The organism is Bacillus sp. SYZHCR11, assembly GCF_057196865.1.
The window spans coordinates 802431-860101 of record NZ_JBXUND010000002.1 but is presented as its reverse complement, the minus strand read 5'-3'; the positions used below and the strand labels follow the sequence as shown (position 1 = coordinate 860101).

At 47.3% G+C, this 57671-nt stretch carries 57 protein-coding genes and 2 pseudogenes (2 of these 59 cut by a window edge); 43 read left to right on the top strand and 16 right to left on the bottom strand.

From position 1 onward, the window contains the following. The 4 genes from AC2CGA_RS11065 to AC2CGA_RS11050 form a co-directional block, all read left to right on the top strand. Positions 1 to 776, top strand: the 3' portion of a protein-coding gene (locus tag AC2CGA_RS11065; protein ID WP_139885498.1) for a TetR/AcrR family transcriptional regulator. 382 nt of this gene lie to the left of the window's left edge; 776 of the gene's 1158 nt are visible here — the last part of the coding sequence; its start codon lies beyond the left edge, outside the window; its stop codon occupies positions 774 to 776. A gap of 221 nt (positions 777 to 997) precedes the next feature. Further along, positions 998 to 2047 carry a Delta(5) desaturase DesA gene (gene desA / locus AC2CGA_RS11060; RefSeq protein WP_139885497.1) on the top strand — a complete coding sequence of 350 codons (1050 nt, stop codon included), beginning with the start codon at positions 998 to 1000 and terminating at the stop codon, positions 2045 to 2047. A 118-nt stretch (positions 2048 to 2165) separates the two neighbouring features. Then, positions 2166 to 3302, top strand: a complete 1137-nt coding sequence (locus AC2CGA_RS11055) for a sensor histidine kinase (protein ID WP_004393210.1) — start codon at positions 2166 to 2168, stop codon at positions 3300 to 3302. Continuing rightward, the gene (locus AC2CGA_RS11050) at positions 3299 to 3898 is read left to right on the top strand and encodes a response regulator transcription factor (protein ID WP_004393211.1); all 600 of its coding nucleotides are present in this window, start codon (positions 3299 to 3301) and stop codon (positions 3896 to 3898) included. The genes AC2CGA_RS11055 and AC2CGA_RS11050 overlap by 4 nt, the downstream gene beginning before the upstream one ends. Positions 3899 to 3958: 60 nt before the next feature. On the opposite strand, the gene AC2CGA_RS11045 is transcribed toward AC2CGA_RS11050, so the two are convergent. After that, positions 3959 to 4780, bottom strand: a complete 822-nt coding sequence (locus AC2CGA_RS11045; protein ID WP_139885496.1) for an SDR family oxidoreductase — start codon at positions 4778 to 4780, stop codon at positions 3959 to 3961. 128 nt (positions 4781 to 4908) lie between these two features. On the opposite strand from AC2CGA_RS11045, the gene AC2CGA_RS11040 reads away from it, so the two are divergent. Then, positions 4909 to 5157 (top strand): hypothetical protein, encoded by a 249-nt coding sequence (locus tag AC2CGA_RS11040; protein ID WP_014306134.1) that lies wholly within the window; start codon positions 4909 to 4911, stop codon positions 5155 to 5157. 171 nt (positions 5158 to 5328) lie between these two features. Further along, positions 5329 to 7209 (top strand): molecular chaperone HtpG, encoded by a 1881-nt coding sequence (htpG, locus tag AC2CGA_RS11035; RefSeq protein ID WP_004393216.1) that lies wholly within the window; start codon positions 5329 to 5331, stop codon positions 7207 to 7209. A 42-nt stretch (positions 7210 to 7251) separates the two neighbouring features. On the opposite strand, the gene AC2CGA_RS11030 is transcribed toward htpG, so the two are convergent. From AC2CGA_RS11030 to AC2CGA_RS11020, 3 genes are all read right to left on the bottom strand, one after another. Beyond that, positions 7252 to 8640 (bottom strand): sugar porter family MFS transporter, encoded by a 1389-nt coding sequence (locus AC2CGA_RS11030; protein ID WP_038460470.1) that lies wholly within the window; start codon positions 8638 to 8640, stop codon positions 7252 to 7254. 120 nt (positions 8641 to 8760) lie between these two features. Next, complete coding sequence (locus AC2CGA_RS11025; RefSeq protein ID WP_014306133.1) at positions 8761 to 9693, bottom strand: aldo/keto reductase; 933 nt, start codon at positions 9691 to 9693, stop codon at positions 8761 to 8763. A 77-nt stretch (positions 9694 to 9770) separates the two neighbouring features. Next, positions 9771 to 10526 carry a DeoR/GlpR family DNA-binding transcription regulator gene (locus AC2CGA_RS11020; protein WP_004393223.1) on the bottom strand — a complete coding sequence of 252 codons (756 nt, stop codon included), beginning with the start codon at positions 10524 to 10526 and terminating at the stop codon, positions 9771 to 9773. A gap of 437 nt (positions 10527 to 10963) precedes the next feature. On the opposite strand from AC2CGA_RS11020, the gene iolA reads away from it, so the two are divergent. The 15 genes from iolA to AC2CGA_RS10945 all read left to right on the top strand — a co-directional run bounded on the left by iolA (position 10964) and on the right by AC2CGA_RS10945 (position 27133). After that, the gene (gene iolA, locus AC2CGA_RS11015; protein WP_014306132.1) at positions 10964 to 12427 is read left to right on the top strand and encodes a methylmalonate-semialdehyde dehydrogenase; all 1464 of its coding nucleotides are present in this window, start codon (positions 10964 to 10966) and stop codon (positions 12425 to 12427) included. 73 nt (positions 12428 to 12500) lie between these two features. After that, positions 12501 to 13316: a 5-deoxy-glucuronate isomerase gene (gene iolB / locus AC2CGA_RS11010; protein ID WP_004393229.1), complete on the top strand. Its 816-nt coding sequence runs from the start codon at positions 12501 to 12503 to the stop codon at positions 13314 to 13316. Positions 13317 to 13339: 23 nt separating this feature from the next. Continuing rightward, on the top strand, positions 13340 to 14332 hold the full coding sequence (gene iolC / locus AC2CGA_RS11005) for a 5-dehydro-2-deoxygluconokinase (protein WP_014306131.1): 993 nt from the start codon (positions 13340 to 13342) through the stop codon (positions 14330 to 14332). A gap of 24 nt (positions 14333 to 14356) precedes the next feature. Further along, positions 14357 to 16270 carry a 3D-(3,5/4)-trihydroxycyclohexane-1,2-dione acylhydrolase (decyclizing) gene (gene iolD, locus AC2CGA_RS11000; protein WP_014306130.1) on the top strand — a complete coding sequence of 638 codons (1914 nt, stop codon included), beginning with the start codon at positions 14357 to 14359 and terminating at the stop codon, positions 16268 to 16270. Positions 16271 to 16285: 15 nt separating this feature from the next. After that, complete coding sequence (gene iolE / locus AC2CGA_RS10995; RefSeq protein ID WP_484480192.1) at positions 16286 to 17182, top strand: myo-inosose-2 dehydratase; 897 nt, start codon at positions 16286 to 16288, stop codon at positions 17180 to 17182. Between the two features lie 12 nt (positions 17183 to 17194). Next, a complete protein-coding gene (locus AC2CGA_RS10990) occupies positions 17195 to 18490 on the top strand; it encodes an MFS transporter (RefSeq protein WP_015387480.1) in 1296 nt (431 codons plus the stop codon). 22 nt (positions 18491 to 18512) lie between these two features. Continuing rightward, the gene (iolG, locus tag AC2CGA_RS10985) at positions 18513 to 19547 is read left to right on the top strand and encodes a bifunctional inositol 2-dehydrogenase/D-chiro-inositol 1-dehydrogenase (protein WP_044052771.1); all 1035 of its coding nucleotides are present in this window, start codon (positions 18513 to 18515) and stop codon (positions 19545 to 19547) included. Between the two features lie 18 nt (positions 19548 to 19565). Continuing rightward, on the top strand, positions 19566 to 20435 hold the full coding sequence (locus AC2CGA_RS10980) for a sugar phosphate isomerase/epimerase family protein (RefSeq protein ID WP_015387482.1): 870 nt from the start codon (positions 19566 to 19568) through the stop codon (positions 20433 to 20435). Positions 20436 to 20522: 87 nt separating this feature from the next. Then, a complete protein-coding gene (iolI, locus tag AC2CGA_RS10975; protein ID WP_004393239.1) occupies positions 20523 to 21365 on the top strand; it encodes a 2-keto-myo-inositol isomerase in 843 nt (280 codons plus the stop codon). 2 nt (positions 21366 to 21367) lie between these two features. Continuing rightward, positions 21368 to 22240, top strand: coding sequence for a 6-phospho-5-dehydro-2-deoxy-D-gluconate aldolase (gene iolJ / locus AC2CGA_RS10970; protein WP_032858437.1), 873 nt, complete (start codon positions 21368 to 21370; stop codon positions 22238 to 22240). 107 nt (positions 22241 to 22347) lie between these two features. Then, a complete protein-coding gene (gene yxdJ / locus AC2CGA_RS10965) occupies positions 22348 to 23037 on the top strand; it encodes a two-component system response regulator YxdJ (RefSeq protein WP_004393241.1) in 690 nt (229 codons plus the stop codon). Beyond that, entirely contained in the window at positions 23034 to 24011 is a 978-nt protein-coding gene (yxdK, locus tag AC2CGA_RS10960) for a two-component system sensor histidine kinase YxdK (RefSeq protein ID WP_014306127.1), read from the top strand. Before yxdJ ends, yxdK begins: the two co-directional genes overlap by 4 nt. Before the next feature lie 144 nt (positions 24012 to 24155). Then, positions 24156 to 24929, top strand: a complete 774-nt coding sequence (yxdL, locus tag AC2CGA_RS10955; RefSeq protein ID WP_004393250.1) for an ABC transporter ATP-binding protein YxdL — start codon at positions 24156 to 24158, stop codon at positions 24927 to 24929. Beyond that, positions 24904 to 26772 (top strand): ABC transporter permease YxdM, encoded by a 1869-nt coding sequence (gene yxdM, locus AC2CGA_RS10950; protein ID WP_069449103.1) that lies wholly within the window; start codon positions 24904 to 24906, stop codon positions 26770 to 26772. Before yxdL ends, yxdM begins: the two co-directional genes overlap by 26 nt. 13 nt (positions 26773 to 26785) lie before the next feature. Beyond that, positions 26786 to 27133, top strand: coding sequence for a YxeA family protein (locus AC2CGA_RS10945; RefSeq protein WP_004393256.1), 348 nt, complete (start codon positions 26786 to 26788; stop codon positions 27131 to 27133). Between the two features lie 40 nt (positions 27134 to 27173). Here the strand turns inward: AC2CGA_RS10945 and AC2CGA_RS10940 are convergent, their stop codons facing one another. Then, a complete protein-coding gene (locus tag AC2CGA_RS10940) occupies positions 27174 to 28136 on the bottom strand; it encodes an iron-hydroxamate ABC transporter substrate-binding protein (RefSeq protein WP_484479997.1) in 963 nt (320 codons plus the stop codon). 129 nt (positions 28137 to 28265) lie between these two features. Between AC2CGA_RS10940 and AC2CGA_RS10935 the strand changes: the two genes are divergently transcribed. Further along, the gene (locus tag AC2CGA_RS10935; RefSeq protein ID WP_060657875.1) at positions 28266 to 28658 is read left to right on the top strand and encodes a hypothetical protein; all 393 of its coding nucleotides are present in this window, start codon (positions 28266 to 28268) and stop codon (positions 28656 to 28658) included. A gap of 50 nt (positions 28659 to 28708) precedes the next feature. On the opposite strand, the gene AC2CGA_RS10930 is transcribed toward AC2CGA_RS10935, so the two are convergent. Together AC2CGA_RS10930 and AC2CGA_RS10925 are read right to left on the bottom strand one after the other, a co-directional pair. Further along, the gene (locus AC2CGA_RS10930; protein WP_004393264.1) at positions 28709 to 29071 is read right to left on the bottom strand and encodes a hypothetical protein; all 363 of its coding nucleotides are present in this window, start codon (positions 29069 to 29071) and stop codon (positions 28709 to 28711) included. Positions 29072 to 29231: 160 nt separating this feature from the next. Continuing rightward, entirely contained in the window at positions 29232 to 29618 is a 387-nt protein-coding gene (locus tag AC2CGA_RS10925; RefSeq protein WP_004393267.1) for a hypothetical protein, read from the bottom strand. 110 nt (positions 29619 to 29728) lie between these two features. On the opposite strand from AC2CGA_RS10925, the gene AC2CGA_RS10920 reads away from it, so the two are divergent. The 7 genes from AC2CGA_RS10920 to AC2CGA_RS10890 all read left to right on the top strand — a co-directional run bounded on the left by AC2CGA_RS10920 (position 29729) and on the right by AC2CGA_RS10890 (position 35917). Further along, a complete protein-coding gene (locus AC2CGA_RS10920; RefSeq protein ID WP_015387486.1) occupies positions 29729 to 30148 on the top strand; it encodes a lipocalin family protein in 420 nt (139 codons plus the stop codon). After that, positions 30138 to 30662 carry a hypothetical protein gene (locus AC2CGA_RS10915; protein WP_032858434.1) on the top strand — a complete coding sequence of 175 codons (525 nt, stop codon included), beginning with the start codon at positions 30138 to 30140 and terminating at the stop codon, positions 30660 to 30662. The genes AC2CGA_RS10920 and AC2CGA_RS10915 overlap by 11 nt, the downstream gene beginning before the upstream one ends. Before the next feature lie 68 nt (positions 30663 to 30730). Further along, on the top strand, positions 30731 to 31543 hold the full coding sequence (yidA, locus tag AC2CGA_RS10910; RefSeq protein ID WP_004393274.1) for a sugar-phosphatase: 813 nt from the start codon (positions 30731 to 30733) through the stop codon (positions 31541 to 31543). A 70-nt stretch (positions 31544 to 31613) separates the two neighbouring features. After that, positions 31614 to 32555, top strand: a complete 942-nt coding sequence (gene deoR / locus AC2CGA_RS10905; RefSeq protein WP_015387488.1) for a DNA-binding transcriptional repressor DeoR — start codon at positions 31614 to 31616, stop codon at positions 32553 to 32555. A 90-nt stretch (positions 32556 to 32645) separates the two neighbouring features. Next, positions 32646 to 33314, top strand: coding sequence for a deoxyribose-phosphate aldolase (gene deoC / locus AC2CGA_RS10900; RefSeq protein ID WP_015387489.1), 669 nt, complete (start codon positions 32646 to 32648; stop codon positions 33312 to 33314). Between the two features lie 92 nt (positions 33315 to 33406). Next, on the top strand, positions 33407 to 34588 hold the full coding sequence (locus AC2CGA_RS10895; protein ID WP_004393280.1) for a NupC/NupG family nucleoside CNT transporter: 1182 nt from the start codon (positions 33407 to 33409) through the stop codon (positions 34586 to 34588). A 27-nt stretch (positions 34589 to 34615) separates the two neighbouring features. Further along, entirely contained in the window at positions 34616 to 35917 is a 1302-nt protein-coding gene (locus tag AC2CGA_RS10890; RefSeq protein WP_007614811.1) for a pyrimidine-nucleoside phosphorylase, read from the top strand. A gap of 40 nt (positions 35918 to 35957) precedes the next feature. Here AC2CGA_RS10890 and AC2CGA_RS10885 read toward each other — a convergent pair whose 3' ends face one another. The 6 genes from AC2CGA_RS10885 to hutP all read right to left on the bottom strand — a co-directional run bounded on the left by AC2CGA_RS10885 (position 35958) and on the right by hutP (position 43415). Next, positions 35958 to 37376: an amino acid permease gene (locus AC2CGA_RS10885; RefSeq protein ID WP_004393284.1), complete on the bottom strand. Its 1419-nt coding sequence runs from the start codon at positions 37374 to 37376 to the stop codon at positions 35958 to 35960. Between the two features lie 70 nt (positions 37377 to 37446). After that, a complete protein-coding gene (hutG, locus tag AC2CGA_RS10880) occupies positions 37447 to 38397 on the bottom strand; it encodes a formimidoylglutamase (protein ID WP_025853680.1) in 951 nt (316 codons plus the stop codon). Then, entirely contained in the window at positions 38390 to 39655 is a 1266-nt protein-coding gene (gene hutI / locus AC2CGA_RS10875) for an imidazolonepropionase (RefSeq protein WP_484480191.1), read from the bottom strand. The genes hutG and hutI overlap by 8 nt, the downstream gene beginning before the upstream one ends. Before the next feature lies 1 nt (position 39656). Next, positions 39657 to 41321, bottom strand: coding sequence for a urocanate hydratase (gene hutU, locus AC2CGA_RS10870; RefSeq protein ID WP_025853678.1), 1665 nt, complete (start codon positions 41319 to 41321; stop codon positions 39657 to 39659). Then, the gene (gene hutH / locus AC2CGA_RS10865) at positions 41318 to 42856 is read right to left on the bottom strand and encodes a histidine ammonia-lyase (protein WP_043867567.1); all 1539 of its coding nucleotides are present in this window, start codon (positions 42854 to 42856) and stop codon (positions 41318 to 41320) included. Before hutH ends, hutU begins: the two co-directional genes overlap by 4 nt. 112 nt (positions 42857 to 42968) lie before the next feature. After that, a complete protein-coding gene (hutP, locus tag AC2CGA_RS10860; protein ID WP_004393292.1) occupies positions 42969 to 43415 on the bottom strand; it encodes a histidine utilization transcription antiterminator HutP in 447 nt (148 codons plus the stop codon). 241 nt (positions 43416 to 43656) lie between these two features. Here hutP and abnB point away from each other — a divergent pair, with 241 nt between their 5' ends. The 3 genes from abnB to AC2CGA_RS10845 all read left to right on the top strand — a co-directional run bounded on the left by abnB (position 43657) and on the right by AC2CGA_RS10845 (position 48163). Further along, the gene (gene abnB / locus AC2CGA_RS10855; protein ID WP_043867566.1) at positions 43657 to 45063 is read left to right on the top strand and encodes an arabinan endo-1,5-alpha-L-arabinosidase AbnB; all 1407 of its coding nucleotides are present in this window, start codon (positions 43657 to 43659) and stop codon (positions 45061 to 45063) included. A 136-nt stretch (positions 45064 to 45199) separates the two neighbouring features. Continuing rightward, a complete protein-coding gene (locus AC2CGA_RS10850) occupies positions 45200 to 46144 on the top strand; it encodes a restriction endonuclease PLD domain-containing protein (protein ID WP_484480203.1) in 945 nt (314 codons plus the stop codon). A gap of 12 nt (positions 46145 to 46156) precedes the next feature. Beyond that, positions 46157 to 48163 carry a Z1 domain-containing protein gene (locus AC2CGA_RS10845; protein WP_044052779.1) on the top strand — a complete coding sequence of 669 codons (2007 nt, stop codon included), beginning with the start codon at positions 46157 to 46159 and terminating at the stop codon, positions 48161 to 48163. Positions 48164 to 48291: 128 nt separating this feature from the next. Here the strand turns inward: AC2CGA_RS10845 and AC2CGA_RS10840 are convergent, their stop codons facing one another. Further along, entirely contained in the window at positions 48292 to 49398 is a 1107-nt protein-coding gene (locus AC2CGA_RS10840; RefSeq protein WP_044052780.1) for a DNA cytosine methyltransferase, read from the bottom strand. A 169-nt stretch (positions 49399 to 49567) separates the two neighbouring features. On the opposite strand from AC2CGA_RS10840, the gene AC2CGA_RS10835 reads away from it, so the two are divergent. From AC2CGA_RS10835 to AC2CGA_RS10825, 3 genes and pseudogenes are all read left to right on the top strand, one after another. After that, positions 49568 to 49978, top strand: coding sequence for a very short patch repair endonuclease (locus tag AC2CGA_RS10835; protein WP_024085991.1), 411 nt, complete (start codon positions 49568 to 49570; stop codon positions 49976 to 49978). Between the two features lie 74 nt (positions 49979 to 50052). Next, complete coding sequence (locus tag AC2CGA_RS10830; protein WP_257645418.1) at positions 50053 to 50469, top strand: DUF5082 domain-containing protein; 417 nt, start codon at positions 50053 to 50055, stop codon at positions 50467 to 50469. 55 nt (positions 50470 to 50524) lie between these two features. Next, positions 50525 to 51342 (top strand): annotated as a pseudogene (locus AC2CGA_RS10825) (protein rep); the annotation flags it as partial. A gap of 44 nt (positions 51343 to 51386) precedes the next feature. Here the strand turns inward: AC2CGA_RS10825 and AC2CGA_RS10820 are convergent. Further along, on the bottom strand, positions 51387 to 52010 hold the full coding sequence (locus AC2CGA_RS10820; protein WP_032875613.1) for a hypothetical protein: 624 nt from the start codon (positions 52008 to 52010) through the stop codon (positions 51387 to 51389). 133 nt (positions 52011 to 52143) lie between these two features. Here AC2CGA_RS10820 and AC2CGA_RS10815 point away from each other — a divergent pair, with 133 nt between their 5' ends. Then, positions 52144 to 52320, top strand: coding sequence for a hypothetical protein (locus AC2CGA_RS10815; protein ID WP_024085988.1), 177 nt, complete (start codon positions 52144 to 52146; stop codon positions 52318 to 52320). A gap of 199 nt (positions 52321 to 52519) precedes the next feature. On the opposite strand, the gene AC2CGA_RS10810 is transcribed toward AC2CGA_RS10815, so the two are convergent. Continuing rightward, positions 52520 to 52975: a MerR family transcriptional regulator gene (locus tag AC2CGA_RS10810; protein WP_041482386.1), complete on the bottom strand. Its 456-nt coding sequence runs from the start codon at positions 52973 to 52975 to the stop codon at positions 52520 to 52522. 293 nt (positions 52976 to 53268) lie between these two features. Here AC2CGA_RS10810 and AC2CGA_RS10805 point away from each other — a divergent pair, with 293 nt between their 5' ends. The 7 genes and pseudogenes from AC2CGA_RS10805 to AC2CGA_RS10775 form a co-directional block, all read left to right on the top strand. After that, the gene (locus tag AC2CGA_RS10805; RefSeq protein WP_024085987.1) at positions 53269 to 53448 is read left to right on the top strand and encodes a hypothetical protein; all 180 of its coding nucleotides are present in this window, start codon (positions 53269 to 53271) and stop codon (positions 53446 to 53448) included. 41 nt (positions 53449 to 53489) lie between these two features. Then, positions 53490 to 53636, top strand: a complete 147-nt coding sequence (locus AC2CGA_RS10800; protein ID WP_024085986.1) for a hypothetical protein — start codon at positions 53490 to 53492, stop codon at positions 53634 to 53636. 93 nt (positions 53637 to 53729) lie between these two features. Further along, a pseudogene (locus tag AC2CGA_RS10795) lies at positions 53730 to 53858 on the top strand (family 1 glycosylhydrolase); the annotation flags it as partial. Positions 53859 to 53939: 81 nt separating this feature from the next. Next, on the top strand, positions 53940 to 54386 hold the full coding sequence (locus AC2CGA_RS10790) for a universal stress protein (RefSeq protein WP_004393301.1): 447 nt from the start codon (positions 53940 to 53942) through the stop codon (positions 54384 to 54386). Between the two features lie 148 nt (positions 54387 to 54534). Further along, positions 54535 to 55446, top strand: a complete 912-nt coding sequence (locus AC2CGA_RS10785) for a DMT family transporter (RefSeq protein WP_004393303.1) — start codon at positions 54535 to 54537, stop codon at positions 55444 to 55446. Positions 55447 to 55587: 141 nt separating this feature from the next. Continuing rightward, positions 55588 to 56652 (top strand): polysaccharide lyase family 1 protein, encoded by a 1065-nt coding sequence (locus tag AC2CGA_RS10780; RefSeq protein ID WP_014306116.1) that lies wholly within the window; start codon positions 55588 to 55590, stop codon positions 56650 to 56652. A gap of 161 nt (positions 56653 to 56813) precedes the next feature. After that, positions 56814 to 57671, top strand: partial view of a DNRLRE domain-containing protein gene (locus AC2CGA_RS10775; protein WP_349686197.1) — the 5' end (the start) only. The gene runs 6171 nt beyond the window's last position; 858 of the gene's 7029 nt are visible here — the first part of the coding sequence; its start codon is at positions 56814 to 56816; its stop codon lies off the right edge, out of view.

Genomic DNA, 57671 nt, shown 5'->3' with positions numbered 1-57671 from the left:
TGTCACCGGTCAATGCGGATTTCTCACCGACTGAACAGGATATGTACATTCATTACCGCGCGTTATACACATATGCCATTGTGTTGTACTGGCTGAATGAGGAGCCCGGGGCATCCCCGGAAGAAATCAGCGGACAGGTGTGGGATTTGATTTCTCAAAAACGGTTTTACTGGCTGTTCGGCCGCCGGGTGCCGGAACAAGAAGAAAAAAAGCCCGCCGACCGCCGGGTGACAAGGACGAGGCAGGCCTTGCAAGAAGCCATGATCGGCTTAATGGCGGAAACAAAAGAGTACGCGGCGATCACGATTTCCGATATTGCCCGTCAAAGCAACCTCCGCCGTGCCACTTTTTATGACCATTACGCCAACAAAGAAGCATTGCTGAAAACGATCATCCATCAATCATGCCGGGATCTGATCGGATTATTGACGGTAAAAGGAGATCCTGCCGACTGTTCCGTGGAAGAAGCGGAAGCCGCGCTCGTCCGTCTCTTTTCGGCACTGTCGGACGGCCTTCCGCTCGTTCATTTTCTGAGAGAGGGTTCAGGAGTGCCTGACGTCATCCCGGAAATGTTCAGAGCGCTGCAATCGTTTTATCTTCATCAGCCTCTGCACATTCAGGCGGGCAAAAAGCTCTATGCATACTATGTCGCGTCCATGCTCGTCGGTCTGATTCAATATCGTCTTCATGAAGGAAAAGACCACGCGCCGGATATGCTGGCCCGGGAGTTTCTGCAGTTTTTGGATGTGAAGAAGTATCGGGTGATTTTGCTGTGAGGATGATGAAAAAGAACTCGGCCGAAAACAGGCCGGGTTCTTTTTTGCTGTTTTCTTTGAGAAGTGCAGATATGAAAGAAACCTTCCATATGACGCCTGATCAGCATTCTGCCGCCAAACATGACAAATGTCATATTCGGGGCATGATGGCTGCTACTACAACCGCGTCGGGCGCCCCGTTATACTTGAGGTCATAATGAAAAAGAAGGGACATGACATTCATGATCAATCACGCCGCAACTCAAAAACAAGCGTCTTTAAAAAAGCAGGTTGCCGCATTTTCCGGCGCCGATACAAAGCATAGTATCATTCAGCTTTTCAACACGTTTGTGCCGTTTTTTGCCCTTTGGTTTCTTGCTTACTTCAGCCTCAATGTCTCCTATCTTCTGACCCTCGCCTGTACTGTTATAGCAGCGGGATTTTTGACAAGAATCTTTATTATTTTCCACGACTGCTGCCACCAATCCTTTTTCAAACAAAAGAAGCTGAACCGGCTGTTCGGGTTTATTTCAGGTGTGCTGACACTGTTTCCGTTCCTTCAATGGCAGCGCAGCCACTCCATTCATCATGCGACGAGCAGCAACTTAGATAAACGGGGCACCGGCGATATTTGGATGATGACCGTCAAGGAATACAACGAAGCGTCAGCCTGGACAAAAATACGCTACAGACTTTATCGCAATCCGTTTATTATGTTTATTCTCGGCCCGATTTACGTATTTCTGATTAAAAACCGTTTCAATGTAAAAGGCGCCCGCCGCAAGGAGCGCTGGAACACCTATTTCACGAACGCGGCGATTGTCTTATTGGCTGCTGCGACGTGCCTGCTTCTCGGCTGGGAAAACTTTTTGCTTGTTCAGGGTCCGATTTTCCTTATTTCGGGGTCAATCGGCGTCTGGCTCTTTTATGTTCAGCACACGTTTGAGGATTCTTATTTTGAAGCCGATGAGCATTGGGATTATGTGCAGGCCGCGGTAGAAGGAAGCTCCTTTTACAAGCTGCCGAAGCTTTTGCAATGGCTGACGGGCAATATCGGCTATCATCATGTCCACCACTTAAGTCCGAAAGTGCCGAACTACAAGCTGGAAGCCGCTCATGAGGGACACGAGCCTTTAAAAAACGTACCGACCATTACGCTTAAAACAAGTCTTGAATCCATGAAATTCCGTCTGTGGGATGAGGACGAAAAGCAATTTGTCACCTTTCGGGAGGCGCGGAAAACACCGGCGCCCCATCCGGTGCCGAAAGAACCTTTAAAGAAAAATGCCTGATACGGCGCACGGCTCTTTCTCTTATCAGAAAGAGCCTTCTCTTCATGCGTGAGGGTGCAATGAAGGCGGTGTTTTGATAAAGTGATGGTAGACACAAGCAGCAGAAGGTGGAACAAAGATGAAGAAGTATTTTAAATTTCAAAAACTGAACGGGATTTCTCCTTATATATGGACGATTTTTTTCATCCTGCCTTTTTATTTTATTTTTAAAAGCTCTTCTACCTTTGTCATCGTGGCCGGCATCATTTTCACGCTCGTTTTCTTTGGCGCATACCGCTTTGCATTTGTTGCAAAAGGCTGGCCGCTTTACTTATGGGCGCTTCTTCTGATCGGCATTTCGACCGGCTCAGCCATGCTGTTCAGTTATATTTATTTCGCCTTCTTTATCGCCTACTTCATCGGCCATATCCGAGACAAAGTTCCATTTTACATCTTATATTACATTCATATCATCAGTGCGGCGGTTGCCGTCAACTTCAGCCTTGTTCTGAAAAAAGAATGGTTTTTGACACAAATTCCGTTTATCGTCATTACACTGATCAGTGCCATCCTGCTTCCGCTCAGCATTCGAAGCAGAAAGGCACGGGAGCGCCTTGAGGAGAAATTAGAATATGCAAATGAGCGAATTGCCGATCTTGTGAAGCTGGAAGAAAGGCAGCGCATCGCCCGGGACCTTCACGATACACTTGGACAAAAGCTCTCCTTAATCGGACTGAAAAGCGACCTTGCCCGAAAGCTGATATATAAGGATCCTGAACAGGCCCGCGCTGAGCTGAAAAGCGTGCAGCAGACGGCCCGCACTTCCTTAAATGAGGTCAGACAAATCGTCTCATCGATGAAAGGCATCCGATTGAAGGATGAGCTCGGCAATGTTCGGCAAATTCTTGAAGCGGCAGGAATTGAATTTGTGTATGAAGAAAAAGAAGCGCCCAAACATATCTCTTTGCTGAACGAAAACATCGTCAGCATGTGCATTAAAGAAGCCGTCACCAATGTCGTGAAACACAGCGGCGCAAAAGTATGCCGCATCACCATTCAGCAGCTTTGGAAAGAGGTTGTCATTACGGTAGAAGATGACGGCAGCTTTCAATGCAGAGAAGACCGCTTTTTTTCAAAGGGGCACGGCCTGCTTGGAATGAGGGAACGTCTTGAATTCGCAAACGGCAGTTTAGCCATCGATACAGCCGCCGGAACAAAGCTGACCATGAGAATCCCGAATGATTCAAAATCAAAAGAAAAGGATGGTAGCAGATGATCAACATCTTCATTGCCGAGGATCAGCAAATGCTGCTCGGCGCACTCGGTTCGCTGTTGAATTTAGAAGAGGATATGACGGTTGTCGGCAAAGGCACAAGCGGCCAGGATGCCATCGATTTCGTGGGAAAACATGCGCCCGACATCTGTCTGATGGATATCGAAATGCCTGGGAAATCAGGTCTTGAAGCGGCAGAAGAACTCAAGGACAGCGGTGTGAAAATCATCATTTTGACGACCTTTGCCCGCTCCGGCTATTTTCAGCGGGCGCTAAAAGCAGGCGTCAGCGGGTACATGCTCAAGGACAGCCCGAGCGATGAGCTCGTCAGCGCCATCCGCAGCGTCATGAAAGGGAGACGCGTCTATGCACCTGAATTAATGGAGGACATTTATAGTGAAGAAAACCCGCTGACCGAACGGGAAAAAGAGGTGCTCGAGCTTGTCGCAGACGGAAAAAACACGAAAGAAATCGCAAACGCCCTCAGCATCAAAAGCGGCACAGTCCGCAATTACGTTTCGATGATTCTGGATAAACTAGAAGTGAAAAATCGAATTGAAGCCATTACCCGATCAAAGGAAAAGGGCTGGTTTAAGTAACCCGCCCTCAGCTTGTTCAGCCAGTGTTTTTTTTACACTGGCTTTTTTTATTATCTATCGTCACTCCGTCTCTTCCTTCCACTTCTTATCAATCAGCATTTTCCCCGGCCAAGTGTAAGCCATGATGCCGCCGTCTGCGGTGATGTCTTCTCCCGTGACGTAAGAGCTGTCGTCTGAAGCGAGGAAGAGCGCGACAGCCGCCATTTCTTCCGGTTTTCCAAGCCGGCCGAGCGGCGTGATCCATTTGTTGGCTTCACGGAACGCCTCGCCCATTTCGTCTTCTTTCGTGCCTGCCAATTTATCAATGAGCGGCGTTTCAATTGTGCCCGGCGATAAGGAATTGACGCGGATTCCGCTTCTGGCGTAATCAATGGCCATCGCTCTCGTCAGGTTCGTGATTCCGCCTTTTGCGGCGTTATAGCCGGAACGGTCAAGGTCTGCGGCCCGGCCGGACATGGAGGAGGTGTTGATGATGGAGCCTCCTTTTTCGAGCATGAGCGGAATCAGGTATTTGCTGCACAGAAATGTGCCGCGCAGATCGACGGCGATGATCCGGTCAAAAAGCTCGATCGGGTATTCATGGACTTTGCCGCCCTCTTGGTCAACACCGGCATTGTTAAACAGAATATCAATTGTTCCGTACTTTTGCTGAATGCCGTCTGCAAAAGACTTTACGTTTTCTTCATCTGATACATCAAGGTGAAAGGCTTCTGCTTCTCCGCCGTTTTTTCTGATGGCGCTGACGGTTTCATTCAGTTCGCTTTCATTGATGTCACCGCAGATCACGCGGGCGCCTTCATCGGCGAAAACCCGTGCCGTCGCTTGTCCGATGCCTGTCGCGGCCCCTGTGATGATTGCGGTTTTGTCTGTTAATCTTCCCATAATGCGATTCCTCCTTTTTCTATATCTGTTCCCGCTGAATAGGGGGATAAACATACGGAGGTTTGTTTCTAAATACCTATTAAATATGTTAATATTATGTATATACATCATTGGGAGGTTTACATATTTTGAAGATACAGCATAAGAAGGAGATAGCGTTTTATTGTTATGCCATTGTTCCTATGGGATTTGTGATTTACACCGTTATCTCTATTCTGTTTCAGGACATCACGTTTCCTCTCACTGTAAGAAATGTTCTGCATGAGTCTTTGCGAAACTTGGGATCTCTTATCTTATTTAGTTTGTTTTTCTACCCGTCATACATATGGATGAAGAAGGAATTCGGCCGCCGGAAAGAAGCAGAGAGGAGAGGATGATCAACATTCTCTCTTTTTTATTGATAAAATGGGTGAAATGAATCCATTAACATGTTAAATTTACAATATATGCATCTGCTAATCCTAGTTGACAATTGTCACTGTATATGATAAATAGATGCTGAAAAGATTTTACATAACATCAAAGCATAATTAAAGGAGAGATCTGAAGTGCGGAAAAAAAAGTTTAAAGCAGAATCCAAGCGATTGCTGGACATGATGATTAACTCCATTTACACGCAGAAGGAAATTTTTCTCCGCGAGTTAATTTCCAACGCGAGCGATGCGATTGACAAAATCTATTACAAGGCGTTAACCGATGATTCATTAACGTTTGATCAAGACAATTACTATATAAAAGTGACGGCGGACAAAGAAGCGAGAACGCTCACCGTCACAGATACCGGTATCGGGATGACAAAAGACGAGCTTGAACAGAATCTCGGCACGATTGCGAAAAGCGGTTCACTCGCTTTCAAGCAAGAAAATGACTCGAAAGACGGCCATGACATTATCGGCCAGTTCGGCGTCGGATTTTATGCGGCGTTTATGGTGGCTGATAAAGTCACGGTGAAAAGTAAGGCGCTCGGCAGTGACGAGGCGTATGTATGGGAGTCGGAAGGGGCTGCCGGCTACACGATCGCGCCGTGTGACAAGGAAACCGTCGGTACGGAAATCACCCTGAAAATAAAAGAAAACACAGAAGATGAAAGCTATGATGAGTTTTTAGAAAACTACCGCATCAAAGCGATCGTGAAAAAGTACTCTGATTTTATCCGCTACCCGATCAAAATGGAAGAGACGGTCAACAAGCCGAAAGAGGGCAGCGAGAACGAATTTGAAGAAGTTCAGGAAGAACAGACGGTCAACAGCATGGTTCCGATCTGGAGAAAAAACAAAAGCGAGCTGACGGATGAGGATTACGAGGCTTTTTACGCCGAGAAGCATTACGGTTTTGATAAACCGCTGACCCACGTGCATATCAGCGTCGATGGAGCGGTGCGCTACAATTCGATTTTGTTTATTCCGGAAAACATGCCGTTTGACTATTATACGAAGGAATTCGAAAAAGGATTGGAGCTGTATTCCAACGGCGTGCTGATCATGAACAAATGCGCCGACCTGCTTCCGGATCATTTCAGCTTTGTAAAAGGCATGGTGGATTCTGAGGATCTGTCGCTGAACATTTCCAGAGAGATGCTGCAGCACGACCGCCAGCTGAAGCTGATTGCGAAAAACATCAATAAAAAAATCAAAGCCGAGCTGAAGAGCCTGCTGAAGAACAAAAGGGAAAAATACGAATCTTTCTATGAATCTTTCGGCAGACAGCTGAAATTCGGCGTCTATAATGATTTCGGCGCGAATAAAGACGTCTTAAAAGATCTGCTTCTCTTCTATTCATCTAAGGAGAAAAAGCTCGTCACTCTGGACGAATATGTGTCCAGAATGCCTGAGGATCAAAAATATATCTATTACGCGTCCGGCGATTCATATGAGCGGATTGAAAAGCTGCCGCAAACTGAAATGGTGGCGGACAAAGGCTACGAAATTTTATATTTCACGGAAGATATTGATGAATTCGCGATCAAAATGCTGACAAGCTACGAGGAAAAAGAGTTCAAATCCGTCTCAAGCGCCGACTTAGGCATCGACAGTGACGAAGATGATAAGCAGACTGAAGCCGAAGAAAACGAATATAAAGACCTGTTCGAAAGCATGAAAGAGATTCTTGCGGATAAAGTCAAGAATGTCAGAGCCTCAAAACGCTTAAAATCTCATCCGGTCTGCTTTGCGACAGACGGCGAAGTGACGATCGAAATGGAGAAAGTGTTAAACGCCATGCCTGACAGCCAGCAGGTCAAAGCGGAAAAAGTGCTGGAAATCAACCCGAATCACGAAGTGTTTGAGACGTTAAAGAACGCGCACGGACAAGATCGGGAAAAGCTTGCATTGTACACAAACCTGCTGTACAATCAGGCGCTTCTGATTGAAGGGCTGCCGATCCATGATCCGGTCGAGTTTACGAATGATATCTGCAAAGTCATGGTATGACGCTAAAAAGGAATCGCCCAGCGGGGGCGATTCCTTTTTTGATTACAGTGTGCGCTGTTTAAGAATTTGATTTTGTTTGCTGCGCTTCTTTAAGGAGAACCGTTTTTTCAGGTGCGTTTCGATTTCTTCTAAACTTCTGCCCTTCGTTTCAGGAACGATGTAAGCGGCAAAGAAGAAGGATGTAAGGCAGATGACTGAGAATATTCCGAACACCCAGCCGATGCCCATTGCGCTCAGCATAAGCGGGAATACCAGTGAAACGATCAGGTTGGTTGCCGACAGAATCAATGTCGTAAATCCGGTTGCGGCTCCGCGTGCGTTTGACGGGAACAATTCCGGCATCAGGACCCATACGACGGGACCCCATGTCGCCTGATAAAAGACGATATAGATTCCGAGAAACAGCACGGTCAGCCAAGCTGTTGAAGCTGACAGGCCGGCCAGAAGGAGAATGGCTGATAGTGACGCCAGGCTCAAGGTAATGCCGACACTTCCCCACATCAGCAGTTTTTTCCGGCCGATCCGGTCAATTAAGATCATGGCGGTGATACACATGATGACGTTTAAGACACCGATGCCCATCGTGCCGAGAACGGACGCCGAAGTGCCGAGTCCGGCCTTTGTAAAGATGGTCGGCGCATAGTAAATCACCGTGTTGATACCGACCGCCTGCTGGAAGATGGCGAGGCCGATCCCGATCAGCAGCATAGGACGGATCCATTTTGCTTTCAGCAAGCCGAGCGTAGATTCTTTTTTCTCGGCTTCTCCTTGTTTCATTTCCGCCAATTCAACGGCGATATCCTCTTTGTCGTGAGTCATTTCCATGACTTGTCTGGCTTCCTGCTCACGGCCGCGTTTGACGAGCCATCTCGGAGATTCCGGCATAAACGCGATTCCGATTAATAAAAGCGCCGCCGGTACTGCCGCGAGACCGACCATCCAGCGCCAAGCTTCAAACGGGGTGAATATGTAATTCACAATATATGCGAGTAAAATTCCGGTTACAATCATTAAGTTATTCAATGTGCCGAGCGTTCCGCGTATTTTTGTCGGCGCCATCTCAGATAGATAAACGGGAACCAGCGCCGTTGAGCCTCCGACGGCTAACCCGAGTATGACACGGGAGATAATCAGCATGGTGACGGTTTGCGAAGCCGCACAGGCAAGCGCGCCGATAATAAAAATGAGTGAAAGGACGAAAACCACTTTTCTCCGGCCCCATCGGTCAGAGCATGTCCCGCTTAAGGCGGACCCGAAAATCGCACCGAGCAGCAGCATGCTGACGACCAATCCCTCGGTCAGCGTGTTTAAAGGAATATCATTGTTAATAAATAACAAAGCCCCTGAAATCACACCGGTGTCATAGCCGTAAAGCAGCCCGCCCAATGCTCCGAAAAAGTAAATCAGGTATTTTTTGGTGTTTTTCTTCACAGATGATCCTCCTCATCTTTTGGAACGCATAATAGTTTATTTAGATAACTATTTCATTCCCCGAAGAGAAAAATATAAACATAAAAAAACACGCCCTTTCAAAAAGGCGTGTTTTTTTTCTTAGGAAAACAGCTTGTCAATAAACGCGATTTCTTCAGCAGATAGCGTAATGGAGGCTGCTTTCATGTTGTCTTTTAATTGATCCGCGCGTTTGGCGCCCGGAATCAGGATATCGATTTCAGGTCTCGCCAAGTACCAGGCAAGCACGATATGCGCCGTATCGGCATTGTGCTTTTCAGCAATCGGTTTGAGCTGGTTGACTTTTTTGATGTTTTCTTTAAACTGCTCCCCTTGGAAATGCGCCTGATCGTTGCGCAGGTCGCCTTCCGGGAAGGTTGTGTTCTCGTCGTATTTGCCGGCCAGCAGTCCGGATACGAGCGGGAAGTACGGAATGAATGAGATGCCGTGTTCTGTCGTATAAGGGAAGAAAGTCTTTTCCGCCTCACGGTTCAGCAGGTTGTATTCTCCTTGAATCACGTCGACTAAGCCGTCTTTATTAGCTTCTTTCAGCTGCTCCAAAGAGAAATTGGATACGCCGATGGAACGGATCTTTCCTTCTTTTTTCAGCTCATTCAATGCTTGAACGGCTTCGTCCTTCGGCGTGTGCTCATCCGGGAAATGGATGTAGAATAAATCGATGTAATCCGTCTGCAGCCGTTTCAGGCTGTCTTCGACCGATTGTTTCAAAAAGGCCGGTGAGTTGTCGAAAACAAAGTCATCGCCTTCTTTTCTGTGAGCGGCTTTTGTGGCGATGAAGACATCCTCGCGGTTATATTCTTTCAGCACCTCGCCGATCAATTCTTCAGAACGGCCCACTCCGTAAATATAGGCGGTATCTAACATGGTAACGCCGCTTTTAATCGCTTCCCGGACCAATTCTTTTCCCGTTTCTTCATTCAGATTCGGATAGAGATTGTGTCCGCCGACCGCATTTGTTCCCAAACCGATCGGAAATACCTTTAGGTCAGTTTTGCCGATTGTTACTTTGCTCATGTTTTCGCCCCCTGAAAAAATTGGATATCATAGCGCCTGCCGGGAAAATACGGCAGCGTTCTCTATTAACTATAACGCTATGCCAAGTGAATGTCGATTTGGTGCTCTTGGCAATACTTCGTATATTCCTCATCGAGCTGCTGAGAAGTGACGATGCTGTGAAGCCGGTCGAAAGGCGCGTATGTCAAAAGCGTGGATTTGCCGAATTTGGAATGATCCGCGAGCAGATACACTTCGTTCGCCTTTTCGGAAATTTTCTTTTTCACCTCGTATTCCAGTAAGTCGGAATTCGTCAGGCCGTGGGTGATCGTTGTCCCGGTAGCGGACATGAACGCCTTGTTAATGTTGTATTTATTGAGTGTGCTCGGATCATCAATGCCGACAAACGACCTTGTCTTCCGTTTATAGTTATTGCCGATGATGATCAGGTCGATATTTTTCATGGATGAAGCGGCGTTAATAATATCAAGGCTGTTCGTCAACACCGTTACATTCTTGTCGGGATCAAGCGTCTCCAGCATCGATTTGGTCGTCGTGCCGGAATCAATAAATACAAGATCGTGATCCTCGATAAACCGCGACGCATAGCGGGCGATTTTGATTTTTTCATCCTGATGTTGAATGGTGCGGTTCTCAAAAGGGACGAGCACAGATTTTTCTGCTGACGTCACGCCGCCGTACACCTTTTTGATCACCCCTTTTTCCGCAAGCTTATTAATATCGCGTCTGACCGTGTTTTTAGAGACGTTGAATACTTCGCACAGCTCATCCAGCGAAGTGGCTCCGTGTTTGAGAATGTATTCTTCCATCTCCTGAATCCGCATCAGTTTCATAAAAAAACTCCTTCTAGAATTCTTAAAGTAATTAAAATATATAATAAACACCAAGAGTTAATCAATAGTTACTTAACAAATGATAAAAAAGAGGGTTCCCACTGTACGATTCGACACGGTTCTCCAAGTTCCTGTTTTCCCGCTTAAAAAAAGTATGATAAAAATAATGAAAAAATTTTGATTTTTTAGATTGACTTGAAGGTGTGTTGGGCTTACAATGTAACCAAGAAATGACCAAAATATAACCTGTAAAATCAAAAGTGAAAGATGTAATCGTTTGCTTTATCCGGCACATGACCAACTTTTACATGAAAAGATTGGGAGCCACCATCATTTTAGCATTTGTAAGCGTTTAATTCATGTCTTTTATATGTAAAAGATGAATATATTCATCCGTTATTACCCAGGGATGTTTACTATTTAAGGAGGCAATGAGAATGGCAGAGATCAGAAAACTGAAAAACTACATCAATGGTGAATGGGTTGAAAGTAAGACAGATCAATATGAAGACGTTGTCAATCCGGCTACAAAAGAAGTGATGTGCCAGGTTCCGATTTCTACGCGGGAGGATGTGGAATACGCCGTCCGCTCAGCGTCAGAAGCGTTTAAAACATGGTCGAAGACGGCAGTGCCGCGCCGTGCGAGAATTCTATTTAACTATCAGCAGCTTCTCCAGCAGAACAAAGAAGAGCTTGCCCGTCTGATCACTTTGGAAAACGGTAAAAACACGACAGAAGCACTCGGTGAAGTGGGACGCGGAATTGAAAACGTCGAATTCGCAGCAGGCGCGCCGTCACTCATGATGGGCGATTCACTTGCCTCTATCGCCACAGATGTAGAGGCGGCGAACTACCGCTATCCGATCGGGGTGGTCGGCGGTATCGCACCGTTCAACTTCCCGATGATGGTTCCCTGCTGGATGTTCCCGATGGCGATTTCATTAGGAAACACTTTTATTCTGAAGCCGTCTGAGCGCACGCCGCTGTTAACGGAAAAACTGGCAGAGCTGTTTGAACAGGCCGGTCTGCCGAAGGGCGTCTTCAATGTCGTGCACGGCGCGCATGACGTCGTAAACGGCATTCTTGAGCATCCGGAGATTAAAGCCATCTCATTCGTCGGTTCAAAACCTGTCGGCGAGTATGTTTTCAAAAAAGGCAGCGAACATTTGAAACGCGTTCAGGCGTTAACGGGCGCAAAAAACCATACGATCGTGTTAAATGACGCCCACCTTGAAGATACGGTCACAAACATTATCGGCGCGGCATTCGGTTCGGCAGGAGAGCGCTGCATGGCATGCGCGGTCGTGACGGTTGAAGAGGGAATCGCCGATGAGTTTATGGCAAAATTACAGGAAAAGGCCGCAGACATCAAGATCGGAAACGGACTGGATGACGGCGTGTTCTTGGGCCCGGTCATCCGCGAGGACAACAAAAACCGTACGCACAGCTATATTGAAAAAGGCATCGAAGAAGGAGCGAAACTGCTTTGTGACGGCCGTGAACATGTAACGGAAGACGGCTATTTCGTCGGACCGACGATTTTTGACAACGTGACGACGGATATGACGATCTGGAAAGATGAAATCTTTGCGCCTGTTCTGTCGGTCATGCGTGTGAAAAATTTAAAAGAAGCGGTTGACATCGCCAACCAGTCTGAATTTGCGAACGGCGCCTGCCTATTCACGTCAAATGCGAACGCGATCCGCTACTTCCGTGAGAATATTGACGCGGGAATGCTCGGGATCAACCTTGGCGTCCCGGCGCCGATGGCATTCTTCCCGTTCTCGGGCTGGAAGTCTTCTTTCTTCGGCACATTGCACGCAAACGGAAAAGACAGCGTCGACTTCTATACACGTAAAAAAGTCGTGACGGCACGATACCCGTCTCCTGACTTCAATTGATCAGACAGCCGGCCCGGACGGCTTTGTGATTCCGTCCGGGTTTTCTTTTACCATCCATTAAGGAGGAATAAACATGAGTCATTTGCTGCGCAAACCGCAGGCCGATGAAATTTCTCAAGGCGTGACCATCATACATGACGTCACTTCAGCCAATTCAGACCTCAAATACGTCGGATTTAAAGTCGTTGATCTCGCTCCCGGCTCAACCTATACAGAAGATTTGAAAAAGACGGAGTGCTGCATCGTTGCGGTAACTGGAAAAGTTACCGTCACTGATTATGATCAGACATTTGAAAGCATCGGCACCCGTGAAAGCGTATTTGATAGAAAACCGACGGACAGCGTTTATGTGTCCAATGACCGCTCTTTTGGAATCACAGCCGTCAGCGGGGCGAGGGTCGCGCTGTGCTACTCTCCGTCCGAACACCAGCTTCCGACAAAGCTGATTAAAGCGGAAGACAACGGTGTGGAACATCGCGGCAAGCTGGCAAACAAACGAACCGTTCATAACATTCTCCCCGATTCAGATCCATCGGCAAACAGCCTTCTCGTTGTTGAAGTTTACACGGACAGCGGCAACTGGTCGAGCTACCCGCCTCATAAACATGACCAAGACAATCTGCCGGCTGAATCATTTTTAGAAGAAACCTATTACCATGAAACGGACCCGCCGCAGGGATTTGTCTTCCAGCGTGTGTACACGGACGACCGCTCGATTGACGAGACGATGACCGCAGAAAATGAAAACGTTGTCATCGTGCCGGCGGGCTATCACCCGGTTGGTGTTCCGGACGGGTATACCTCTTACTACATGAATGTAATGGCGGGACCGACACGAAAATGGAAGTTTCATAATGATCCGGCCCATGAATGGATTCTGGAACGCTGACAAGTGAGGAGTGGCAGATAACGATGAAATATACGTTTAATGAAGAAAAAGAGTTTGATATTGTCGCGATCGGACGCGCGTGTATTGATTTGAACGCGGCGGAATACAACCGGCCGATGGAAGAAACGATGACGTTTTCTAAATATGTCGGCGGCTCCCCGGCAAATATTGCGATCGGCAGCGCTAAGCTCGGATTAAAAGCCGGTTTTATCGGCAAAATCCCGGATGACCAGCACGGCAGATTTATCGTTTCTTATATGCAGGAAAAGGGCGTCGATACGTCACAAATGACCGTTGACAGAGAAGGACGCAAAGCCGGGCTCGCTTTTACGGAAATTCTCAGTCCTGAAGAGTGCAGCATTCTGATGTACCGGGATGACGTGGCGGATTTGTATCTAGAGCCGTCCGAAGTCAATGAAGGCTACATCGCAAACGCGAAAATGCTGCTCGTATCAGGTACGGCGCTTGCGAAAAGCCCGTCGCGCGAAGCCGTCTTAAAAGCGGTGCAAATCGCAAAAAAACATGACGTAAAAGTCGTGTTTGAGCTCGACTACCGTCCGTATACATGGCAATCGGCAGAAGAAACAGCCGTGTACTACACGCTGGCGGCGGAACAATCCGATATCGTCATCGGTACGCGTGACGAATTTGACGTAATGGAAAACCGCAGCGGCGGAAATAACGATGAAACCGTCCGCCATTTGTTTGCGCACTCCGCCGACCTTGTCGTCATTAAGCACGGCGTTGACGGATCATACGCATACAGCAGATCGGGAGAAGTTTTCCGGGCGCACGCCTATAAAACAAAGGTGCTGAAGACCTTCGGAGCGGGTGATTCCTATGCGTCAGCTTTCATCTACGGACTGGTCAGCGGCCGGGATATTGAAACGTCTTTAAAATACGGGAGCGCTTCCGCTTCCATCGTCGTCAGCAAACACAGCTCCTCAGAAGCAATGCCGGCTGCCGGTGAAATCATCGAACTGATTGAAGCGCAGCACAGTCTTAACGGTAAATAGAACGTATAAAAGGTGGGATCGTTTGTGGGTAAGACAATTCGCTTAACGACAGCACAAGCGCTGATTCAATTCTTGAACCGGCAGTACATTCATGTTGACGGAAAAGAAGAGCCGTTCGTTGAGGGCATCTTCACGATTTTCGGCCATGGAAATGTGTTGGGGATCGGGCAGGCGCTTGAGCAGGACGCCGGGCACCTGAAAGTCTATCAAGGCAAAAACGAACAAGGCATGGCGCATGCCGCGATGGCATACAGCAAGCAGATGCTGAGAAGAAAAATTTACGCGGTATCGACATCGGTCGGTCCGGGTGCCGCTAACTTGACGGCTGCCGCGGGTACGGCGCTGGCCAATCATATCCCGGTGCTGCTGCTTCCGGCCGATACCTTTGCGACGAGGCAGCCTGACCCGGTGCTTCAGCAGGTGGAGCAGGAATACAGCGCCGCCGTCACGACAAACGATGCGTTAAAGCCCGTGTCCCGCTATTGGGACCGCATCACCCGCCCCGAGCAGCTGATGAGCAGCTTAATCCGGGCATTTGAAGTGATGACAGATCCGGCAAAAGCGGGCCCGGCGACCATCTGCATTTCTCAGGATGTAGAGGGAGAAGCATTTGATTTTGATGAAAGCTTCTTTGAAAAACGTGTTCATTACATTGATCGGATGCAGCCGAGCGAGCGTGAGCTGAAAGGCGCCGCGGAGAGAATTAAGGAGAGCAGCCGTCCCGTCATTTTAGTGGGCGGCGGCGCGAAGTACTCCGGCGCGCGTGAGGAATTAATCGCGCTTTCTGAAACATACGGCATTCCGCTTGTCGAAACGCAGGCCGGCAAGTCAACAGTTGAAGCCGATTTTGCCAACAATCTGGGCGGCATGGGCATCACGGGCACACTCGCCGCAAACAAAGCCGCCCGCCAGGCTGATCTGATCATCGGTGTCGGTACACGGTACACGGACTTTGCGACATCCTCGAAAACGGCGTTTGATTTTGACAAAGCAAAATTTTTGAATATCAATGTCAGCCGCATGCAGGCATACAAACTTGACGCGTTTCAGGTCGTAGCCGATGCGAAAGTGACGCTCGGCAGGCTGCACGGCTTATTAGACGGATATAAAAGTGCATTCGGCACGGCGATTAAAGACTGGAAAGATGAATGGCTGGCTGAACGGGACCGGCTCGGCAAGGTCACTTTTACACGTGACGCGTTCAAGCCGGAAATTAAAAACCATTTCTCACAGGACGTGTTAAACGAGTATGCCGACGCGCTCGAGACTGAGCTGCCGCAAACAACGGCGCTGTTGACCATCAACGACACGATTCCTGAAGACAGCGTCGTCATCAGTTCGGCGGGATCTCTTCCGGGCGATCTGCAGCGGCTGTGGCATTCCAACGTCCCGAATACGTACCATCTGGAGTACGGCTATTCCTGCATGGGATATGAAGTATCGGGCACGCTCGGCCTCAAGCTGGCTCATCCCGACAAAGAAGTCTATTCACTCGTCGGTGACGGAAGCTTTCTGATGCTGCACTCAGAGCTGATTACCGCGCTTCAATATAACAAAAAAATCAATGTCCTGCTCTTTGACAACTCCGGGTTCGGCTGTATCAACAACCTGCAGATGGATCACGGGAGCGGCAGTTATTTCTGCGAGTTCCGCACAGAGGACAATCAGATTTTAAACGTTGATTACGCGAAGGTGGCAGAGGGCTACGGCGCTAAAACATACAGAGCCAATACGGTTGAAGAACTGAAAGCGGCGCTTGAAGATGCGAAAACGCAAGAGGTATCCACTTTAATTGAAATGAAGGTTCTGCCGAAAACGATGACGGACGGCTATGACAGCTGGTGGCATGTCGGCGTGGCGGAAGTGTCTGAGCAGGAAAGCGTTCAGCGGGCATACGAAGCGAAAGAGATGAAGCTGAAGTCTGCGAAGCAGTACTAGAGGGGAGGCATCACGATGGGCAAACAAAATATTTTGTGGGGCATCGCTCCCATTGGGTGGCGCAATGACGATATGCCGGAGATCGGAGCCGGGAATACGCTGCAGCATTTGTTAAGCGATATTGTTGTCGCCGGTTTTCAAGGTACGGAAGTGGGAGGGTTTTTCCCTGAACCCTCCGTCCTCAATAAGGAGCTGGCTCTCCGGAACTTGCGGATTGCGGGGAAATGGTTCAGCAGCTTTATCATTCAAGACGGTATTGAAAAAACGGCTGAACAATTTACAGAACACTGTGATTATTTGCAGAAAGTCGGAGCGGATGCCGCCATCGTTTCTGAACAGACGTACAGTGTCCAGGGCTTGGATATTGATGTATTTAAGAAAAAACCGCACTTCTCAAATGAAGAATGGGATACACTGTGCCAAGGCTTGAACCGTCTCGGGAAAATCGCTGACGAATACGGGCTGGAGCTCACGTTTCATCATCATCTCGGCACAGTCGTCCAGACGGCGGAAGAAGTTGACCGGCTGATGGATGGAACGGACCCGCGGTATGTCCATTTACTTTATGATACCGGCCATGCCTATATCTCAGACGGAGACTATATGACGATTCTCAACAAGCATATGGATCGGATCAGACACGTTCATTTCAAGGACGCGCGGTTTGACATTATGGAGCGGTGCAGACAGGAAGGCAAGTCATTCAGGCAGTCGTTTTTACAGGGCATTTTTACGGTGCCCGGAGACGGATGCATCGATTTTACCGAAGTGTACCAAACGCTCGTCCGTCATGATTATTCAGGCTGGATCGTCATTGAAGCCGAACAAGACCCGGCAGTCGCCAATCCGCTTGAGTACGCGCTGATTGCGAGAAAGTACATCGACAGTGAATTGCTTGATCCTGCAAATTAGAGGGGGACTTATATGAATAGTGCCAAGGCGGAATCAGCTTTCAGCAAACGGACCATCGCCGCAGCATTAGCAAATTACATTGATGCAGGTTCCATCGTGGCAGGATCAGCGGGTTTATCTATGTGGGTCAGCTACTTGAAGCTGTCCGACAGTCAGATCGGATTGCTCGGCGCCTTCAGCGCAAACGCGATATCAGCGGCCGTCGGAGCGCTGCTCGGCGGGTATTTGGCTGATAAGGTCGGCCGAAAAGCTGTATACACAAACAGTATGCTCGTCTACGCTTTAGGAATTTGTTTGGTTTTGTTTGGATTCAACTTTCCCATGCTGTTATGCGGATACATGATTATCGGGATTTCTGTAGGCGCGGATATTACGGCTTCATGGACCATTATTGCGGAAAACGCCCCCGAGAAAAACCGGGCGAGGCATTGCGGAGTGGCGCAGGTGGCGTGGGCCGCCGGAGCCGTTGTGGTTCTGCTGTTATCCGTTTTGGTCGGTGACCTCGGGCTTTTAGGAAATAAAATTGTCTTTGCGCATCTATTGGTGATCGCCCTGATCACATATGTGATAAGAAAGCGTTTACCTGAGTCGGATGCCTGGAAAAACAGTGAAGAGCGGCCTGCCGCCGTGAAAAAAACATCTTATTTTGACTTGCTTCAGCCGAAATTTTTCAAGAACATTTTGTTTTTAATGGGTGTGTTTCTCGTATGGAATCTCGCCGCGGGCGTCATGGGATTCTTCATGCCGTACATCTACCAGCAGGTCGGCGGCGTATCCGCAAATACGGCCAACATTCTGCAGATGGCCTTGTTTATCTTCACCGGGCTCGGCGTCGCCTGTATCTTCATGCCTTTTGCAGATCAATATCGGAAAACGGTGTTCGGAATCTGCGCCTTTATGGCTGTTGTCGGCTGGTCGCTGTTTTTGCTGCCGTTTCAGGGACTCCCGATGCTGCTTTTGTTTGTTTTAGCGATCGGCATCAATAACGGAGCCGGCCAGCAGGCGAACTACCAGCTGTGGGCAAGCGAGCTGTTCCCGACAGAACACAGAGCGTCAGCACAAGGGCTCATGTTCTTTCTCGTCCGTATTTCAATCGGCATTTGGAGTTTATTTGTGCCGGTCATCATGTCACAATTCGGCATCGGTTTTATGGCCGGTATTCTGCTCATATGTGTGACGGCCAGTATGATCATCGGGCTTGTCTTCGCACCGAATACGTCCGGCAAGTCGCTTGAACAGATACAGGAGGAACTGTACGGTGCTCCTCAGGACGGCAGAGAGAAAAGAAAGACGAGAACCATTATTTGATTATCAGAAGGAGTGGCGATCAATGAATTTACGTATAGGTGTTATCGGAACCGGTGCTATCGGAAAAGAGCACATCAACCGCATCACAAATAAGCTGTCGGGCGCGGAAATTACCGCTGTCACAGATGTGAATCAGGAGGCCGCGCAGCAGACCGTTCAGCATTTCAATTTGAACGCCTCGGTTTATCCTGATGACGACAGCCTTCTCGCTGCTGAAAATGTGGATGCCGTCTTAGTGACAAGCTGGGGCCCGGCTCACGAATCCAGCGTGTTGAAAGCGATTCAGCACGGCAAGCACGTGTTTTGTGAAAAGCCGCTTGCGACAACGGCAGAAGGCTGTATGCGCATTGTCGAGGAAGAAATGAAGACGGGAAAACGATTGGTGCAGGTAGGTTTCATGCGCAGATATGACAGCGGTTACGTTCAGCTGAAAGAAGCGATTGACAACCGTGCGGTCGGCGAGCCGCTGATGATTCACTGTGCGCACCGCAACCCGACAGTCGCAGCGAATTATTCAACGGACATGGCCGTCGTCGATACGCTCGTTCATGAAATTGATGTCCTCCACTGGCTTGTCAATGACGACTATGAATCCGTACAAGTCATCTATCCGAAGAAATCAAAAAATGCGCTGCCGCATCTGAAAGATCCGCAGATGGTCATCATCGAAACAAAAGGCGGCATCGTCATCAATGCAGAAATCTATGTGAACTGTAAATACGGCTATGACATTCAATGTGAAATCGTCGGGGAAGACGGCGTCATTAAGCTTCCGGAACCGTCAAGCATCAGCTTGAGAAAAGAAGGAAAATTCAGCACCGATATTCTGATGGACTGGCAGCGCCGATTTGCGGCTGCGTATGATGTGGAAATTCAGGACTTCATTGATTCGATCCGGAAGAAAGGCGAAGTCAGCGGTCCGACGGCATGGGACGGTTATATTGCCGCGGTGACAACAGACGCGTGCGTAAAAGCTCAGGAATCCGGACAGAAAGAGCCAGTGGCGCTTCAAGAGAAACCGGCATTCTATCAATCATTTACGACTGTGAACAAATAATAGATCGGGAGTGAAAAAATGAAACTGGCCTTAGATCCATCCATGTACCGCGATGATTTAACATTAGAGGAAATGGTCTATAAAACGGCGGAACTCGGATACGAATATATCGAACTGTCCCCGCGCGAGGATTTTTGTCCTTTTTATAAATATCCGAAAGTCGATTCAGCAAAAATCAAACAATTGAAGCGCCTTTTAAAGGATACAGGTGTGAAGCTGTCCTCCCTTCTTCCGCTTTACCACTGGGCGGGTCCTGATGAAGACCGCCGCCAGGCCGCCGTGCGCAACTGGAAACGGGCGATCGAAATTGCGGTTGAACTTGAAGTGGATTTGATGAACAGTGAATTCAGCGGTTCAAAGTATGATCCGTTGACAAGTGAAGAAAAATTCATCAAATCCATGGATGAGCTGCTGCCCGTCTTTGAAAAAGAAGGCGTTAAACTCAATCTTCAAGCCCATCCATACGATTTTATCGAAACGCACAAAGGTGCGATGGATATGATCCGCGCGCTCGATAAGGATTGGATCAATCTTGTCTACTCGACTGCGCATACGTTCTTCTATGATGACGGCAAAGGCGATATCGAAACCATGTTTGATGAAGCCGGCGACCGCCTCACACATGTTTTATTTGCAGATACTTTTAATCATAAAGCGGCGCACGGCCTGCGTTACATCGTCAATCCGCCTGATGCGAAAGTAACGGTTCACCAGCATCTGGACATCGGGCAAGGCGAGGTCGATTTTGAGACGATTTTCAGAAAGATGAGAGAGATGAAATTCGACGGAATTGCGACGAACGCCGTGTTTGCTTGGGTCGGCGAAAGAGCGGATGAATCAAGCCGGACCACGCTTAAGAAATTAAAGGAAGAACTGGGTATGGCATAAGCTGAGTATGGAGTTCGGCGGAGCGGGGCAAAAAAGCCCTTCAGCCGGACTCCCTTCATATCGAAAACGCGGAAGGGAGAGGCTGACATGAAACTTTGCTTTAATGAAGCGACTACGCTGGAGAATTCAAACCTGAAACAGGATTTAGAACTGTGCGAAAAGCACGGCTATGATTATATCGAAATCCGCACAATGGATAAGCTGCCGGAATACTTAAAAGACCATTCACTGGCCGATCTGGCGGAATATTTTCAAACCCATCACATTAAACCGCTTGCCCTGAACGCCCTGGTTTTCTTCAACAATCGTGATGAGAAGGGTTATAGGGAGATCATTTCGGAATTCAAAAAAATGATGGAAACCTGCAGGACGCTCGGCGTGAAATATGTGGTGGCCGTGCCGCTTGTGACAGAGCGGAAAATCTTGAAAGAAGAAATCAAAAAGAGCAGCATAGAGGTGCTGACTGAGCTTTCGGACATCGCGGAGCCGTACGGCGTAAACATTGCCCTTGAATTTGTCGGCCACCCGCAATGCACGGTCAATACATTTGAACAGGCGTATGACATCGTGAACGCTGTCGGCCGCGATAATGTCGGACTGGTGTTTGACAGCTTCCATTTCCACGCGATGGGCTCCAATATTGAGAGCTTGAAGCAGGCGGACGGAAAGAAAATTTTCATCTATCATATCGACGATACAGAAGACTTTCCGATCGGCTTTTTAACGGATGAAGACCGCGTCTGGCCTGGGCAGGGTGCGATTGACTTAGACGCCCATCTGTCAGCGTTAAAAGAAATCGGATTCAATGATGTTGTCTCCGTAGAGCTGTTCAGACCTGAATATTATAAGCTGACTGCGGAGGAAACGATCAAAACGGCAAAGGAAACAACGGAAGCCGTCGTATCAAAATACTTCATGAAGGAGGCGTGAACATGGCTTTTGTCACCATGAAACATCTTCTTGCAGAAGCGAAACGGGAGCATTATGCAGTCGGCCAATTTAATATCAACGGCCTCCAATGGACGAAGGCGATTCTGCAAGCGGCGCAAAAGGAGCAATCGCCGGTCATCGCCGCGGCTTCCGATCGTCTGGTCGGCTATTTAGGCGGATTTAAAACGATTTCCGCCATGGTCGGCGCGTTAATGGAAGAAATGGCGATTACCGTTCCCGTCGTGCTCCATCTTGATCACGGAAGCAGTGCGGAACGCTGCAGACAGGCCATTGACGCCGGATTCAGCTCGGTGATGATCGACGGCTCCCATCAGCCGATTGACGAGAATATCGCGATGACAAAAGAAGTCACCGATTATGCCGCAAAGCACGGCGTCTCAGTAGAAGCCGAAGTCGGCACGGTCGGCGGCATGGAAGACGGACTTGTCGGCGGGGTCTGTTATGCCGATATCATGGAATGTGAACGGATCGTGAAAGAAACCAATATCGACGCGCTGGCGGCCGCCCTCGGCTCCGTCCACGGCAAATATCAGGGCGAGCCGAATCTCGGATTTAAAGAAATGGCGGCTATCTCCCGTATGACTGATATTCCCCTCGTTCTCCACGGAGCATCCGGGATTCCTCAGGATCAGATCAAAAAAGCCATCACGCTCGGCCACGCGAAAATCAATATCAACACGGAATGTATGGTAGCCTGGACAGACGAAACACGCCGCATGTTTCAGGAAAACGGCGATCTGTACGAACCGCGCGGCTACATGACACCCGGCATTGAAGCCGTGGAAGAGACGGTGCGAAGCAAAATGAGAGAGTTCGGATCAGCCGGTAAAGCCGTAAAACAGCAGGTCGGCTGATGAAAACGGAAACCGCCAAGATGGCGGTTTTTTTGTGCGGTGTTGCGTCCGTACGCCCGAAACGATTATGATGATGGCAGCAGTGTAAGAAACGGGAGTGGTTCAGTTTGAATAAAATCATGATTGTGGAAGATAGTGAAGACATTCGCGGACTATTGCAGAATTACCTTGAAAAATACGGATATCAAACCGTGGCCGCCGCGGATTTCACGGCTGTTCTTGATGTCTTTTTGCGGGAAAAGCCTGATGTGGTGCTGCTTGATATCAACCTGCCGTCTTATGACGGCTATTATTGGTGCCGCCAGATCCGCCAGCATTCTACAAGCCCGATCATTTTCATCTCAGCCAGAAGCGGGGAAATGGATCAGGTGATGGCGATTGAAAACGGCGGAGATGATTATATCGAAAAACCGTTTTCTTATGATATTGTGCTGGCGAAAATCAAAAGCCAGATCCGCAGGGCATACGGAGAGTACGCCGCCAAGCAGGGAGAGAAAGTGGTTGAATATGCCGGTGTGCAGCTCTTTGTGGAACGGTTTGAACTGCGCTTTCAGGACGAAAAAAGCGAGCTTTCTAAAAAAGAAAGCAAGCTTTTGGAAGTGCTGCTGGAGCGGGGAGAAAAGGTGACGGGAAGAGACCGGCTCATGGAAAAAACGTGGGACACCGACATTTTCGTCGATGATAATACGCTTAACGTGTATATCACGCGGCTCAGAAAAAAACTGCGGGAGCTGAACGCGCCTGTTTCCATTGAATCGGTGCGGGGCGAAGGCTACCAGCTGAGGGCGCTGTCATGAAGCTGTTTCTCCGGTCTCATGCCGTGCTGATTCTGCTTTTTCTCCTTCAAGGGCTGTTTGTCTTCTTTTATTACTGGTTTGCGGGTCTTCATTCTTTTTCCCACCTGTTTTACATATTGGGCGTGCAGCTTCTTATTTTGGCGGGGTATCTTGCCTATCGCTGGTACAAAGACCGCGGTGTGTATCATTGGCTCAGCTCGGAGCAGGAAGGGACGGACATCCCGTATCTCGGTTCTTCAGTGTTCTGTTCAGAGCTGTATGAAAAGCAGATGGAGCTGACCCGGCTGCAGCACCAGAAGCTCTACGAGACCGAAGCCAAGCTCGACGCGCGGGTGACGTATATGAATCAATGGGTGCACCAAGTAAAAACGCCGCTGTCGGTCATTAATTTAATCATTCAGGAAGAGGATGAGCCCGTTTTTGAACAAATCAAAAAAGAGGTCCGGCAGATTGAATTCGGGCTGGAGACGCTCCTTTATTCATCAAGGCTTGACCTGTTTGAGCGGGATTTTAAAGTCGAAGCGGTTTCCTTATCAGAGCTTCTCCAATCGGTCATTCAAAGCTATAAACGATTTTTTATTCAATACCGCGTCTATCCGAAAATGGATATTCGCGATGATCATCAGATTTACACCGATGCCAAATGGCTCAAATTTGCGATCGGCCAAGTGGTCACAAATGCGGTCAAGTATTCAGCGGGCAAGAGTGACAGACTGGAGCTGAATGTCTTCTGCGATGAAGACAGGACGGTGCTTGAAGTCAAAGATTACGGTGTCGGCATTCCCTCGCAAGATATCAAGCGGGTGTTTGACCCTTATTACACCGGCGAAAACGGGCGGCGTTTCCAAGAATCTACGGGAATCGGCCTCCATCTCGTCAAAGAAATTACGGGCAAGCTCAATCATACGGTGGACATCAGCTCGTCCCCCGGTGAAGGGACATCGGTCCGATTTTCATTTCTTACAAAAATGTAAGACTGCGTTAAGAAAACAACATAGCTCATTCTGTTTCCCCTTGATAACATGGATTTACGTCAAGGGGATTTTTTATGCTGAATGCCCCGGCACTACATGAAAGCAGCCCAGATCAACAAGAATAAAACCATAAGGAGGATTCTCATGGCGAATATGCTTGAAGTCAAACATATAAATAAAACCTATAAAGGACAAGTATCCTATCAAGCTTTAAAACAAATTTCATTTTCAATAGAAGAAGGCGGGTTCACGGCGGTGATGGGACCGTCCGGCTCCGGAAAAACAACACTTTTGAATATCATTTCAACGATCGACCGGCCGGATTCAGGCGATATCCTGATTCACGGAGAAAACCCGCACCGGCTGAAGCGGACAAAGCTCGCTCATTTCCGCCGCAAGCAGCTCGGATTTGTGTTTCAGGATTTCAACCTTCTGGACACGCTGACAATCGGTGAAAATATCATGCTGCCGTTAACGCTTGAAAAAGAAGCGCCGTCTGTCATGGAAGAAAAACTGCACGGCATCGCGAAAAAGCTCGGAATCGAAGATCTGCTCAATAAACGGACGTTTGAAGTATCCGGCGGACAGCGCCAGCGGGCCGCCATCGCAAGAGCGGTCATTCATAAGCCGTCACTTATTCTGGCCGATGAACCGACGGGAAACCTTGATTCCAAAGCGTCAAAAGATGTCATGGAAACGATGCAGAGCCTGAATCAGGATGATCATGTCACGGCTTTGATGGTGACCCACGATCCGGTTGCGGCAAGCTACTGCCGCCGCGTCATCTTTATAAAAGACGGCGAACTGTTTAATGAGATTTACCGCGGGGAAAACCGCCAAGTCTTTTATGAGCAGATTCTTGATGTGCTGTCTATGCTGGGGGGAAACGCAAATGACCTTTCTTCAGTTCGCTTATAAAAACGTCACGAGAAACAAAAGGGCCTATCTTGCATTCTTCTTGAGCAGCGCCTTTTCCGTTTTGATTTTCTTTACCTTTGCGATGTTCCTGTTTCATCCGGCACTAAAGGAAGGCTACCTGAATAACATCGCCAAAAAAGGCTTAACCGCCGCGGAATGGATGATCTTTGTTTTTTCTTTCTTATTTGTTCTGTATTCGGTTAACGCATTTTTGAAATCGAGAAATAAAGAATTCGGTATTCTGCTGATGCAGGGTATTACGCCGGTGCAGCTGAGAAAGCTCATTACGGCGGAAAACATGATCATCGGCGTCATGTCGATCGCAGCGGGGATTATCGGAGGCTTCATTTTTTCGAAAACGTTCTTTACGGTCGGCGCTTATATTTTAGAAATGGACGCGCTGCCTCTGTACATGCCTTGGAAAGCGCTCGGCATTACGGCCGGCGGATTTCTGCTCTTATTTTTCCTTTTATCGCAGTTCACGATCCTTTTTGTCAGATCAAATACGGTGATCAAATTAATAAAGGGCACTGACAAGATCAAGCCGGAGCCGAAGCCGTCCGTGCTTCTGTCCTTATTCGGCATCGCCTGCCTGTGCGGCGGGTACGGCATGGTTCTGAAAGGCAATGTCCACGGGACCGAGCCGTTCATCATTTTACTGCTTACCGTCATCGGCACGTATTTCTTTTTCAGCCAAAGCAGCATCTGGATTCTGCGTGCGCTGAAGAAGTGGAAAACCTTTTATCTGCGCGGGAAAAATGTTATTTGGGTTTCTGACCTTGTCTATCGTTTAAAAGACAACGCCCGCCTGTTCTTTATCGTCAGTATTATTTCCGCGGTTGCCTTTACGGCGACGGGCGTGCTCGCGATGTACAAATCGACCGTCGGGGCGGAAGAGTCCGCCTATGAGATGGAGTATTTATCTTTCAGCAATAACCCGAAAGAACAGACTCATTTGAAAGATATTGACCATGAACTGAAAACACACGGCTTTACGTATAAGAAAGACAAAATAGATGTTTCCTATGTCCGCTATCAGGAAGGAGATACTGTTCCGCCTGTTTACATGATCAGTGAATCGGATGTGTCAACATACTTCCATGTCAAGCTGAACGGGCTGAAACATAATGAGGCTGTCTATTTCCCGGGCACGTATGACCGCAATTTCAAAAACGACGCGCCGGATCAGCTGAAGCTGCTGAACCAAAAAGCAAAGCCGTCTGACCAAAAACTGACGGTAAAAGAAGTCAAAAAACCGCTGATTTCATTGAATGCCATCATCGCGGTGAACGATCAAACCTTTGATCAGCTGAAATCACTCGGTGAGAAAGCGTCATTATACGGCTACAGCTATGATCATTGGAAAGACAGTCTTGGGATCAGCCAATCCTTGAAAAATGAGATTTACGGCAACTATATCGATGTGCATTCTGATTTTATGGCAAAAGCCGGGACGTACTATGATACGGTGCAGCTGCCGAGCCTGAGTTTATTCATCGGCCTGTTTATCGCGATCGTTTTCTTTGTCGCGGCAGCGAGTTTCTTATATTTCAGGCTGTTCACCGATTTAGATGAGGACCGGGAGCGCTACCGCTCATTGGCCAAAATCGGTCTGAGTGAGCGTGAAATGGCACAAAGCGTGACGATACAATTGGCGATTCTCTTTTTCTTTCCTTTCGTCATTGCCGTCATGCATACGCTGTTTGCTTTGAGAACATTAGCGGTGGAAGGCTATTCCGATGTAGCGGGGCCGCTCAGTCTGACCATCGGAGGGTTTTTCATCTTTCAGCTTCTGTTCTTCCTCGCGGTGCGGACAAGCTATTTGAAAAAAATGAACAAGTAAGGGGAGTGCACAGATGAAAAAAGCATTGGCAATCCTGGCCGTCTTGGCGGCCGCTGCCGTCATATACGGACTTCTCTTTTTTCATAATGATGTTACAGACAGATTTAATCCGTTTATTCACCAGCAAGATGTTTATGTACAGATTGATCGAGATGGCAAACATCTTAGCCCGGGCGGTACTGAGTATACATTAGACGGATATAACGCATCCGGGAAAAAAGAAGAAGTGACCTTTTTCGCCGGGAAAGACCTTCGGAAGAACGCGTATTTGAAGGTGAAGGCGAAAGGAAAGTATGTCGAGACCTGGGAAGAAGTCAGATTTGAAGATATGCCGGGATCCGTACAGTCAAAATTAAAGTGAACATGAAAAACGGCACAGTGTCATGACTGTGCCGCTTTTTTTATTTTTTATTTTCTTCAGCCCGTTTGATCAGCATGTCGGTGATGATATCCATCTGTTTGCTGACGGCAATCGGGTCATACGGATAGAAGGTGTTGAAATCGTTGATAAAGACACGGTTGTCCTTTACGGCATCGAGATTTTTCCAAACGGATGACTCTTTCAGACGCTCAAATGTTTTGCTTTCTCCATTCGGATTGTAATCGGTAATGAACATATAATCAGCCGCATATTGAGGGATGACCTCTTGGGAAACCTGTTTCATGGCGCCCGTTTTCATGATGTCTTTTTCGATTTTGGCCGGCGCTTTCAATCCGAGCGCGTTATAAACGGCTTGGCCGCCGCGGCCGGAATTGTCATTGAAAATCCAGATTTCGCCTTTATCCGTCGTTTCATAAAGGCCGACTGTCTCGTCTTTGCCGATCACGTTTTTGAGGCGCTTTTGATCGGCTTCTGCCTTTTTGTTGAAGTCTGCCATAAAGCTTTTGGCTTTATCCTTCGCCCCGGCAATGTCACCGAATAGGCTGACCGTATCTTTCGTATTCTTTGCGGTGTTAAAAGGAATGACAATCGTCGGTGCGATTTTCGATAGTTTCTCGTATTGGTCATCCTTCATCAGCACGATTAAATCAGGCTTCAGCTGCATCACTTTCTCCACATTGACGGGATTGCCGATGTCCGTGGTGTTTTTCAGCTGTTTTTTGATAAACGGATTTTTGAAAGCCCATGAGCCCGCCCCGACGACATTTGCGTCAATGGACAGCAGCTCACCCGCATAAAAGTCAGTGACGATCCGTTTCGGATGTGCGGGTATGTCAATATTTCCTTTTGTTGATTCATATGTACGCATGTCTGTCTTTCCTTTGCCTGATGCCGATCCGTTGTTTTCCTTCGCGCCGCTGCAAGCGCTTAATGCGAAAACAAGCAGAAGTGCCAGGCCGATCAGCCATGATTGTTTCTTCATAATGATCCCCCTATTTCGGTGATAATGATTATCATTATTAATATAGCAGGAAGACGTCATTCCGTCTATGTTTTTTATAGAAAACCTTCCTTGATTATCCATGTTATAGTAGTAAAGGAGGAGGAATGAATGTTGATTACGAAAAGAGGGACTTGGTGGGAAGTGCTGCACAGCTGGTGGCTGCTGCTGACTTTCGCGCCGTTTGGGCTGACCGCTTTCTTGGCCTTTTTCTATATCGGCTACCGGGCCAAGAACAAAAAATGGCTGAAATACGGACTTATCTATTTTATTATTTTAGCAATTGCTTTTGTGCTGCCGAGCAGGCCGGGCGTGTATATCGTGCTGCCTTTATGGGTCATCTCCATCATCCACGGGCTGAAAGTGCGGGCGGCTTATTTAATACAGCTTGATGTGTTTAAACAAAACGTCGAAGCAAGAGCGTTTGAAGCGGTAAGGCATGAGGCGGAGGAAAAATTCGGCGGAAAACCCGCTCAACGCATTGATCTGACAAAACAGAGATAAAAACAAATGACAAAGCCGGTATCTCGCGCTTTGTCATTTGCATGACCGGCCTATTGCTGGTATGAATGCTGCTGAAACGGTGTGTGATGCTGTGTTTGCGGGAATGAAGAAACATTAGCGTTTGCCATCGGTGCAGGCATGTGTCCGCTTACTTCCTGCTGAAGCTGATTGCACACATTCACGATTTGCTGGCATTTCTGAATGGCCAGTTCATGCCCCTGCAGCGCTTGCTGAATGGTATGAACGGCATGCTGTTCATGGTTAAGCATCTGCTGAAGCATTTGAATGTTTTGCTGTTCCTGCTGGAGCATTTGCTTGTACTGCTGACTGCTTTGCTGTGTCTGCTGAATAAGCTGCTGTGCTGTTTGACGGCATTGCTGCAGCTGATTTCCGCTGTATTGGTTTTGATACATCATGAAGACCTCCTGAAGTGATTGATTTTACACATTTATCATGTGAAAGAATAGGAGAGGCATTCATGCAAGAAAAGGATTCAAATATTTACCTGTTATGTACAGAGCGGAATACAAGGCTCGGGATGGCCTGTCGAGCTTTGTATTCCGGCCCTTTTTCTCAGAAGCCGCCTTCTGTAGCGTGAAAAGGAATATTGAGTCTGTTTTCGACTGCGCGCAGGCGCTGATTCAAACGGTTTAAGCGGCGGGTATGGATTTCAATGGACTGGCTCAGCCGTCTGATCTGCTCATTCATACGCGTGATTTCCCGGTTTTGGCGCTGGTCTTCTTGTGAGAGGCGGGTGAGCTCTCTCGTTTGCTGGGCGTTTTGTCTTTCAAGCTGGGCGACTCTCCGTTCTAAAGCCGTCGGCTGCCGCTCTTCAGACTGAGGGGGCGCATAATAATAGCTTTCCTGCTGCTGATACGGCTCATACTCAACGGGGCTCACTTCGTATTCCTGCTGCTGAGGGAAATAGGCAGATGGGGTGTAGTACTGATATGGGTTCATTCATCATTCTCCTTATCTAGTGAAGTCTTTATACACTATGTAGTCAATTGCACAGTGCCACGGCATCCGCCTAACTTACAGGCGTAAAAAAGCTTCAAAAGAAGGTGATCATGTTGCGGAACATACGGATTTTCATCATGACGGTTCTTGTTATCGGATGCGTCATGATAACAGGCTGCTCGCAAAAGAAAGCAGACGAACCCCCTTTTTATTACGGGACATGGGATGCGGGGCTGAAACCGGGCCCGATGGACGGGGTCAGATCTGAAACCGTCACGTTTACGAAAGACAGCGTGCTGACAAAGCAGGTCATTAAAGGCCGCGGCGAGGTTCCCATGCCCTCAGATGTTTACAAGGTGGTCTCACAAAACACGGACGGGACGATCGAGATTGAATACCTCGGACATCCGCACCCCGTCAAAAGCACGTTGAAAAGAGGAAAAAACGATACGCTCATTTGGAAGATATACGGAGAAACAAAAACAATGACAAGAATAAAAACCGGCGGGGAGGATGCACATGAGAAATAAGGCTGCCGACAGACTCGTTTTGACGGGTGTCATCGTACATATCATTCAATGGTTTTCACTGTTATGGTTATTTTTTATGCTTTTTGATCAGTTCGGGCGTTTTACCATTTATAATCCCAATGTCGTCAACGGCAGCATGCAGTCTTTTTCATTCTTTGATATGATGCGCGCTCTTCTGTTTTCCGGCACGCTGCGGAATACGCTCCTGCTGTTTCTGTTTGCGGCGATGCTCATTTACTTGTGGGTGAACGCTCTGTTTATCCTGCTGGAAATCGTTTCTTATATCATGATCAGGCGGAACAGCCGTTCATTATGGGCATACTTTCCCGCAGCGATGGGAATAAAGCTTGCCCTTCTGGACATAGCGGCCGTCCCTTTCTTTGCGGCGGGGCTGATGCTCTTGAAGCAGAAAACAGATGACAGCGGCGAACAAGCTGACAAGGGGAAAAGACGGCCCCGCATCCGGAGGCAGGCCCGGTATAGGAAGAGAAGGCGGAGAAACTTGTCCGTTTGATTTTTCATTGAAACGAAAAAACGATATGATGAAAGCATAAGCAGAAAAGGATACAAAGGAGATGCAGGATGTACAAGTTAATCGCAATAGATATGGACGGAACACTATTAAACGATCATCATGAAGTGACGGCTGAAGTCCGCGGGGCGCTTGATGCCGCCAAAGCGGAAGGGGTCAATATCGTCCTGTGCACGGGCCGGCCGATCGGCGGCGTGCGTCGGTATTTGGAAGAGCTGAACTTACAGGAAGAAGGAGACTTTGTGATTGCCTATAACGGCGCACTCGTCCAAAATACGTATACAAACGGTGTCGTGGCCGAGCAGTCATTAGGCTTTGAAGATTTGGAGTCGCTTTACGAGCTGAGCTTACAGCTGGATACTCCGATGCATTACTTTGACACAGCCAATCTGTACACGCCGAACCGGGATATCAGTGAATACACGGTATACGAATCATACATTACGAAAGTGCCGCTTCATTTCCGCACGATCGATGAAGTGCCGAAGGATATTCTGATTCCGAAAGTCATGTTCATTGACGATCCGGACAAGCTGGAGAAAGCGATCGCTTCTATTCCGGAATCATTCAGGGAAACATACACAATGGTCAAAAGCGCGCCATTCTTCCATGAGATTCTTCACCCGAAAGTCAGTAAAGGAAACGCGGTCAAGCTGCTGGCCGAAAAACTCGGCATTGAACAGAAAGACGTCATGGCAATCGGCGATAACGGCAACGACATGTCCATGATTCAGTGGGCCGGCTGCGGTGTGGCAATGGCCAATGCCATCCCGGAAGTAAGGGAGATTGCTGATTATGAAACGAAATCAAATAACGAACACGGCGTGGCGCATGCGATTCAGGAGCTTGTGCTGAAAAAATAGGCACCCCATCAGAGGGTGCTTTTTTACCGCGTGTTTTGGTGATATGATAAGCGGAGAGGGGAGGCGCGACATGGATCGTGAAAAACAGCAGCTCAGCATAGAAGCGGCAAAACTATATTATCAATCAGATTACAGCCAGCAGCAGATCGCCGAACGGCTTAATCTGTCACGCCCCACCGTTTCAAGGCTGCTTCAGTACGCAAAGGAAAAAGGGTATGTGCAAATTCGCGTCATGGACCCGTTTGAGGATCTGGATGAACTCGGCGCGAAGCTGGAAGAAAAATACGGGCTGCTTGAGGCGCACGTCGTCTTTTCTCCAAGCGACGATTACCAGGCCATTACACATTACTTAAGCCGCTATGGCGCAGACTATATGCATAAAACCGTAAAGGACGGCGATATACTCGGCGTAAGCTGGGGGACGACGATGTACCAGATCGCAAGCCGCATGGAGCCGAAGCAGGTAAAGAGCGTTGAAGTCGTGCAGCTGAAAGGCGGCATCAGTCATTCCAATGTCAATACGTATTCGTCAGAAACGATTCAGCTGTTCGCCGAAGCATTTCAGACCATGCCGAGGTATTTGCCGCTGCCGGTTATATTTGACAGCGCCGATGTGAAACAGATGGTCGAGCGGGACAGACATATTAAGCGGATCATTGAAATGGGCAGACAAGCCAATATCGCCCTGTTTACGGTCGGAACCGTCCGGGATGAGGCGCTGCTTTTCAGACTCGGCTATTTCCGGGAAGAAGAGAAACAATTGCTGAAAGCACGCGGAGTCGGCGATATTTGTTCGCGCTTTTTTGACGAGGAAGGCAGGATTTGCAGCAGCAGCATTAACGGCAGGACGATCGGAGTTGAGCTTAGCGACCTGAAATTGAAAGAGCGTTCGATTCTGGTGGCGGGCGGCAGCAGAAAATGCAAGGCCATTCACGGTGCCCTGAAAGGAAAGTACGCCAACGTTTTGATTACTGATCAGCATACGGCCAAAAAACTCATTCAAGAATTGTGACAATTCATGAACATAATTTCAATTACCAATTTACATATGTTCAAAATTCGGTTATTCTAAACGTATCCTAGGAAAAAGGAAGTGCATACAATGTCAATTGCAAGTCAAATAGACCATACTGCTTTGAAACCGCATACACAAAAAGCGGATATTTTACAACTGATAAAAGAAGCAAAAGAATATAAATTCGCTTCCGTTTGTGTGAACCCGACTTGGGTCAAACTCGCAGCGGAGGAACTGAAAGGCACGGGAGTTGACGTTTGCACCGTTATCGGATTTCCTCTCGGCGCAACGACATCGGAAACAAAAGCATTTGAAACGAAGGATGCCATCTCAAAAGGAGCCACTGAGGTTGACATGGTCATCAATATCGGCGCATTAAAAGACGGCGATGATGGAGCGGTTGAAGCTGATATCCGCGCGGTAGTTGAAGCAGCTGATAAAAAAGCGCTCGTCAAAGTGATCATCGAAACATGCCTTTTGACAGATGAAGAAAAAGAGCGTGCGTGCCGCTTGGCGGTATCCGCAGGCGCTGATTTCGTCAAAACGTCTACCGGTTTTTCTACAGGCGGGGCAACGGCTGAAGATATCGCTCTCATGAGAAAAACAGTCGGACCGGACATCGGGGTCAAAGCATCAGGCGGCATCAGAACAAAAGCTGATGTTGACAGCATGATCGCTGCGGGCGCGAGCCGGATCGGCGCAAGTGCGGGCGTCTCTATCGTGAGCGGCGGAGACAGCGGCAGCAGCGACTATTAATCAGCATTGCGGAAGCCGAAAGCTTCCGCCATCCTCTTTCTTTGTTGATGCATAAAAAATTGTAAGCGAATACAAATAAAAGGAGAACACATATGAAGTATCTCATCGGAATTATCGGAATCATTGTGTTTTTAGGTCTTGCCTGGCTTGCCAGCAACGGCAAAAAAAGAATCAGAATCCGGCCGATCGCCGTCATGCTCGTGCTGCAGCTGATTCTCGGTTATATTCTCCTCAACACCGGTATCGGGAATTTTCTTGTCGGCGGTTTTGCAAAAGGATTTAACTACTTGCTGGAATATGCATCAGAAGGGATTAACTTTGTATTCGGCGGGCTTGTGAATGCGAAACAGACGACGTTCTTCATGAGCGTGCTTCTGCCGATCGTCTTTATATCCGCTTTAATCGGAATTCTGCAGCATTGGAAGGTCCTTCCCTTCATCACGAAGTATATCGGTCTTGCGTTAAGCAAGGTGAACGGAATGGGGAAAATCGAATCTTACAACGCTGTCGCATCCGCGATTTTAGGGCAATCAGAAGTCTTTATCAGTTTGAAAAAACAGCTCGGCTATCTTACTGAACAGCGCTTATACACGCTTTGCGCGTCCGCAATGTCGACGGTCTCAATGTCGATCGTCGGTTCTTACATGATGATGCTGAAGCCTGAATACGTCGTGACGGCGCTTGTGCTGAACTTATTCGGCGGATTTATCATCGCTTCTATCATCAACCCGTACACCGTCAGCAAAGAAGAGGATTTGATCGTCGTTCCTGAAGAAGAAAAGCAATCCTTTTTTGAAGTGCTCGGTGAGTATATAATGGATGGATTCAGAGTCGCCGTCGTCGTAGCGGCGATGCTGATCGGATTTGTCGCACTCATTGCCCTGGTCAACGGCGTTTTTAACGCGGTCTTCGGCATTACATTCCAGGCGCTGCTCGGATATGTATTCGCGCCGTTTGCGTTTTTAACCGGTATTCCGTGGAATGAAGCGGTGAGCGCCGGAAGCATTATGGCGACGAAAATGGTATCGAATGAATTTGTGGCGATGCAGACGCTCTCATCCGGCGATTTCCATTTCAGCGCGCATACACAGGCAGTGGTATCTGTATTCCTTGTCTCATTCGCGAATTTCTCCTCTATTGGAATCATTACCGGTGCGGTGAAAGGGCTGCATGAAAAACAAGGAAACGTCGTCGCGAGGTTCGGGCTGAAGCTGCTGTACGGCGCAACGCTCGTCAGCTTCCTGACAGCGGCGATCGTCGGATTGATTCACTGAACATAAATGAAGGACAGGTGATAGATCATGAGAATGGTAGATCTTATTGTAAAAAAACAAAATGGAAAAGAACTGACAACAGAAGAAATTCAATTTTTCGTAAAAGGATACACGGACGGAAGCATCCCTGATTACCAGGCAAGCGCGCTGGCTATGGCGATTTACTTTCAGGATATGACGGATCAGGAGCGCGCCGATCTGACAATGGCGATGGTCAATTCAGGGGAAACGATTGATCTCTCCGCCATTGAAGGCATTAAGGTCGACAAGCACTCTACGGGCGGGGTCGGCGACACGACAACTCTCGTACTCGCTCCGCTCGTCGCGGCGCTCGGCGTTCCCGTCGCTAAAATGTCCGGCCGCGGCCTTGGGCATACGGGGGGAACCATTGATAAGCTGGAAGCGATCGAAGGCTTCCACGTGGAATTGTCAAAAGATGAATTCATCAAGCTTGTGAACCGCGACAAGGTAGCCGTCATCGGACAAAGCGGCAATTTGACCCCTGCCGATAAAAAGCTGTATGCGCTGCGTGATGTAACGGGTACGGTGAATTCCATCCCGCTGATCGCAAGCTCAATTATGAGTAAAAAAATCGCCGCCGGAGCAGATGCCATCGTGCTTGACGTCAAAACGGGAGCCGGCGCGTTTATGAAAACGGATGAAGACGCCGTGAACCTCGCCAAAGCAATGGTTCGCATCGGAAACAACGTCGGCCGCCAGACGATGGCCGTGATTTCTGACATGTCGCAGCCGCTCGGTTTTGCGATCGGGAATGCTCTGGAAGTGCAAGAAGCCATTGATACGTTAAGAGGGGAAGGGCCTGAAGACTTAAACGAACTCGTCCTCACGCTCGGCAGCCAAATGGTCGTATTGGCGAAAAAAGCTGAGACATTGGAAGAAGCGAGAACGAAGCTTCAGGAAGTCATGAAAAACGGCAAAGCGCTTGAAAAGTTCAAAGAGTTCCTGAGCAATCAGGGAGGAGACGCTTCTGTCGTTGACGATCCGTCCAAACTTCCGCAGGCGGCGTACAAAATTGACGTTCCGGCAAAAGAAGCGGGTGTCGTTTCAGAAATCGTCGCTGACGAAATCGGCGTCGCAGCGATGCTGTTAGGCGCGGGACGTGCGACAAAAGAGGACGAAATCGACCTTGCCGTCGGTATTATGCTCCGCAAAAAAGTCGGTGACAACGTCGAAAAAGGTGAGCCGCTCGTCACCCTTTACGCCAACCGCGAAAACGTTGACGACGTGACCGCCAAAGTCTATGACAACATCCGCATCTCAGAAAAAGCGGAAGCGCCGAAACTGATTCATACGCTGATTACGGAATAAGACAAAAAAGGCACATACCTCATCAGTATGTGCCTTTTTTTTATGGCATGGTTTTATCCAAATGAATGTCACGGACGGATTGTTTCGGCTGTTTCTTTCTCAAAAAACGAATGAGATAGCACAGGATCATACAAGGAATTCCGCAGAAGAGGGCGATTCTTTGATTGGGATCAAATGCAAGGCCTACGCATGAAGCGAAACATAAGATCACAGCGGCGATCGGAACGAGAGGGTATAACGGCGTGCGGAAGGTCAGATCCGCGACGCGTCCGCCGTTTTTCACATAATGTTTTCGAAATAACAGCTGAGACAGGGCGATGCTCATCCACACCACGACGCCGGCAAATCCGGCTATTGCCACGAGCACCACGTAGACCGTGCCCGGGGCGGCGATGCTTGAGATCAAGGATATGCAGGAAACGGCCATGCTGGCGAGCAGAGCATTCAGCGGAATGCCTTTCGGCGTGACTTTTTTGAACCGGGCGCTGATCATGTTTTCATTCGCAAGAGACCACAGCATCCGGGTGGAAGCATACAGTCCGGAGTTGGCGACCGAAAGCAAAGCCGTTAAAATCACGAAGTTCATGATATCTGCGGCGTATGGGATACCGATCTGGGAAAAGACCGCGACAAACGGACTTTCAATCACACCGGCTTCCTTCCAGGAGATCAGTCCGGACAGCACAAAAATGGCGCCGATAAAAAAGATGACCGTTCTCCAGGCGACATTTCGGATCGAACGTGGAATATCTTTTGCCGGATTGGCGGTTTCACCCGCTGTAATTCCGATCAGCTCCGTCCCTGAAAAGGCGAAGCTTACGGAAATCATTGCGATGAAAACCGCAAGAAAGCCGTTCGGAAACAGTCCGCCGTGTGAGGTGAAATTCGACAGCATCGGAGCTTCTCCCGAACCGTGCAATGAAATCAAACCGAACATCGCGGCGCCGCCTAAGATGATAAATAAAAGGATGGTGACGATTTTGACGCTGGAAAACCAAAACTCTGTTTCTGCAAACAATTTAACGGAGAATGCATTGGCGGCAAAAAGGAGAGCCGCGAAAATCGCGCTCCACATCCAGACGCTGCTGTGGGGAAACCAGCGCTGCATGAGGATACCGGAAGCTGTAAACTCCGATCCTACCGTCACCACCCAATTCACCCAATACATGATACCGACCATAAAACCCGTGGACGGCCCGATAAACGTTGTCGCATACGTTTGAAATGAACCGGTCACAGGCATGGCTACTGACAATTCTCCGAGACACTGCATGACAAGATACATCATCAAGCCGCCGATCAGGTAAGCGGCGATTGTCCCGCCCGGCCCGGCCTGGCTCAATGTATACCCTGTGCTCAAAAACAGCCCCGTGCCGATGACCCCTCCCAATGAAATCATAAATAAGTGCCTGCTTTTCATCGTGCGCTTTAGTTGATTGCCGCCTTGATCAACATCCATCGTGATCTCCCCCTTCTTGCGTGGCATGAGAATCTTCCGGCAGCCGAGATCACGCGTGCCGGATTTGACTTTAACGTGACAATTTAAATCCCTTCAATGCATGTAAAATGACGTGTGCGGCTGCCCGGCTTGTCATATCGCGAAAATCAAGTGTCGGATCAACCTCAACGATCTCAATACCCGAGATGTCAGCCTCCTGGGCTAAAAACCGGACCGCCTGAAGCAGTTCCTCGGTATACAGGCCTCCGGGGCCGATCGCAGGACAGCCGGGCGCATGAGCTTGATCCAGCACATCCATATCAACCGAAATAAAAATGGCGTCGGCTCTTTTTTGAACGGCCGGCAAAGTGTCTTGTATCGTTCGGAGAAGCCCTTTCTCCCGGATCATCTCCATTGTATGCACGTCTGCCTGACGCTCTTTTACATATTGTTCATATGCCAAGCTGTTGCTGAACTCCCTGATTCCAAGCTGAATCAGGTTTTGTCCGCTTATGATATTTTCATCTAACAGACGGCGGAATGGCGTGCCGTTTGTCGGCCCTCCGTCTTCTGTGTTGCGAACGTCGTGGTGGGCGTCGAATTGAAAGACGGCCGTTGTTCCTTTCGTTTCCGCAATGGCTTTAATGGTGGAATAACTGATGGAGTTGTCGCCGCCGAGAATGACGGGCACCCAGTCAGGCTGGTCCGTCAGAATGTCATAAATGGTCCGATAAATGTGTTCGTGAGATTTGACGACATCTGTGACGTGAATCTGAATATCGCCGATATCGTACAGATGGTCAATGACATGCTCCCGCAGCTCCGCGGAATATGCGGAAATGCCGCCGAGCGCCCGGCGGATCGCACCGGGGGCAAAGCAGGCGCCGGAATGGCTGATTGACGACTTAGAAAGCGGAACGCCGATCAAAGCCGGCCCTTTGATCGTTTGTCCCGCCCACGCTTCCGTTACATCGCCGATCCTTGTCACATGGCGGTCGTTGAAGAGGGAGCCGGCTTTTTGCAGAAACGGATACTTATCCAAGAGCGGCTCCCTCCCTTGAAACGACCGTCTTTCCGTTCTTGATGACACGGCGGACATGATTGACGCCGTAATGATACGGGATATACATGTAATTCGGCGCTTCCCAAATGACAATGTCAGCCGCCCGTCCGGCTTTGATTTGTCCGGCCTCTTCGCCTTTTCCGATCGCATACGCAGCGTTAACGGTGACAGCGTGCCAGATTTCTTCTACGGTCATTTTTAAATGAAGCGCGGCAATCGACATAATGAGCTGGAGATTTTCCGTCGGTGAGCTGCCCGGGTTGAAGTCAGTCGCCAAACTGACCCGTACGCCCGCATCAATCATCTCCCGGGCTCTCGCATAAGTGTGTTTTCCGAGATAGAAAGTCGTGCCCGGCAGCAGGACGGCGATCGTTCCGGACTCCGCAAGCTTTTCGATGCCTTCGTCAGATGCCCCTACCAAATGATCGGCAGAAACAGCATGCAGCTCTGCCGCCAATTCCGCGCCGCCGAGCGGGTCAATCTCATCAGCATGGATTTTCAGGCCGAAACCAGCTTCAGCCGCCTTTTTCAGGTAGTCCCGTGACTGGCTGACGGTAAAGACGCCTGTTTCTGTGAAAATATCGGCAAATTGCGCAAGGCCTTTTTCTTTTATGTCAGGCAAAAGCTGCAGCATGCGATTCAGAAATTCGTCAGGGCTGTTCCGGTACTCAGGCGGAATGGCGTGTGCTCCCATAAAGGTCGTGACAAGGTCGACCGGCTGGCGCTCACCCAGTTTTTTCGCCGCGGTCAGCTGTTTCAGCTCCGTGTCTTTGTCGAGTCCGTACCCGCTTTTTACTTCCGCGGTCGTGATGCCGTATGACAGCATGCGTCCGAGGTGAAAAAGCCCTTTTTCAATCAGTTCTTCTTCGGAGGCGGCTTTCGTGTCTTTGACCGTTGACAAAATACCGCCGCCTTGCGCCAGAATATCCAAATAAGACATGCCCTGAATTTTTAAATTCAGTTCTTTTTCGCGGGACCCTCCGAATACAAGATGGGTATGGGGATCGACGAGGCCGGGGGTGACGAGCCGTCCCCCGCAGTCAATAATGTCTCTTGCCTCGTATCCTTTCTCCGCTCCTTGATGTCCGGCAAAAACAATGCGCCCGTCGTGAACGCCGATGACGGCATTTTCCGTGACATGAAGATCCTGCATGCTTCCGCCGGATCGGGGGCCGCCGGATTCCATCGTCAGCAGCTGGCCGATGTTGGTGAGTATGGTATCTATTTGTTTCGGCATGTTACCGCTCCTTTTTCATCGGTATCATAATGTCTTGTTCCTCGGCGACTTGAACCGCTTTTTCATAACCTGCGTCCGCATGGCGGATGATGCCCATACCCGGATCGCTTGTCAGAACGCGGGAAAGCCGTTGTTCCGCAAGGATGCTGCCGTCAGCGACCGCGACCATTCCCGCGTGAAGGGAATACCCCATGCCGACGCCCCCGCCGTGGTGAAAAGAAACCCAGCTTGCACCTGATGCCGTGTTGATCAGCGCGTTCAGCACCGCCCAATCGCCGACCGCGTCGCTTCCGTCTTTCATCGCTTCTGTTTCCCGATTCGGAGAGGCGACAGATCCGCAGTCTAAATGGTCTCTTCCGATGACGATCGGGGCTTTCAGCTCGCCGTTTCTGACCAATTCATTGATGGCGAGCCCCATCTTTTCCCGTTCACCGTAGCCGAGCCAGCAAATACGGGACGGCAGGCCTTGGAACGTGACTTTTTTCTGCGCCATGTCAATCCAGCGGTGGAGGGCTTGATTTTCTGGAAACAGCTCTTTTAATAAAGCGTCCGTGCGGTATATATCTTCAGGGTCACCGGACAGCGCAGCCCAGCGGAACGGCCCTTTTCCTTCACAAAATAAAGGCCGGATGTAGGCCGGAACGAATCCCGGAAAATCAAAAGCATCGGCGAGCCCCTCATCTTTGGCAGCCTGGCGGATATTGTTGCCGTAATCAAAGACGACGGCACCTTTTTTCTTGAAGGCGAGCATGGCTTCCACATGCTTTTTCATACTCTGCTTGGAAAGCCTTACGTATAAATCAGGCTGATCCCGGCGCAGGCGGTCGGCCTCCTCAAGTGAGTATCCTGCCGGAATATAGCCGATCAGCGGGTCGTGAGCGGAAGTCTGATCGGTCACGATGTCAATATGGACGCCGCGGTTCAAAAGCTCATGATGCACCTCTGCCGCATTGCCGAGAAGGCCGATCGATAAAGGTTCTCCGGCTTGTCTGGCTGTTTCGGCCCAGCGCAGCGCTTCGTCAATTGATGCGGTTTTCCGGTCGCAATAGTTTGTTTCTATCCGTTTATCAATCCGTGTTTCATCCGCTTCAACGGCGATGACGACGCCATCATTCATCGTGACGGACAGCGGCTGGGCGCCTCCCATTCCGCCAAGTCCGGCCGTCAGCGTAAGGGTTCCTTTCAGACTGCCGCCGAAATGCTGTCTCGCAAGCTCCGCAAAGGTTTCATAGGTGCCTTGCAAAATACCTTGTGAACCGATATAAATCCAGCTGCCGGCGGTCATTTGCCCGTACATCATCAGTCCTTTTTTCTCAAGGTCATGGAAATGCTCCCAATCCGCCCATTTCGGCACGAGGACCGAATTAGCCAGCAGGACGCGGGGCGCGCGGCTGTGCGTGCGGAACAGTCCGACCGGTTTTCCGGATTGAATCAGCAGTGTTTCATCATCTTTTAATGTTTTGAGGGAGCGCTCAATCGCGTGAAAAGCATCCCAGTTTCGCGCGGCCTTGCCTATGCCGCCGTATACGATCAGATCCTCCGGCTTTTCGGCAACCTCCGGGTCAAGGTTGTTTCGGAGCATGCGGAGCACGGCTTCCTGCTCCCATCCTAAGCATTCAAGTTCGGTGCCGCGGCCGGCGCGGATTGATTTCTTTACATCAGTCATCTTGTAAGTCCCCCTTCATTGGTCATCAGTTTTTGGTGATGCTCATTCGGCAGAAAAGACTCCTTTTTCAGCCAGTCACTCAGATGTTCGATGTCATAAGAAAACACGCGGTCTTCTTGTATGGACGGCACGATGTTTCTCATTTCGAGATAGAGCTGTTTTGTGTACGAGGCGCAATGTTCCGCACCCCGGTATTCCACGGCCTGCAGCGCGCAAATGGCTTCAACGGCAAGCACCCGTCTCGTATTCGCGATGATCTGGTAGGCGTGCCTTGAGGCGATGGTTCCCATGCTGACGTGATCCTCCTGGTTTGCCGATGAAGGAATGGAATCGACACTGGCGGGATGGGCCAGGGTTTTATTTTCTGACACGAGGGAGGCCGCCGCATATTGCATGATCATCGCTCCGGATTGTAAGCCGGGCTGAGGGCTCAGAAAGGGCGGCAGGTCATTCAGCTGCGGATTCACAAGCCGTTCAATACGGCGTTCAGAAATATTCGCAAGCTCGGCCGCCGCCACTTTGAGAAAATCCATGGCAAAGGCGATCGGCTGTCCGTGAAAGTTTCCGCCTGAGATGATTTTGGCGCCGTCTTCGAAAATGAGCGGGTTATCTGTCGCGGCATTCATCTCAATTTCTAATTTTTCTTTTACATACGCTAATGTCTGCCATGATGCGCCGTGGACCTGAGGGATACAGCGGATCGAATAGGCGTCCTGGACACGCAGCTCCCCTTGGACGGTCGTCAGCTTGCTGTCTGACAAGTAATAGCGGATTCGCTCTGCGACATCCATCTGTTCCTGATATCCGCGGGCGGCATGAATGTCCTCGTCGAACGCATCGATAATGCCCTGAAGGCCTTCGATCGTTAAGCTTGCGATCCGTTCCGACTGATAGGCCAGCTTTTCGGCCTCGAGGTAAGCGATCAGTCCCATCGCGGTCATGGCCTGCGTTCCGTTGATCAGCGCGAGCCCTTCCTTAGAGGTCAGGACGGCCGGCTGAAGGTTTGTCTTTTCCAAAGCATGAGCTGCCGGCATCCGGGCCCCTTCGTAAAAGACTTCGCCTTGCCCGATAAGCGCCAGTGCGAGATGAGAAAGCGGCGCCAAATCTCCGCTCGCCCCCAGTGACCCTTGCTGCGGGATGACCGGGTGAATGCGATGATTGAGAAACGCGAGCAGTTGATCAATCAGCTTAGTCCGTACGCCGGAAAAGCCTTTCAGCAGGGCATTGGCGCGCAAAAGCAGCATGGCCCGCGATACAGATTCCGGAAACGGATCACCGACGCCGCACGCGTGAGAAAGAATCAGATTCAGCTGCAGATCCGCGGCGTCTTCTTTTTGAATCAGCACATCGCTGAACTTGCCGAACCCCGTCGTAATCCCGTAAATGGTCTTCTCTTCTTGAACGATCCGTTCAACCGCCGCCCTGCTTTTTTTTACACGTTCCATGCTTTCGGCAGATGCTTGAACCTCTTCAAAATCAAACAGCACACGCTGGGCATCTGCGGTTGTCAGTGAGGAACCGTCTAACGTTACCATCATTTCAACCCCTTTTTCTTTACTTTGGTAAAGCGCCCATACAAAAAGGAGCTATGCCATGAAAATGATATTTCACGCATAGCCCCCTATCATCTGAAATCTATGGGCTGATTCATATGTGATTAATTCCGACTCCGAATGTTTCGTGCTCAAGCCCCTTAATCGGAGCTCCGATCGTGCCGTAAAGGGAAACGGCGATCCAATCGCCTTCCGCCTCGCTTTCATACGGATTTCCCCGCAAGACGGCAAACTTCAGGCCCACGGTACGAAGCAGCGAGCCAAGCAGCATTTCGCCCCGCGTCACTCCGTGCAAAGCTTCCATTGTGGCATGATACAGCGCATGTGATTCGCGATAACCCTCAGATTGAATGACGCCGCTCTTTTTGGAAGCGGTTTCAATTGCAGCTACCACCTTATGCGCATCCATTGAACCCACCCTGCCAAGACAGACTTTCCAGCCGTCCCGTTCCAGCCGGCTGATCTGCTGGTTTTCTTCAGTCTCATGAAGCAGAAGAAGGACGGACAATCGCCCGATGCGGCGGTCTTTGTGTAAGGTCATATATGCTTCACTCAATTCTTAAATATTCTGATAACTAGTAACTGTTTTTTATATTAAGTGTTTGCGAATCAGAAGTCAAAACTTTTTTTCCAGTCTTTCACAAATCAGATTGCTATTGTATTAAAGCGGTACATCGGGAAGCCGGCGCTGTTGATCACATATTTCCGCCATCCGCGTCATAAAATGGAGCGTTGTCTTGAAAGCGTTTTAAGAAAAGAAGAGAGCGAGGAGATTTCAGAAAATGAAAACCAGTTTCTTTCGTGTGTGCCTGGTCTCAGCAGCGATTATCGGGTTCACTCTGCCGCAGGCAAAAGCCCAGCATCCCGTTTTTTCAGAGGTCAGCGTGCATGATCCGTCCGTCATCAAAACAGGCGATACATACTATGTATTCGGCTCGCATTTGGCTTCCGCCAAGTCGAAAAACCTGATGCAGTGGCAGCAACTGTCTTCAAGCGTCAATCCCAATAATCCCCTGATCCCGAACGTCTACTCCGAATTAAAAGAGACATTCGACTGGGCCCAGTCTGATACGCTGTGGGCGCCGGATGTGGCTCAGCTGGCTGACGGGAAATATTACATGTACTATAACGCCTGTAAAGGAGACTCGCCGCGATCCGCTCTCGGTGTCGCCGTGAGTGACAAAATCGAAGGACCCTACAAAAACAAAGGCATCTTTTTGAAATCAGGCATGGAAGGAAAAAGCGAAGACGGCACGACGTATCATGCAAACGTTCACCCGAACGTCGTAGATCCGCAAACGTTTTTTGACCATAAAGGCAAGCTCTGGATGGTGTACGGCTCTTACTCCGGGGGGATTTTTATACTGGAAATGAATCCGAAAACCGGTTTCCCGCTCCCGAACCAAGGCTACGGAAAAAAACTGCTCGGCGGAAATCACAGCAGAATCGAAGGCCCGTACATCAGCTACAATCCGGAAACGAAATATTACTATCTGTATCTGTCATTCGGCGGACTTGACACAGCCGGCGGCTACAATATGCGTGTGGCGCGCTCTAAAAATCCGGACGGTCCGTACTATGACGCCGCAGGCCATAACATGCTTGACGCCAAAGGAAAAGACGGCAGTTTCTTCGATGACAAAGCAATTGAACCGTACGGGGTCAAACTCATGGGCGGCTACAGCTTCGCCTCACAATCTGAAAAAGGCACGGGCTACGTTTCACCGGGACACAACTCCGTGTTTTACGACGGGAAAACGAAACGATCATACCTCATTTTCCACACCCGTTTCCCGAACAGAGGCGAAGAGCACGAAGTCAGAGTGCATCGGCTGTACATGAACAAAGACGGATGGCCCGTTGCAGCGCCGTACCGCTACGCAGGAGAACCGGATACACACATATCGGCAGCCGCCGCATCCGGAGCCTACAAACTCATCCAGCACGGAAAAGACATTACAGCTACGATCAAAACCCCAAAAACCATCCGGCTTAACAACGACGGCACCATTTCCGGGGAAATGACCGGAACCTGGACAATAACCGACAGCAGCAAAGCCCGAATCAACCTGAACGGCACACATTATGACGGTGTCTTCCTGAAAGAATGGGACTCAGCGAGAGAGAAAGAAGTTGTAACGTTTAGTGTGCTGAGTGTTGATGGGGAGGCTGTTTGGGGAGTGAAGTAACTTTGTAATGCATTTACAAGTACTAGACTAGTTTTATCCAAAAGAGATATAATAAGTATGTATATGCAATTAACGCAAATCTAATTCTTAAACTTTAGTCCTTGAATAATGTTTTTTAAAATAGGAGGGAAGTTCTATTCTTGTATATAAAGATCGTTTATTTAATAATATTATACTAAATCCATATAACAAAGGAAGAAGAAAGCTAAAAGTGATTACTGCTTATGCTTCCCCTGCTTTTTTACATCATGTACTATATGGACTTAATGAAATTGAAATTGAAATGTACATCGGTATGACTAAATATCAGCCAATAACAGTATGGGATCACAAAGAATACTTAAAAATGGCGAGTGAAACTAATAGATTAAGTGTAAATTATTTTTATGGAGAGAGACCTGTCCACTCTAAAATTATTTATTGGGAGCAGGAGGGATTATTTGCATCAGAACTAGCTTTTGTTGGATCTGCAAATTTTACTAGAAATGGCTATGCTAATTATAGCGAAATAATGGCAGAGGCTGACTCAATAGAAATAGGAAATATTTTCAGTGATATTGGGGAGTATATAGATTTTAAGCATCCCAATATTGAAGAGTATATTACATTTACATATCAGTCTGATTTGAGAAGTTCAGAACAAGAAGGGTCTGGGTTAGGGAAAATAGTAAAAGAAAAAGAATATAAACATTTTGATTTTCCGTTAACTATTAAAAGTAATAGAAGGAAGATTCATCAAAAATCAGGATTGAATTGGGGACAGCGTCCGGATAGAGAATCGAATCAAGCCTATATCCCTATTCCTAAAGAAGTTTATACAACTGACTTTTTTCCAGATAAGAAAATGCAATTCAATTTGATAACAGATGACGGAGAGAGTTTTACATGTGTAGTAGCGCAAGAAAACAATAAAGCTCTTGAGACACCAGAGGATAATAGCATACTGGGAAAATATTTCAGAAAAAGACTCAACGTACCATTAGGCAGTTTTGTTAGGGTTGAAGATTTAGATAGGTACGGGAGACATCATGTCACCATATATAAAATAAATAATGAAACTTATTTTATGGATTTTAGCTAAGGGAGAAATATAATGATTCGATCTGGAATAAGTAAGGTTGAGAAGTTCAGCAGAGTCTTAAAGAGAGAATTAGCAGAAAAGGAAATCAATAAGATAAAAAAAACAGCTGAAGAAATGAATGAAAAGATAGGGTTTCCTAATAATGAAACCCGTCAAGGCTTACTGTTTGGACAAGTACAAAGCGGTAAAACAAATAATATGTTGATGACAATTGCTCAAGCCTCGGATAATGGCCATCGTTTATTTATCATACTGACATCTGACAACCTGTGGTTGTATGACCAGACCTTAGAGCGTGTTCAAGAAGCGCTCCCCGGGTTACTTACTCTTGGAAAGGATTCTTGGGGAATTGAATCAATGACCTCTAGAATTCAAACAGCGTTAAACCATAACGGAGGAGTTGTTTTAGTTACCACTAAGAATAAAAAAATATTACCTAAAATGCAGGAGTTTATTAAAGAGCATATACCCCGGAATACAAGATCAGTTATATTTGATGATGAAGCAGATCAAGCAAGCTTAAATACGTTTGCCAATACTGAAGTGCAGGATAAATTAAGTGAAGTAAGTGCTGCTATTGTTAACCTTAGAGATTTTTTTAACAATCATGTCTACGTTCAAGTAACCGCTACGCCTCAAGCACTGTTATTACAAGGCGCAAACCAAGAATTCCGACCGGATTTTATTGTGAAATTCAGTCCCGGCGCAGGTTATATAGGGGGAGAAGCGTTCTTTGAAGAAGGTGCTGGTGCTCTCAAGACATTTGCAGACTCAGAGATTGATGACATAATGAACGAAGAATCAGATATTGCTCCCCATACAAAGGGGCTCGCTATCCCTACCGGTTTAAGACAAGCTCTATGCACTTTTTTTATTGGAGCTTCAATTAAAATTTGCAATGGAGAAGGGACAAATTATACATTTCTTTGTCATGTCAGTCATAAACAGGACGACCATCGAAGGTTAGAGACGATGGTTAATGGTTTTATTACAAGTCTATCTAAGGCTTTGCACGAAGAGAACCATGAAACAGAAAAAAATATTGTATATACTTATTTAAATGAAGCTTATCAAGATTTGCTGCAAACTAACAGCAGGACGCCTTCATTTGAATTAGTTATAGCGGAGCTAGCTGATAACATAACCAGCACGCAGTCACAATTAATTATTTCGGGGAGTCATTTTAAAAAACCTAGATACAGTTCCCCATTCAATATTCTAATAGGAGGAAATAAATTAGGCAGGGGAGTAACAGTTAAAAGGTTATTAGTTACTTATTATGGACGTTCCAGCCAAGCGCCCAAAGTTGATACAATTCTTCAACATGCCAGAATGTATGGTTATAGAGAACGAGATTTAGGTGTGTTAAGATTTTTCACATCGTACTCAATAGCTGAGATTTTTACAGAAGCCTATCTTTCTGAAAAAAGATTAAGAACAGTAATTAATAAGGCTGATTCTAGTGACCTTCAAGCATTAGTTCTGTCAAGGACAAAACACTCTTTGCTCAGGCCGACAAGATCGAATGTTATCTATCTGGATTCTGTATTATTTTATATGTCAGGAAAACGCTATTTTCCCAGAAATCCATTGGTAAGTAATGTGGGTTTGTTAGATCAGTTATTAGAAGATTATAAAGATGAACAAGGGCTGGAAATGATAACGATTCAAAGATTGATAGAAATCGTCAATCTAACTAAGTCTAAGAATATTGAGGGCGGCAGCTGGGATGATGAAGCAATTTTAGCTTGTTTGAAAAATATGAAAGAGATGTATAATAACCGCGGCTATATTGCCGTACGCAGAAACAGAGACATAAAAAAGAATGCCAGAACAATGCTATCATCGGATGATAATTTATTATTTAATCCGCATGGTCCGACTTTAATTATGTATAAGTACACTGGATCTGCGAATAAAGGGTGGTCTGATGATACACCTTTATGGGTGCCTAATTTAAGGTTCCCAGATGGAAATACCTATTTTATGTTTTCAACTAATGACATACCGAACGATTAAAATTACTATAAAAGGACGGGACTGATCTTAACGATCGAATATTGATTAAAAAAGGGGGTCAGTCTCTTTTTTATTTTTAAACAAATGAAAAACTTGCAAATGTTGTCATTTGCAAGTAACGATGTATTTTAGATGAGAAATGGAACTTTTTCCTCTTTAACTAACTCTTTAAAAGTCCATTTTGGCTCAATGGAGTCATATTCAATTCCAGCAAACGTTTTTAGTATCGCTTCTGCAATAATTTGAGCAGCTTTTGGAGGGACAGCCATGCCGATTTGCTGTCTTACCTTTTCTTTCTTTCCTTCAAATACAAAATGATCAGGAAAGGTTTGCAGGCGTGCCCGTTCTCTATTTGTTAAGGCGCGGGGCTCTTCCCAATGGTACACGTGAGTGCCGCCGCCGCCGCTTCCAGTCACCGTATAAGATGGTTCATCCGGATGAAGACGTTTATAAATCTGACTCATTCGGGCACCTTTCACTTTAAGTCGTAATTCTTCCGGAATGCCCTCATACCAGGCGTTCTTTCCGGGAGGAATATAGTTCAGCATCTCAATAGTTTTTTGATTATGTTTCGTAGGCTCATGATTTTCAGTAAAATCAAGAATAGGCGGATTATTGAGTGCGTCGTATGCAGTAACATACTGAGTTGGAGTAGTAGGAGCAGGAATTTTAAATTCTAAATTCTGGTCTTTTCTGATACCTACTATAATAATACGGTGTCTTTTTTGCGGTACGCCGTATTCCTCAAATTTATATAAGTGAGGAGTGATTGTATAACCCATCCCCGCTTCTCCCAGTTCCCTCAATATCTGAATAAAAGCTTTACCTTCATTTGCACTTTGCAGACCGCCCACATTTTCAGCAATGAAAAATTTTGGGTTATGATAATTGAGCACCTTTACACCATATGAGTAGAGAGGGCCGTAATCGCCGCTCATTCCTTTATGTTCTCCAACTATACTGTAATCATTGCAAGGGAATCCAAAGGCTAATGCATCTATAGGAGGGAGGCTTTCTATATCCAATTCTTGCACAGGACCCTCAATTACTGACGGGTCATCAATATTTTTGCAGATATTTCTTCTGTATGTTTTACATGCAGATTCGTCATAATCATTAGACCACTCATGTTTTATGCTGTATTCATTACCGGAACTGTCAACGACACGGGCGCTTGTAATTCCTAAAGACAGTCCTCCTGGTCCGCTGAACAATTCTCCTTTTCGGAAGATCATATAAAAACCTCCATTTGTTGATCTCATACACATTATAAACTATAACACATCTTAACGCTAAAAAGAGAACGTTTGTTTCGCGAATTTAAAAGGAGAAAACTTTTGTTTTAATAGAAGATTTAAATGTTTTCATTGAGGGAAAACTTTTACAAATCGGGAGGGGAATCGTATGGCTGACACTCATACAAAAGAACAAAGAAGAAAGAATATGCAGGCGATTAAAGCAAAATCAAAATTAGAAGATAAAGTATCCGCAGCCTTATGGAACAGGGGGCTGCGATTCAGAAGAAATGTTTCATCTCTTTTTGGTAAGCCAGATATAGCTATTAAAAAATACAAAATTGTTATCTTTGTTGATTCTTGCTTTTGGCACGGATGCAGCTCTCATGGAAATCAGCCAAAAAGCAACAAAGCGTATTGGGAGAAAAAACTGAAGCGGAATAAGGAAAGAGATCAAGAGGTTACTTCCTACTATATAAAACATGGCTGGCATATATTAAGGGTTTGGGAACATGCTTTTAAAGAGAATTTTGAAAGAACAATAGATGAGATAGAAACTTTTATAAAAACGAATATGTAGATAACTGATTATAAATTTTCCCGATGATAAATAATTCCTTTTTCCTACTCATCCAAATAAACCCATAGTGTAACATGAAAATAGTCTATAATGCCCGAAATTTACAAGCGAGGTGTTTACTTATACTAGCAGAGATGAACGCATTACATTCGGCAAGAGCCGACTTTGCTATAAAACAAGAGCACATTCATGCCTTGAAACAAGTCAGACATGAAATAACAAATTTAAAACATGAGTTTGCAGATATCAACCATTTGATCAGTCAGCCTCATTTATCCCCGCATACGTGGAAAGGGAGCCATGCAAAGGCCTTTGAAGAGTGTCGCGAAGATATGGCACATGCCTGGGCTGATATCAAAAAGGACCAGGTGAACGGGATAATTGAACGCACTAATGAAAAGATTTCTATATTAGAGGGTGACGTGCATACACTTCAGCACAGAATACGATCTATTGAGAATGAGATCCGAAAACAAAAAGAGAAGAGATGAGGTGCGATATGGGACAGGAGATCAAGATGGATTTCCATATGGTAAAGCAGGGGACAAACTGAAGCTGTATCAAGCCCATTTTTGCAAAGTGAGGTTATGCCCTATGTGTGCGTGGCGCCGGTCGTTAAAAATTGCTTATCATAATAAATTAATTGTGGAAGAAGCTAACCGGCAGTACGGTTGCGGGTGGATTTTTCTCACGCTGACTGTCAGAAATGTAGCAGGAGAAGAGCTGAAGTCTAAGATTTTTGACATGATGAAAGGGTTTAATCGTCTCATGAAATACAAAAGGGTCGATACAGCGGTACTTGGCTATTTTAGAGCTTTAGAGATTACTAAAAATCATGAAGAAGATACATATCATCCGCATTTTCATGTGTTATTGCCTGTGAAAAGAAGTTATTTTGGCAAAAATTATATCAAGCAGGCAGAATGGACAAGTCTTTGGAAAAGGGCGATGAAACTGGACTATACGCCGATTGTTGACATTCGAAGAGTCAAGGGAAGAGCTAAAATTGATGCTGAGCAAATTGAGAGCGATGTGCGGGAAGCCATGATGGAGCAAAAAGCAGTTCTCGAAATTTCTAAATATCCTGTTAAGGACACGGATGTGGTGCGTGGCAGCAAGGTGACGGATGATAACTTAAATACTGTGTTTTACTTGGATGATGCGCTTTCTGCGCGAAGGCTGATCGGGTACGGCGGCATTTTGAAGGAGATAGGAGATACATAAAGATCTGAGATCTGAACCTTGAAGATGCGGAAGACGGCGATCTGGTTAAGATTGATGAGGAAGACGATGAGGTGGCAAACAGCGCTTTTGAGGTCATGGCTTATTGGCATCCCGGCATCAAAAATTACATAATCAAGTGAAAGGGAGCAGGCCATGTGGCTTGCTCTCTTACTTTGTGGAACCGTTATTCAATACAAGCAGAAACGATGGCCGTAATGCCAAAGAAGTCCATTATCGCCTCTTTTATTTCAGGGCTGGCTTTTGAAGCTGCTTTGGAGACTGCTTTGTTCCAAGCGGTTTTTTTACTGCGGTATTTTTTCTTGTAATAATTGTAGTACTGATATGTTTTAGTGACGAATGTCTTTACTCCACCCAAGGCTTTTATTGCCTTTTTGATCTTTAACAATTTTGCAGGAGCGAAAGCTAGGCTGGCAAGTGCGGTACCGACAGCACTTATACAACCTAGGACACCTTGAGTCTTGAATGGTTTGTCCGATTGATGAAGCTCAGTTGCAGCGGCGTTCATATCATTGATTAGCGATTGATCATCGATGTTATTTCTGAACCAATCTAAAATTGCATCAGAACCTTGGTTGACCACTGAGTCAGGTATGTTTTCAATTGCGTATAATGCTTTTTGACTAGAAAGCAAACTTGAAAATTCTTTTTCGAGATTAGTGTCTCGAACTAATGATTGATTATTCGGTGATTCAGCGGCTTCAGCGGCTGTCGTTCCAAGGATTGAAAATAAAAACACTGAAACAACTGCCAAAATAATTTTACTTCTGTACTTTAGAACAAATTTCATATTATCCCCCTTTTTTACTTGAAAATACCTTGTAAATTATAAACCATTTTACCACTTGATTCCATAGCGGAAATTGTGTCATGATGGATTTAGGTATATAAAGTGTTTAACAGAAAGAGTGAGGGGATCAGCAATGAGTGACAAAAAATATGAATCTATACACTGGTTTGCGTCAGTACTAGCGTTTTTATTAATAATTTTGAATAGCTTTTTTACAAAAATTGAGGGTGTAACTGTTGGTATTGCGATTGTATACATAGTGATCATGGGAATTGTTAGGAGTACATGGAAAAAAGCTAAAATAGATTAAGCAGGCCTTCAGGCCTGTTTTTTTATTGCGGTGCAAAAGAGAGAAAATTGTTATGCATGAGTGAAAAAATAAAAAAGTGGACTCGGTGAAAGTCTCCTTTTTTGTAACACGCCTGACGGAAATCGAGAGATTTAGCATGTACACAGGGTGGTGTGTATAAGTGCGCCATTTTCCGTGTGTTCTATTTCCAAAATTGCCACTACTTTTTTTGTTTAGTGGCTGCGATCATTCTTTGTGTCTCTAGCGACTTCCGTAATGCCGCAGTGAGTGTCTCGTGTCTTTCATGCTGTCTTTTTTCGAATTGTTCCATCCGTTCCGCCATTCTTTGGTTGAATTCTTCCTGTCGCTTCATGAATTCCACCAAAGGATTGTCCTGTAGCGATGTAGCGGTATCCGATATGGTCAGTTTTGAACGATACAGGCTTGCTATATGCTTTACCGTTTCGTCGAGTGAGTGTCCATTGATCTTAGTCATTGTACATAGATACTCTAAAGTCTTTACGTCATCTTCGGTATAGAGTCGCCATCCTTTCGAATCTTTATTGAACGAGTAGCCTTGTTCTTCAAGCATACTGGCATACTTGCGGACAGTCACCGGCTCTATACCGAGGTGTTTTGCGACGTCCTTGGACGATAATTTGACTCCCATATCCATCACGAATCACCTCGTAAAATAGGTTCGCTATGGCGAGGTCAGACACCTTTAAGTGTTGCATCCTTTATTATGATTTGAGTTGTTTTGAAAAGGGTGCATTTTAAAAGGCGCTGCATACCTAAACGAGAGGAAAAATCCAGTCATGACAGGGGACTGACTGGGTTCTTTTGTGTTTGAGTTTGTTTTGGAATTTAGGAGCGGTCACGGAGTGCCCAGTTATACGCACCAAATAAATTGGGGCGTACTGGCGAAAATGACCCGCAGGGCCTTTTGATAAAGAGGAGGGGGTAGTAATGCAAGAGATTCATTTTGAAACAGGGATGAAATATGTAAGAGCAACCCTTGGCTTTGAGGGCTTAGTGCTGACGGAAGAAGAGGAAAAGCTCTTAGAAAGGCGGTTTCATGGAGAAATCACAGAAGAAGAATACATACGAAAAGCGCTAGAGCTGTCTTATTCCGGTAGTTCAAAATAAGTGATGTGAAGTTTTCGAGGGGTTGGGAAGGAGCCGAAAAAATGAATGTTGATAAGAAGAGGGAAATCCAAAGAAAATATAAAGAGCAAATGCGAAGGAAAAAAGTGACCTACACTGTAGAAGCAGTGGTTGTTACTGCGATTGTTGTGTTAATTATTTTTTTGAATTGCGTTATTAAAGGATTTTAGGGAAGCAAGCGAATAGGGCGTGAGTCAACGGTAACCGGACCGTAGGGAGGATTAAGGAGTTGACTCACTCAGCGCCACCCGGACCCTTTTAGAATGAAAAAACGCTACGGCTATATCTATGTCGACCGCGGCAATGACGGAAAAGGCACGTTTGAAAGAAAGAAAAAGAAAAGTTTTTATTGGTATAAAGACGTCATCGCCACAAACGGAGAAAGTCTGTAAGCGCAATGTTCCGGAGAAAGCCGGCAAAATTGACATTCAGCAAAGAGAGGAGGACAATAAAAGCAGAAAGGCGGGATTCATATGTTTAAAAAAATTCTTGCAGCAGTAGACGGTTCAGACATGAGCAGCAAAGCTTTGGACGCAGCGATCCATCTGGCGAAAGAACAGCAGGCTGAACTCACCATTCTCTATGCGGGACGTGAAGCCGTTGTCTCCACATCAGCCCTAACAGGGATTGTCTATGTTCCGGAAAACTTCATTGAAGACATCAAACATGAAGTCGAGCAAAAAGGAGCGGCCATTCTGGAAAATGCCAAGCAGAAAGCGGCTGAAAGCGGGGTAAACGCGGAAAGCCTGTACGTCCAAGGCGAACCTGCGCATCAAATTTTAAACATAGCGAAAGAACAGCATTTCAATCTGATTGTCGTCGGAAGCCGCGGAATCAGCGGATTTAAAGAAATGATGCTCGGAAGCGTGAGCCATAAGGTCTCACAATTGTCTCCTTGTCCTGTACTGATCGTTCATTAAACAGAAGACCCTGCTGATGCGGGGCTTTTTTTAATGAGAAAAGACCGCCGTCTTTCGAAAAATAGGATGAAATCTTCCTCTGAATCAAGTAAAATGGCTGTTAGTATTTGTCTGAATAAACAGTCAATGATATGGGGGAAGCAAATCAATGCAAGCTGAACAAACATCAAATGCCGTCATCAAAATGGTCATTTCCATGGTCATTTTCGGATCAATCGGCTTTTTCTCGGAACATACGAATGTTCCTTCAATTGAACTGGTCTTTGTGAGATGTCTGTGCGCCTCTTTGTTTCTGGGCGTTTGCTGGTTTGGTTCCGGACGGCACCGCACCGAACAATGGAACCGGCGCGAGGTGTTGCAGACATTGGCCTGCGGATTTTTTCTCGTGCTGAACTGGGTGTTTTTATTTAAATCGTTTGAGGAGACATCAGTGACGATAGCCATTTCCGTTTATCATCTGGCTCCGGTTCTCGTCCTTCTTCTAGGGAGCCTTATATACCGGGAGAAACTGCATATTGTGTCCGTCACTTCCATCGTGATTTGTTTTCTGGGCACCGCCCTGATTTCCGGCATCAACGGAAATACGTCATTTTCTCAGCTGATGGGATCGGGTATTATTTGGGCCGTGCTGGCCGCCCTTTTTTACGCCTTTACGACACTGGCCGGGAAAGGTATCAACAGTCTCAGCCCATATGCGGTCACCTGTTTGCAGACCGGGTTGGGCGTTATCATTCTTCTCCCGTTCGTCCGTTTCGGCGCTTTTTCTGATTTGTCGCATGTGAACTGGATCATGATTGTGTCAACCGGTATCATTCATACGGGAATTGTGTATTTGCTTTTTTTTGACAGCTTGCGGTTTTTATCCACCCGGTTTATATCAATCATCGTATTTCTTGATCCGGCGGTGGCGATTGTGCTTGACACCGTATTTACGGGGTTTCGCCCCGACCTTTATCAATCTTTGGGGATTGTATTGATTTTTGCGGGAATGGCACTGTCCCTGATTCGAAAGCAAAAAGCCGTGCCGGCGGAAACTCAGGCAGACAGCACCCGTATATAGGCGGCCGTATCGGCTGCTTTTTTTGTTTTGGGGCTTTTCAGCCATAACGAAAAAGCAGACAAACAGATCATGGAAAAAGAGGATAGTAATTGTATAATACTTCATGTGTTTGCAATTTAAGAGATTAAAGGAGTGAAGGGCATGAAAAAGAAGACGCGTCATCTCGCTTTCTTGGCTGCACTCGGCTTTGCGCTTTGTCTGGCCATCGTATGTTCCGCATCCAAGCAGGCAGAAGCGGCAGCGGCTTATCCGGATGTGATGCAGGGACTTACCGGATTCGCTGGCAATGCGAAGGATCATAACGGAAAAGCAAAATCCGCCGTATCGGGAGGCCAGGGCGGCCCCGTCGTCTACGTCAGCAATCTCAATGATCTGAAAAACAATGCGGGCGGAACGGACCGCAAAACCATCGTCATCACAAGTGATATTTCTTCCCCGGGGAAAGCCGTTGTGACAGTCGGCGCCAATAAAACCATCGTCGGCTCTTATACCAGCCACAGGCTGACCAACATCTATCTGACCACCGGCTCCGGATCAAACAATGTGATTTTCAAAAATCTCATTATCAGCCATAATGCCGCCATTACAGGCAACAACGACATTCCGATGTACATAGCGAACGGGCAGAATTACTGGATTGACCACGTGTGGTTTGAAGGACACAGCTACAATCCGAACAGCCACAGCGATTTGGGAAAGCTTCTGTATGTCGGCGCCAAAGCGGATTTTGTGACGCTGTCTAACTCTAAATTCACAGACCATCTGTACGGCCTGATTCTCGGTTATCCGAATGATGATAACGAAGGACGCAATTATATCGGCTATCCGCATATGACGATCACCAACAACTATTTTAATAACGTCTATGTGCGTTCACCGGGCCTGATGAGATACGGCTATTTTCACGCAAAAAACAACTATGTGACCAATTTCAATTTAGGATTCACCATTCATACAAACGCGACTGTCTTCTCAGAAGCCAACTATTTCGGTAACGGAAATGAAAAAGGCGGAATGATAGACGACTACGGGACGGCCCAATTCACCGACATCGGTTCATTCCCGTCGCTCAAAGCCCCGAAATCACCGCGCACCGGCTGGAATCCGAGATCAAATTACAGCTATGGCACCCTTTCAGCCCAGGACGCCAAAAACTTCGCCCAATCTTACGCGGGAGCGCAAAATACAAATCTCCGCTATCCATAATACGAAAAACCGCCGGCAGCCGGCGGTTTTTTTATATGAATAAAAGGTTCAAAATTCCTATAATCCTTAAAATAACCTTAAATACCTAGGAAAATATTGATAAACAATTTCAATAATATTACTATTGTTAAGCCTATATTACAAAAGAAGGAGGAGAACCTATGAAAATAGGAAAAAAGAACAAGTGGAAAAAATGGCTGGCCGGCACTCTTGCGGCAACGCTTATGATTTCCATTGCGCCTGCCGATGTATTTGCGGCAGAAACGCGTGAAAAACAAGATCAAGCGAAAACCGCCGCCATTCCGGCAGCAGACCCGGAAAAAGATCTTCCGGCGGAAAAAGCATCCGAGCAGATGCCGTTTGATCAAAAAGATATCAATCAAGACGGTGAGATCACGTCTGAAAGAACTGAGAATTCAAAACTTTATTATGAGGGCGAAGGTGTATACAAACAGGAAATCTACACAGACCCCATTCACACGAAAGAAACCGCCAATGCGGACTGGGAAGACGTTTCCCCTGAATTGAAAACCGGCTCAAAGGATGTCGGGACGGAAAATACAGTGCTGAACTCCGATTTTCTGAAGCAAATGAAAAACGGATTATACGCTACATTTGAACATGATGATCATAAGCTCACATACTCATTAACCGGCGCAAAAGGCCCCGATCAGGCTGCAATCACTCCGACAGATGCCTCAGCAAAAGTGAAGGAAGACAGCAACGAGCTTACGTATCAGCAAGTGTTTCCTGCTATTGATTTACAAACCTACACATTTAACGAAAACATAAAAGAAGACCTTGTGCTTCACAAATATGAAGGCTACAATTCCTTCACCTTTCAAATCAAAACCGACCTTCAGGCTAAAGAACAGGAAGACGGCTCGATCGCGTTTTCTGATGACAAAGACAATGTCGTCTACACCGTGCCGAAGCCTTTTATGACCGACTCAGATCTCGACGAGAAGTCAGGTGAGGTCAGCAGGTCAGAAGATGTCAGCTTCAAGCTTGAAAAAAAC

Coding starts and splice junctions, on each gene's coding strand:
- desA (WP_139885497.1), top strand. CDS start 998: ATGATCAATCACGCCGCAACTCAAAAACAAGCGTCTTTAAAAAAGCAG.
- AC2CGA_RS11055 (WP_004393210.1), top strand. CDS start 2,166: ATGAAGAAGTATTTTAAATTTCAAAAACTGAACGGGATTTCTCCTTAT.
- AC2CGA_RS11050 (WP_004393211.1), top strand. CDS start 3,299: ATGATCAACATCTTCATTGCCGAGGATCAGCAAATGCTGCTCGGCGCA.
- AC2CGA_RS11045 (WP_139885496.1), bottom strand. CDS start 4,780: ATGGGAAGATTAACAGACAAAACCGCAATCATCACAGGGGCCGCGACA.
- AC2CGA_RS11025 (WP_014306133.1), bottom strand. CDS start 9,693: ATGAGCAAAGTAACAATCGGCAAAACTGACCTAAAGGTATTTCCGATC.
- AC2CGA_RS11020 (WP_004393223.1), bottom strand. CDS start 10,526: ATGAAACTGATGCGGATTCAGGAGATGGAAGAATACATTCTCAAACAC.
- iolA (WP_014306132.1), top strand. CDS start 10,964: ATGGCAGAGATCAGAAAACTGAAAAACTACATCAATGGTGAATGGGTT.
- iolB (WP_004393229.1), top strand. CDS start 12,501: ATGAGTCATTTGCTGCGCAAACCGCAGGCCGATGAAATTTCTCAAGGC.
- iolC (WP_014306131.1), top strand. CDS start 13,340: ATGAAATATACGTTTAATGAAGAAAAAGAGTTTGATATTGTCGCGATC.
- iolE (WP_484480192.1), top strand. CDS start 16,286: ATGGGCAAACAAAATATTTTGTGGGGCATCGCTCCCATTGGGTGGCGC.
- AC2CGA_RS10990 (WP_015387480.1), top strand. CDS start 17,195: ATGAATAGTGCCAAGGCGGAATCAGCTTTCAGCAAACGGACCATCGCC.
- iolG (WP_044052771.1), top strand. CDS start 18,513: ATGAATTTACGTATAGGTGTTATCGGAACCGGTGCTATCGGAAAAGAG.
- AC2CGA_RS10980 (WP_015387482.1), top strand. CDS start 19,566: ATGAAACTGGCCTTAGATCCATCCATGTACCGCGATGATTTAACATTA.
- iolI (WP_004393239.1), top strand. CDS start 20,523: ATGAAACTTTGCTTTAATGAAGCGACTACGCTGGAGAATTCAAACCTG.
- iolJ (WP_032858437.1), top strand. CDS start 21,368: ATGGCTTTTGTCACCATGAAACATCTTCTTGCAGAAGCGAAACGGGAG.
- yxdK (WP_014306127.1), top strand. CDS start 23,034: ATGAAGCTGTTTCTCCGGTCTCATGCCGTGCTGATTCTGCTTTTTCTC.
- yxdL (WP_004393250.1), top strand. CDS start 24,156: ATGGCGAATATGCTTGAAGTCAAACATATAAATAAAACCTATAAAGGA.
- yxdM (WP_069449103.1), top strand. CDS start 24,904: ATGACCTTTCTTCAGTTCGCTTATAAAAACGTCACGAGAAACAAAAGG.
- AC2CGA_RS10945 (WP_004393256.1), top strand. CDS start 26,786: ATGAAAAAAGCATTGGCAATCCTGGCCGTCTTGGCGGCCGCTGCCGTC.
- AC2CGA_RS10940 (WP_484479997.1), bottom strand. CDS start 28,136: ATGAAGAAACAATCATGGCTGATCGGCCTGGCACTTCTGCTTGTTTTC.
- AC2CGA_RS10935 (WP_060657875.1), top strand. CDS start 28,266: ATGTTGATTACGAAAAGAGGGACTTGGTGGGAAGTGCTGCACAGCTGG.
- AC2CGA_RS10930 (WP_004393264.1), bottom strand. CDS start 29,071: ATGTATCAAAACCAATACAGCGGAAATCAGCTGCAGCAATGCCGTCAA.
- AC2CGA_RS10925 (WP_004393267.1), bottom strand. CDS start 29,618: ATGAACCCATATCAGTACTACACCCCATCTGCCTATTTCCCTCAGCAG.
- AC2CGA_RS10920 (WP_015387486.1), top strand. CDS start 29,729: ATGTTGCGGAACATACGGATTTTCATCATGACGGTTCTTGTTATCGGA.
- AC2CGA_RS10915 (WP_032858434.1), top strand. CDS start 30,138: ATGAGAAATAAGGCTGCCGACAGACTCGTTTTGACGGGTGTCATCGTA.
- yidA (WP_004393274.1), top strand. CDS start 30,731: ATGTACAAGTTAATCGCAATAGATATGGACGGAACACTATTAAACGAT.
- deoR (WP_015387488.1), top strand. CDS start 31,614: ATGGATCGTGAAAAACAGCAGCTCAGCATAGAAGCGGCAAAACTATAT.
- deoC (WP_015387489.1), top strand. CDS start 32,646: ATGTCAATTGCAAGTCAAATAGACCATACTGCTTTGAAACCGCATACA.
- AC2CGA_RS10895 (WP_004393280.1), top strand. CDS start 33,407: ATGAAGTATCTCATCGGAATTATCGGAATCATTGTGTTTTTAGGTCTT.
- AC2CGA_RS10890 (WP_007614811.1), top strand. CDS start 34,616: ATGAGAATGGTAGATCTTATTGTAAAAAAACAAAATGGAAAAGAACTG.
- AC2CGA_RS10885 (WP_004393284.1), bottom strand. CDS start 37,376: ATGGATGTTGATCAAGGCGGCAATCAACTAAAGCGCACGATGAAAAGC.
- hutI (WP_484480191.1), bottom strand. CDS start 39,655: ATGCCGAAACAAATAGATACCATACTCACCAACATCGGCCAGCTGCTG.
- hutU (WP_025853678.1), bottom strand. CDS start 41,321: ATGACTGATGTAAAGAAATCAATCCGCGCCGGCCGCGGCACCGAACTT.
- hutH (WP_043867567.1), bottom strand. CDS start 42,856: ATGGTAACGTTAGACGGTTCCTCACTGACAACCGCAGATGCCCAGCGT.
- hutP (WP_004393292.1), bottom strand. CDS start 43,415: ATGACCTTACACAAAGACCGCCGCATCGGGCGATTGTCCGTCCTTCTT.
- abnB (WP_043867566.1), top strand. CDS start 43,657: ATGAAAACCAGTTTCTTTCGTGTGTGCCTGGTCTCAGCAGCGATTATC.
- AC2CGA_RS10845 (WP_044052779.1), top strand. CDS start 46,157: ATGATTCGATCTGGAATAAGTAAGGTTGAGAAGTTCAGCAGAGTCTTA.
- AC2CGA_RS10840 (WP_044052780.1), bottom strand. CDS start 49,398: ATGATCTTCCGAAAAGGAGAATTGTTCAGCGGACCAGGAGGACTGTCT.
- AC2CGA_RS10835 (WP_024085991.1), top strand. CDS start 49,568: ATGGCTGACACTCATACAAAAGAACAAAGAAGAAAGAATATGCAGGCG.
- AC2CGA_RS10830 (WP_257645418.1), top strand. CDS start 50,053: ATGAAAATAGTCTATAATGCCCGAAATTTACAAGCGAGGTGTTTACTT.
- AC2CGA_RS10820 (WP_032875613.1), bottom strand. CDS start 52,010: ATGAAATTTGTTCTAAAGTACAGAAGTAAAATTATTTTGGCAGTTGTT.
- AC2CGA_RS10815 (WP_024085988.1), top strand. CDS start 52,144: ATGAGTGACAAAAAATATGAATCTATACACTGGTTTGCGTCAGTACTA.
- AC2CGA_RS10810 (WP_041482386.1), bottom strand. CDS start 52,975: ATGGATATGGGAGTCAAATTATCGTCCAAGGACGTCGCAAAACACCTC.
- AC2CGA_RS10805 (WP_024085987.1), top strand. CDS start 53,269: ATGCAAGAGATTCATTTTGAAACAGGGATGAAATATGTAAGAGCAACC.
- AC2CGA_RS10800 (WP_024085986.1), top strand. CDS start 53,490: ATGAATGTTGATAAGAAGAGGGAAATCCAAAGAAAATATAAAGAGCAA.
- AC2CGA_RS10790 (WP_004393301.1), top strand. CDS start 53,940: ATGTTTAAAAAAATTCTTGCAGCAGTAGACGGTTCAGACATGAGCAGC.
- AC2CGA_RS10785 (WP_004393303.1), top strand. CDS start 54,535: ATGCAAGCTGAACAAACATCAAATGCCGTCATCAAAATGGTCATTTCC.
- AC2CGA_RS10780 (WP_014306116.1), top strand. CDS start 55,588: ATGAAAAAGAAGACGCGTCATCTCGCTTTCTTGGCTGCACTCGGCTTT.